The 57,671-nt window shown below is 37.1% G+C and carries 55 protein-coding genes (1 of these 55 running past the window's edge); 34 read left to right on the forward strand and 21 right to left on the reverse strand.

Translation table 11 applies throughout. The features are described 5' to 3' along the window. Positions 1-297: 297 nt before the first annotated feature. Entirely contained in the window at positions 298-867 is a 570-nt protein-coding gene (locus tag AC27G3_RS13080; protein WP_487122224.1) for a gamma carbonic anhydrase family protein, read from the forward strand. Here AC27G3_RS13080 and AC27G3_RS13085 read toward each other — a convergent pair whose 3' ends face one another. From AC27G3_RS13085 to tsaC, 4 genes are read right to left on the reverse strand one after another with little or no spacing between them, the layout of a single operon-like run. Next, positions 868-1,101: a hypothetical protein gene (locus AC27G3_RS13085; RefSeq protein WP_487122226.1), complete on the reverse strand. Its 234-nt coding sequence runs from the start codon at positions 1,099-1,101 to the stop codon at positions 868-870. A 2-nt stretch (positions 1,102-1,103) separates the two neighbouring features. Then, entirely contained in the window at positions 1,104-1,934 is an 831-nt protein-coding gene (gene aroE / locus AC27G3_RS13090; RefSeq protein ID WP_487122228.1) for a shikimate dehydrogenase, read from the reverse strand. A 28-nt stretch (positions 1,935-1,962) separates the two neighbouring features. Further along, positions 1,963-2,877, reverse strand: coding sequence for an oxygen-dependent coproporphyrinogen oxidase (hemF, locus tag AC27G3_RS13095; protein WP_487122230.1), 915 nt, complete (start codon positions 2,875-2,877; stop codon positions 1,963-1,965). Beyond that, on the reverse strand, positions 2,874-3,431 hold the full coding sequence (tsaC, locus tag AC27G3_RS13100) for an L-threonylcarbamoyladenylate synthase type 1 TsaC (RefSeq protein WP_487122232.1): 558 nt from the start codon (positions 3,429-3,431) through the stop codon (positions 2,874-2,876). Before tsaC ends, hemF begins: the two co-directional genes overlap by 4 nt. Positions 3,432-3,628: 197 nt before the next feature. Here tsaC and purE point away from each other — a divergent pair, with 197 nt between their 5' ends. Further along, positions 3,629-4,111 (forward strand): 5-(carboxyamino)imidazole ribonucleotide mutase, encoded by a 483-nt coding sequence (purE, locus tag AC27G3_RS13105; protein ID WP_487122233.1) that lies wholly within the window; start codon positions 3,629-3,631, stop codon positions 4,109-4,111. 7 nt (positions 4,112-4,118) lie between these two features. Then, positions 4,119-5,267 (forward strand): 5-(carboxyamino)imidazole ribonucleotide synthase, encoded by a 1,149-nt coding sequence (locus tag AC27G3_RS13110; RefSeq protein WP_487122235.1) that lies wholly within the window; start codon positions 4,119-4,121, stop codon positions 5,265-5,267. A gap of 56 nt (positions 5,268-5,323) precedes the next feature. Here the strand turns inward: AC27G3_RS13110 and AC27G3_RS13115 are convergent, their stop codons facing one another. The 4 genes from AC27G3_RS13115 to AC27G3_RS13130 form a co-directional block, all read right to left on the reverse strand. After that, positions 5,324-5,896, reverse strand: coding sequence for a DNA topoisomerase family protein (locus tag AC27G3_RS13115; RefSeq protein WP_487122237.1), 573 nt, complete (start codon positions 5,894-5,896; stop codon positions 5,324-5,326). 61 nt (positions 5,897-5,957) lie between these two features. After that, positions 5,958-6,431 (reverse strand): DUF494 family protein, encoded by a 474-nt coding sequence (locus tag AC27G3_RS13120; RefSeq protein WP_487122239.1) that lies wholly within the window; start codon positions 6,429-6,431, stop codon positions 5,958-5,960. Positions 6,432-6,433: 2 nt separating this feature from the next. Next, positions 6,434-7,525 carry a DNA-processing protein DprA gene (dprA, locus tag AC27G3_RS13125; RefSeq protein WP_487122241.1) on the reverse strand — a complete coding sequence of 364 codons (1,092 nt, stop codon included), beginning with the start codon at positions 7,523-7,525 and terminating at the stop codon, positions 6,434-6,436. Between the two features lie 120 nt (positions 7,526-7,645). Then, positions 7,646-8,827: a LysM peptidoglycan-binding domain-containing protein gene (locus AC27G3_RS13130; protein WP_487122243.1), complete on the reverse strand. Its 1,182-nt coding sequence runs from the start codon at positions 8,825-8,827 to the stop codon at positions 7,646-7,648. A gap of 114 nt (positions 8,828-8,941) precedes the next feature. Between AC27G3_RS13130 and def the strand changes: the two genes are divergently transcribed. Genes def through trkA form a run of 4 tightly spaced genes read left to right on the forward strand, consistent with a single transcriptional unit; the run spans position 8,942 to position 13,188 of the window. Continuing rightward, positions 8,942-9,451 (forward strand): peptide deformylase, encoded by a 510-nt coding sequence (gene def / locus AC27G3_RS13135; RefSeq protein WP_487122245.1) that lies wholly within the window; start codon positions 8,942-8,944, stop codon positions 9,449-9,451. Between the two features lie 8 nt (positions 9,452-9,459). Further along, positions 9,460-10,482 (forward strand): methionyl-tRNA formyltransferase, encoded by a 1,023-nt coding sequence (gene fmt, locus AC27G3_RS13140; protein ID WP_487122247.1) that lies wholly within the window; start codon positions 9,460-9,462, stop codon positions 10,480-10,482. Continuing rightward, positions 10,479-11,798, forward strand: coding sequence for a 16S rRNA (cytosine(967)-C(5))-methyltransferase RsmB (gene rsmB, locus AC27G3_RS13145; RefSeq protein WP_487122249.1), 1,320 nt, complete (start codon positions 10,479-10,481; stop codon positions 11,796-11,798). The genes fmt and rsmB overlap by 4 nt, the downstream gene beginning before the upstream one ends. 13 nt (positions 11,799-11,811) lie before the next feature. Then, on the forward strand, positions 11,812-13,188 hold the full coding sequence (trkA, locus tag AC27G3_RS13150) for a Trk system potassium transporter TrkA (protein WP_487122251.1): 1,377 nt from the start codon (positions 11,812-11,814) through the stop codon (positions 13,186-13,188). A gap of 29 nt (positions 13,189-13,217) precedes the next feature. On the opposite strand, the gene AC27G3_RS13155 is transcribed toward trkA, so the two are convergent. From AC27G3_RS13155 to AC27G3_RS13170, 4 genes are all read right to left on the reverse strand, one after another. Further along, on the reverse strand, positions 13,218-14,684 hold the full coding sequence (locus tag AC27G3_RS13155) for a TrkH family potassium uptake protein (protein ID WP_487122253.1): 1,467 nt from the start codon (positions 14,682-14,684) through the stop codon (positions 13,218-13,220). 39 nt (positions 14,685-14,723) lie between these two features. Further along, a complete protein-coding gene (locus AC27G3_RS13160) occupies positions 14,724-15,344 on the reverse strand; it encodes a YigZ family protein (protein WP_487122254.1) in 621 nt (206 codons plus the stop codon). 5 nt (positions 15,345-15,349) lie between these two features. Beyond that, positions 15,350-16,669 (reverse strand): Xaa-Pro dipeptidase, encoded by a 1,320-nt coding sequence (gene pepQ, locus AC27G3_RS13165; RefSeq protein ID WP_487122255.1) that lies wholly within the window; start codon positions 16,667-16,669, stop codon positions 15,350-15,352. A 110-nt stretch (positions 16,670-16,779) separates the two neighbouring features. After that, the gene (locus AC27G3_RS13170; protein WP_487122257.1) at positions 16,780-18,705 is read right to left on the reverse strand and encodes a transglycosylase SLT domain-containing protein; all 1,926 of its coding nucleotides are present in this window, start codon (positions 18,703-18,705) and stop codon (positions 16,780-16,782) included. Between the two features lie 168 nt (positions 18,706-18,873). Between AC27G3_RS13170 and tusA the strand changes: the two genes are divergently transcribed. After that, positions 18,874-19,119 (forward strand): sulfurtransferase TusA, encoded by a 246-nt coding sequence (gene tusA / locus AC27G3_RS13175; protein ID WP_487122258.1) that lies wholly within the window; start codon positions 18,874-18,876, stop codon positions 19,117-19,119. 153 nt (positions 19,120-19,272) lie between these two features. Here tusA and glyS read toward each other — a convergent pair whose 3' ends face one another. The 6 genes from glyS to dnaA all read right to left on the reverse strand — a co-directional run bounded on the left by glyS (position 19,273) and on the right by dnaA (position 28,508). Next, positions 19,273-21,339 carry a glycine--tRNA ligase subunit beta gene (gene glyS / locus AC27G3_RS13180; RefSeq protein WP_487122260.1) on the reverse strand — a complete coding sequence of 689 codons (2,067 nt, stop codon included), beginning with the start codon at positions 21,337-21,339 and terminating at the stop codon, positions 19,273-19,275. Beyond that, on the reverse strand, positions 21,339-22,265 hold the full coding sequence (gene glyQ, locus AC27G3_RS13185) for a glycine--tRNA ligase subunit alpha (protein ID WP_487122262.1): 927 nt from the start codon (positions 22,263-22,265) through the stop codon (positions 21,339-21,341). The genes glyS and glyQ overlap by 1 nt, the downstream gene beginning before the upstream one ends. Before the next feature lie 81 nt (positions 22,266-22,346). Then, complete coding sequence (gene gyrB, locus AC27G3_RS13190) at positions 22,347-24,788, reverse strand: DNA topoisomerase (ATP-hydrolyzing) subunit B (protein ID WP_487122263.1); 2,442 nt, start codon at positions 24,786-24,788, stop codon at positions 22,347-22,349. Between the two features lie 45 nt (positions 24,789-24,833). Continuing rightward, positions 24,834-25,928, reverse strand: coding sequence for a DNA replication/repair protein RecF (gene recF, locus AC27G3_RS13195; protein ID WP_487122265.1), 1,095 nt, complete (start codon positions 25,926-25,928; stop codon positions 24,834-24,836). 59 nt (positions 25,929-25,987) lie between these two features. Further along, positions 25,988-27,091: a DNA polymerase III subunit beta gene (gene dnaN / locus AC27G3_RS13200; RefSeq protein ID WP_487122267.1), complete on the reverse strand. Its 1,104-nt coding sequence runs from the start codon at positions 27,089-27,091 to the stop codon at positions 25,988-25,990. A gap of 55 nt (positions 27,092-27,146) precedes the next feature. Further along, a complete protein-coding gene (gene dnaA, locus AC27G3_RS13205; RefSeq protein ID WP_487122268.1) occupies positions 27,147-28,508 on the reverse strand; it encodes a chromosomal replication initiator protein DnaA in 1,362 nt (453 codons plus the stop codon). 538 nt (positions 28,509-29,046) lie between these two features. On the opposite strand from dnaA, the gene rpmH reads away from it, so the two are divergent. The 23 genes from rpmH to glmS all read left to right on the forward strand — a co-directional run bounded on the left by rpmH (position 29,047) and on the right by glmS (position 50,493). Continuing rightward, on the forward strand, positions 29,047-29,181 hold the full coding sequence (gene rpmH, locus AC27G3_RS13210) for a 50S ribosomal protein L34 (RefSeq protein ID WP_011045771.1): 135 nt from the start codon (positions 29,047-29,049) through the stop codon (positions 29,179-29,181). A gap of 94 nt (positions 29,182-29,275) precedes the next feature. Further along, positions 29,276-29,632 carry a ribonuclease P protein component gene (gene rnpA / locus AC27G3_RS13215; RefSeq protein WP_487122270.1) on the forward strand — a complete coding sequence of 119 codons (357 nt, stop codon included), beginning with the start codon at positions 29,276-29,278 and terminating at the stop codon, positions 29,630-29,632. Then, positions 29,599-29,847, forward strand: a complete 249-nt coding sequence (gene yidD, locus AC27G3_RS13220) for a membrane protein insertion efficiency factor YidD (RefSeq protein WP_487122272.1) — start codon at positions 29,599-29,601, stop codon at positions 29,845-29,847. The genes rnpA and yidD overlap by 34 nt, the downstream gene beginning before the upstream one ends. 5 nt (positions 29,848-29,852) lie before the next feature. Then, on the forward strand, positions 29,853-31,487 hold the full coding sequence (yidC, locus tag AC27G3_RS13225; RefSeq protein ID WP_487122274.1) for a membrane protein insertase YidC: 1,635 nt from the start codon (positions 29,853-29,855) through the stop codon (positions 31,485-31,487). A 103-nt stretch (positions 31,488-31,590) separates the two neighbouring features. Next, complete coding sequence (mnmE, locus tag AC27G3_RS13230; protein ID WP_487122276.1) at positions 31,591-33,009, forward strand: tRNA uridine-5-carboxymethylaminomethyl(34) synthesis GTPase MnmE; 1,419 nt, start codon at positions 31,591-31,593, stop codon at positions 33,007-33,009. A 76-nt stretch (positions 33,010-33,085) separates the two neighbouring features. Further along, entirely contained in the window at positions 33,086-33,529 is a 444-nt protein-coding gene (locus tag AC27G3_RS13235) for a flavodoxin domain-containing protein (RefSeq protein ID WP_487122278.1), read from the forward strand. Positions 33,530-33,936: 407 nt separating this feature from the next. After that, positions 33,937-35,826 (forward strand): tRNA uridine-5-carboxymethylaminomethyl(34) synthesis enzyme MnmG, encoded by a 1,890-nt coding sequence (mnmG, locus tag AC27G3_RS13240; RefSeq protein WP_487122280.1) that lies wholly within the window; start codon positions 33,937-33,939, stop codon positions 35,824-35,826. A 29-nt stretch (positions 35,827-35,855) separates the two neighbouring features. After that, a complete protein-coding gene (rsmG, locus tag AC27G3_RS13245) occupies positions 35,856-36,488 on the forward strand; it encodes a 16S rRNA (guanine(527)-N(7))-methyltransferase RsmG (protein WP_487122281.1) in 633 nt (210 codons plus the stop codon). 48 nt (positions 36,489-36,536) lie between these two features. Further along, positions 36,537-37,304, forward strand: coding sequence for a ParA family protein (locus tag AC27G3_RS13250; RefSeq protein WP_487122283.1), 768 nt, complete (start codon positions 36,537-36,539; stop codon positions 37,302-37,304). A gap of 41 nt (positions 37,305-37,345) precedes the next feature. After that, entirely contained in the window at positions 37,346-38,224 is an 879-nt protein-coding gene (locus AC27G3_RS13255; protein ID WP_487122285.1) for a ParB/RepB/Spo0J family partition protein, read from the forward strand. 214 nt (positions 38,225-38,438) lie between these two features. Beyond that, positions 38,439-38,843 carry an ATP synthase subunit I gene (locus AC27G3_RS13260; protein WP_487122287.1) on the forward strand — a complete coding sequence of 135 codons (405 nt, stop codon included), beginning with the start codon at positions 38,439-38,441 and terminating at the stop codon, positions 38,841-38,843. 16 nt (positions 38,844-38,859) lie between these two features. After that, positions 38,860-39,639, forward strand: a complete 780-nt coding sequence (gene atpB, locus AC27G3_RS13265) for a F0F1 ATP synthase subunit A (RefSeq protein ID WP_487122289.1) — start codon at positions 38,860-38,862, stop codon at positions 39,637-39,639. 41 nt (positions 39,640-39,680) lie between these two features. Then, on the forward strand, positions 39,681-39,902 hold the full coding sequence (atpE, locus tag AC27G3_RS13270; protein WP_487122291.1) for a F0F1 ATP synthase subunit C: 222 nt from the start codon (positions 39,681-39,683) through the stop codon (positions 39,900-39,902). A 45-nt stretch (positions 39,903-39,947) separates the two neighbouring features. Next, a complete protein-coding gene (gene atpF / locus AC27G3_RS13275; RefSeq protein ID WP_487122293.1) occupies positions 39,948-40,418 on the forward strand; it encodes a F0F1 ATP synthase subunit B in 471 nt (156 codons plus the stop codon). Positions 40,419-40,432: 14 nt separating this feature from the next. Beyond that, the gene (gene atpH / locus AC27G3_RS13280; RefSeq protein ID WP_487122295.1) at positions 40,433-40,981 is read left to right on the forward strand and encodes a F0F1 ATP synthase subunit delta; all 549 of its coding nucleotides are present in this window, start codon (positions 40,433-40,435) and stop codon (positions 40,979-40,981) included. A 25-nt stretch (positions 40,982-41,006) separates the two neighbouring features. Then, entirely contained in the window at positions 41,007-42,548 is a 1,542-nt protein-coding gene (atpA, locus tag AC27G3_RS13285; protein ID WP_487122297.1) for a F0F1 ATP synthase subunit alpha, read from the forward strand. A 38-nt stretch (positions 42,549-42,586) separates the two neighbouring features. Then, complete coding sequence (atpG, locus tag AC27G3_RS13290) at positions 42,587-43,447, forward strand: F0F1 ATP synthase subunit gamma (protein WP_487122299.1); 861 nt, start codon at positions 42,587-42,589, stop codon at positions 43,445-43,447. Between the two features lie 45 nt (positions 43,448-43,492). Further along, complete coding sequence (atpD, locus tag AC27G3_RS13295) at positions 43,493-44,878, forward strand: F0F1 ATP synthase subunit beta (RefSeq protein WP_487122300.1); 1,386 nt, start codon at positions 43,493-43,495, stop codon at positions 44,876-44,878. Between the two features lie 71 nt (positions 44,879-44,949). Next, entirely contained in the window at positions 44,950-45,372 is a 423-nt protein-coding gene (locus tag AC27G3_RS13300; RefSeq protein WP_487122302.1) for a F0F1 ATP synthase subunit epsilon, read from the forward strand. A 180-nt stretch (positions 45,373-45,552) separates the two neighbouring features. Next, positions 45,553-46,911, forward strand: coding sequence for a bifunctional UDP-N-acetylglucosamine diphosphorylase/glucosamine-1-phosphate N-acetyltransferase GlmU (gene glmU, locus AC27G3_RS13305; RefSeq protein WP_487122304.1), 1,359 nt, complete (start codon positions 45,553-45,555; stop codon positions 46,909-46,911). A 149-nt stretch (positions 46,912-47,060) separates the two neighbouring features. Then, a complete protein-coding gene (locus AC27G3_RS13310) occupies positions 47,061-47,750 on the forward strand; it encodes a substrate-binding periplasmic protein (RefSeq protein ID WP_487122306.1) in 690 nt (229 codons plus the stop codon). 107 nt (positions 47,751-47,857) lie between these two features. Then, complete coding sequence (locus AC27G3_RS13315) at positions 47,858-48,619, forward strand: DeoR/GlpR family DNA-binding transcription regulator (RefSeq protein WP_487122307.1); 762 nt, start codon at positions 47,858-47,860, stop codon at positions 48,617-48,619. 41 nt (positions 48,620-48,660) lie between these two features. After that, positions 48,661-50,493: a glutamine--fructose-6-phosphate transaminase (isomerizing) gene (glmS, locus tag AC27G3_RS13320; RefSeq protein WP_487122309.1), complete on the forward strand. Its 1,833-nt coding sequence runs from the start codon at positions 48,661-48,663 to the stop codon at positions 50,491-50,493. A 291-nt stretch (positions 50,494-50,784) separates the two neighbouring features. Here the strand turns inward: glmS and AC27G3_RS13325 are convergent, their stop codons facing one another. From AC27G3_RS13325 to AC27G3_RS13335, 3 genes are all read right to left on the reverse strand, one after another. After that, complete coding sequence (locus AC27G3_RS13325) at positions 50,785-53,487, reverse strand: M14 family metallopeptidase (RefSeq protein WP_487122311.1); 2,703 nt, start codon at positions 53,485-53,487, stop codon at positions 50,785-50,787. A gap of 103 nt (positions 53,488-53,590) precedes the next feature. After that, a complete protein-coding gene (locus AC27G3_RS13330; protein ID WP_487122313.1) occupies positions 53,591-55,129 on the reverse strand; it encodes a phospholipase D family protein in 1,539 nt (512 codons plus the stop codon). Positions 55,130-55,305: 176 nt separating this feature from the next. After that, positions 55,306-55,614 carry a hypothetical protein gene (locus AC27G3_RS13335; RefSeq protein WP_487122315.1) on the reverse strand — a complete coding sequence of 103 codons (309 nt, stop codon included), beginning with the start codon at positions 55,612-55,614 and terminating at the stop codon, positions 55,306-55,308. 183 nt (positions 55,615-55,797) lie between these two features. On the opposite strand from AC27G3_RS13335, the gene AC27G3_RS13340 reads away from it, so the two are divergent. The 3 genes from AC27G3_RS13340 to AC27G3_RS13350 all read left to right on the forward strand — a co-directional run. Beyond that, complete coding sequence (locus tag AC27G3_RS13340) at positions 55,798-56,559, forward strand: SapC family protein (RefSeq protein ID WP_487122316.1); 762 nt, start codon at positions 55,798-55,800, stop codon at positions 56,557-56,559. A gap of 116 nt (positions 56,560-56,675) precedes the next feature. Beyond that, positions 56,676-57,314: a helix-turn-helix transcriptional regulator gene (locus tag AC27G3_RS13345; protein WP_487122450.1), complete on the forward strand. Its 639-nt coding sequence runs from the start codon at positions 56,676-56,678 to the stop codon at positions 57,312-57,314. Between the two features lie 74 nt (positions 57,315-57,388). Further along, positions 57,389-57,671, forward strand: the 5' end (the start) of a protein-coding gene (locus tag AC27G3_RS13350) for a hypothetical protein (protein ID WP_487122318.1). It continues 1,325 nt past the right edge of the window; the window shows 283 of its 1,608 coding nt (coding positions 1-283); its start codon is at positions 57,389-57,391; the stop codon falls past the right edge of the window.

Below are 57,671 nucleotides of genomic sequence, written 5' to 3' on the forward strand. Positions count from 1 at the left end.
TTCGTTTGGGTTGCCCCTTGGAACTGGATGCGCATTCTAGACAGTTTTGATTTTTCGTCAACCTTTTTTTGCAAATAATTAAAAATAAATACAAAAGCGAACAATATTCATACGAACCGCGTTTTCATTGGCGTTTAAACAAACACATCAATCAAAAAACGACCTATAGTTTCTGTTTCATATTCTACTTCATGATATGTTTCTTTATTTAACTATTAACAGTGAAAGTGTTTTTTTATCATAAATTATCTATTTTTTGCTAAAATAAGTTTATATTTTAGTTATCTAGTTATTTTTTTGGAGGCAGTTATCAATAGTAACCAATTAACAAATATTAATGGTCGTGGTTATCGCGGTATTTTCCCTACAGTCGCTAACTCTGTTTATATTGACCCATCAGCTATATTAGTTGGTGATATTACTTTGGCTGAGGACGTAAGTATTTGGCCACTCGTTGCAGCTAGGGGTGATGTAAATACTATTACTATAGGTGCAAGAACGAATATCCAAGATGGTACCGTACTTCATGTTACCCGCAAAAGCGCTGGAAACCCTGATGGCAATCTTTTAGCTATTGGCGAAGATGTTACTGTTGGACATAAATGTATGCTGCATGGGTGTGTATTGGGTAACAGGATTTTAGTAGGCATGGGCGCAATCATTATGGATGGTGTGATTGTCGAAGATGATGTGTTTATTGGTGCGGGTTCTTTAGTACCTCCTAATAAAGTACTAAAGAGTGGCTATCTATATGTTGGAAACCCCGTAAAACAAGTGCGTTTACTAAAAGAAAATGAAGAAAGCTTTCTTAAACAGTCAGCAGTAAATTATGTCGAGCTAAAAAATGATTACCTTAAACAGCAATAACTATCTCATATCGATATGAATACTATTGCCTTCTAGTTCATTTTTTTCAAGCCACAACTCTACAACTTCTTCCAAGTCATATTTAGTGCAGCTATCAATTACCCCTAATTTTTTTAACTGCATTGAGTGGAAGAAGATGGTAGTTATCTGTCCAGATATTTGGGCTGTAAAACACCAAGCATCTTCTTTATCATTAAAAGCTAGATCGTCATTAAATAACACAGCTTGATTCATTGTTATTCTGCCATTATCGATTTTCTTAGATCATTAATAATAGTTTCTACTTCAGGTTTAACACCATTCCATACTGAAAAACTTTCAGCTGCTTGCCCGACAAGCATACCTAAGCCATCAATAAGTCGCTCAGCCCCATGCTCTTTCGCCCAAATTAAAAAAGGGGTTAACTCTTTCCCATAAACCATATCGTAACATACTAGTTTAGGGTTAATGAGTGATGTTGGTATAGGGGGAATATTACCTGTTAAGCTTGCAGAAGTTGCATTAATGATAACATCAAATGCACCATTAACTGTTTCTTCAAAGCTTGATGCCGACAAAATTGAACTATTGCTATCAAAAGAAAATTGCTGACAAAGATCTTCGGCTTTACTCACGGTACGATTTGCAATAACAATCGCAGAGGGTTGTTGTTCAAGTAAAGGAAGAATAACGCCTTTAGCTGCACCACCCGCCCCAAGTAATAATATTCTACTGCTTTTCAATACCACTTGGTTACGCAGAAGATCTTGAACTAAACCAACTCCATCAGTATTGTCACCGAAAATTTGCCCTTCTTTAAAGGTAAGGGTATTAACTGCGCCTGCTAGCCTAGCTCTTTCTGTGAGATTGTCACACAGTCTTAATGCATCTTCTTTAAAAGGAGCTGTAACATTGGCGCCTTTACCGTTAAAAGTAATAAACTGTTTAACCTTCTCGGTAAATTCACCAATTTCAGCTAATTCACTTTGATACTTTATCGTTATACCTTCATTTTTTGCAAAAGATTGGTGGATATAAGGCGATCGAGACTGCTTAATTGGGTTTCCGTAAACTCGGTAATGATCCATATGTAATTCCTTTAATAATATTATTTTGCTAATTATTGACTAACCAATCACGCGGAACTAAATACTCGTCAAGTTTTGCTTCATCACTACCGGCTTCAGGTTGATAATTATACTCCCAGCGAGCAAGCGGCGGCATAGACATTAGAATAGACTCAGTTCGACCTCCTGATTGCAAACCAAAAAGCGTACCGCGGTCAAAAACTAAATTAAACTCTACATAACGGCCTCGTCGGTATAGTTGAAATTGTCTTTGTTGCTCAGTAAATGGAGTTGCTTTTCGTTTATTAACAATAGGGACGTATGCATCAATAAACCCTTGCCCAACTTCAGCAATGTAAGCCAAGCAAGTGTTAAACTCCCACTTGTTGAGATCATCAAAGAATAAACCGCCAACACCACGAGTTTCATCACGATGTTTTAAATAAAAATACTCGTCACACCATTTTTTATAGTCGTTATAAACATTATCACCAAAAGGTTCACATAGATCACTGGCCACTTGGTGCCAATGCTTAATATCTTCATCTATCGGATAAAAAGGGGTTAAATCGAACCCACCACCAAACCACCAAACAGGTTCTTCACCCTCTTTTTCTGCAATAAAGAAACGAACGTTCGCATGAGATGTTGGTATATGAGGGTTTTTCGGGTGGATAACTAAAGATACACCGCAAGCTTTCCAAGTACGTCCAGCAAGCTCTGGGCGATGTGCAGTTGCAGAAGGGGGAAGTTTATCACCAGAGACTTCTGAGAAATTCACTCCTCCTTGTTCAATCACAGAACCATTAGTTAACACACGAGTACGTCCGCCGCCCCCTTCTTTTCGTAGCCAGCTATCTTCAATAAATTTACCTGAACCATCGGCCTTTTCTAATGCATCACAGATGTTATTTTGTAGAGATTGTAAAAAATCAATTACTGTATTTATATTCACGTCACTCATGGGCGAAAAGTTTCTCCTGTTAATGCATCTATAATAGTTGATGGCTGTGTAAAGCCTAAGGTATTACCTTTGATGATAAAATCTACTGTTGATGCTAATGCTTGATTGTTCTCAATTGCTTGCCACGTATCTGCAGGTGTTTCACCTGTTAAGTTAGCACTGGTTGACACTATCGGTTTATTAGTTTGTTTACATAAAGCAACCACATCTGGCTGATCAGTTACTCGAACGGCAATGGTATCAAACTGACCTGATAACCATAATGGTGTTAGTTTATTTTTAGGTACGACTTGTGTTATGCCGTTTGGCCAACGAGATAGTACTTCAAACCGCTTATCTTGAGGTATTAAACTGTCGTCTATATAAGGTAAAAGTTGTGAATAATTGGCTGCTAATAAAATGAGCCCTTTACTGATTGGGCGTTTTTTTAACATTAAGAGCTTTTGTACCGCAGCTTCATTATCAGGATCGCAGCCTAAACCAAATACGGCTTCGGTAGGATATGCAATAATCCCCCCATCAAAAAATACATCTACAGCACTAAAGTTTTTCACAAATTTCTCTTATTGCTAACTCCAAAAAACAGTATCTTACCAAAAGCTACAAATTAACGCCTAACATTACTGTATATTTCATTAAGAAAAACTTCATCATTCCGTATTGAACTAAACAAGGTTATAATTACAGGCTTTCTTACTTAACCTTGTTTAAATAAACATAACTGAACTTTACTTTCTAAGGGCATAATTTCATGACAGTCGGTATTATCATGGGGTCAAAATCAGATTGGCCAACAATGCAGCATGCGGCAGAAATGCTAGATTTATTGGGCGTAGCGTATGAAACAAAGGTTGTTTCAGCACACCGAACACCTCATTTGCTTGCTGGATATGCCGAAAGTGCGAAAGACAGAGGCATTAAAGTTATTATTGGTGGCGCAGGTGGCGCGGCGCATTTACCTGGCATGACAGCCGCCTACACCAGTTTACCTGTATTAGGTGTTCCCGTTCAATCAAAAGCACTAAGCGGCCAAGACTCTCTTTTATCTATTGTTCAAATGCCAAAAGGCATTGCGGTAGGTACTTTAGCAATTGGTACTGCTGGCGCTGCCAATGCAGGCCTTCTTGCGGCACAAATCATTGGTACGTTTGATGCTCAAATTCAACAAAATATTGAAACGTTTAGAAAAAATCAAACTCAAACTATTTTAGATAACCCTAACCCAGCAGAATAAATAACCCATGAAAAAAGTTCTTGTACTTGGTGCCGGTCAGTTAGCTCGAATGATGGAGCTGGCTGGAACACCTTTAAATCTTGATATTAAGGCATTTGATGTTAGAAATCATAAAGTCGTACAACCTATTAGCCCAGAACATGAATATGGGGATTTAGCACAAGGAATTGCTAATGCAGATGTTATTACTGCTGAATTTGAACACGTCGACCATGACACCCTAAACGAATGTGAAGCATCAAAAAAGCTCTACCCTAGCAGTAACGCTATCAAAATTGGTGGCGATAGACGCCTTGAAAAATCACTACTTGAGTCATGTCAGGCTGCTAACGCCAAACATCATTTTGTTAATAGCAAAGAAGATTTTGATGCCGCCATAGTAAAACTTTCATTACCTATAATCTTTAAAAGTGCATTGGAAGGTTATGATGGTAAAGGACAGTGGCGTTTAAAAACGGCAAAAGATGCTGACACCATTTGGCTTGATATGGCTAAATTTTTAAGCGAGGCAAAAAGCACTCAAGCTATAGTTGCTGAACAGATGATACCTTTTGATCGTGAAGTTTCTTTAGTTGGCGTACGTCGTCATAATGGCGATGTCGCTGTCTATCCATTAACGGAGAATCACCACACTAATGGTATATTAAGTGTTTCTGTTGCAGCTACGGTTGATCATCTACTCCAAAAACAAGCAGGCGAAGTATTTAAAGCATTGTCTGATAAATTGAATTACGTTGGTGTAATGGCGATTGAGTTTTTTCAGGTAGGTAATGAGTTGTTAGTTAATGAAATTGCACCTAGGGTTCATAATTCAGGTCATTGGACGCAACAAGGTGCCGACACTTGTCAATTTGAGAACCATTTACGAGCAATTTGTGATTTACCTCTTGGCAGTACCGCACTTGTTCGCCCTTCTGCAATGATTAATATTATCGGAGAAGATACTGTTCCAGATGAAGCTTTGGCTATCCCGAGTGTTAGTATTCATTGGTATAACAAAGATAAACGTGCTGGTCGTAAGATGGGACATATAAATGTCAGTGGCGATAGTGAATTAGTTTTAGCTCAACGTTTAGTTAAGTTATCTTCTTTATTATCTCAATCAGCATTTCCAGATTTAGCCGATTTCGCCAAACAATACCTTGCGAAGCGATAAAATAGTAGAACAGGTTACAGCCTAATCATAAAAAAAGACGCTTTTCGCGTCTTTTTTTATGATTTTTGCATAGCGGAGCATTTTTTATTACCACATTGGTATTTAAGACCCGCAGCCATATTCCTCTTTAGCAATAAAGGAAAACTACATTGTTGGCAAACCCCTGATACGGGTTGATGATTGACGATAAATTTACATTTAGGGTAATTATTACAAGAGTAGAATGTTTTACCATAGCGGTTAGTTTTCTCGAGTAACTCTCCGTCATTCCCTTTTTGTGCGCACTGCGGACAGGCAACATTAACATCGTCTTGATGATGTGTTTCTTCAATATGATGACAATCAGGATAATTAGTACAGCCAATAAACATGCCATATCGACCTTGTTTAACCGCTAAATTATTACCGCAAAGCGGACATTCGCTACCAGCAAGCACATTATCTTCAATACGTTCGTGTTCGACAATCGGTCGAGTATACTCGCATGCAGGATAGTTTGAACAACCTAGAAATGGACCCGACTTACCATGTTTAATAGTGACTTGCGAGCCGCAATCAGGGCACACTTCATGTGCTTTCTCGAGCGCATGTTCGTGACGGGTAAATAAAGGTTTATCTGAATCTGACATAATATCCTCGCGATTTAACAAAGCGTATTATGTCATGCTTCATAGTCTTGTTTACAGCAATTTAATGTAACGGCCCTTCTTGCTCATCAAAAATGAGATCTTCCATTTGTGAATAAGCGTTTTCTTTACCAGGAACATTGAATAGCACCATTAATACAACCCATTTTAAATCGTCCATAGAAAAATACTGCGTATCAAGCTCCATCACTCGATCAATCACCATTTCTCTAGTGGTAAAATCAAGCACATTTACTTGCTCAAGAAACATCAAAAATCCTCGACACTCAGTGTCTAACAATTCCATCTCTTCTTGCGTATAAATACGGACAGATTTACCAACAGTACGGGTTAAATATGGATATGCATCATTATCTTGTAATGCGGCTAGTTTTTCTAACCAGGCAAGTGCTTTATAAATTTCATCTTGATGAAATCCTGCACGGGTTAACTCATCGGTAAGTTGGTCATGATCAACCATTACCTCAGCTTCACTATGAATATAGTTTTCAAAAAGGTACATCAATATATCAAACATAACTAGCCCCTATTTAATCGAATATAGCCTCCGGGTACAGCCACAACGTGCCCCTTTAACTCAAGTATTGTTAATCGGTTTAGTACTTCCTCAATAGGTAACTTACTCCGAGAAACCACAATATCAATTGGAGTGACTTCATATTCAACACTAGCTAAAAACGGATCGTTAAACAAGTCTTGTTGGGAACTTTTTTCTTGAACAATTATCGGCTTGGACTCAATTGTTGATATTGCAAACTCTTCTACTATATCGGCAGCGTCTTCGACAAGTTTAGCTCCTTGCTTAATTAACCAATGACAACCTTTTGCAAAAGGGTTATTCACCGAGCCAGGCACCGCATATACATCTCGTCCCTGCTCTAGTGCACAACGAGCGGTAATTAACGAACCGCTTCTTATTTCCGCCTCAACAACTAACACTCCCTGACATAAGCCACTAATAATTCTATTTCTTTTAGGGAAATGTCCAGCTCTAGGTAAAGTACCGGGAATAAACTCACTCACCATTAGTCCGCCCGCATCTAAAATATCTTCTCTTAGCTGTTTATGCCTTGACGGGTACACTTGATCTAATCCTGTTGCAACAACAGCAATAGTATTTCCTGCACGCTTTAATATCCCTCTATGAGCTGCTGCGTCAATACCAAGAGCCAAACCGCTGGTAACAGCAATCGAGTGCTCTGATAGTTGATAAGCTATTTTAGTCGCAATATCTCTACCACTTAAAGTAGCTGATCGACTACCAACTATGGCTAATTGACTAACATTTAATAGCTTGTTGTTACCTTGAGTGAATAACACTAACGGGGGATCGTAGATTTCTTTAAGTAACTTAGGGTAGTCGTTATCATCAAAACTGACAATATTCATTTGATGTGATGAACTATTGGCAATAATGTCAGCCACTTTCAGCCAATCGGGGTGCTCAAACGCACGGTATTGTTTTTCCGTTAAGTTATTTTGCTTTAACAGCGTTGGAGATTCAAATAGTTGAGCTAAGCCGTGTTGCTTAACCAGTAATATCTTTTTGTGAACGGCCAACCGAGGTACAAACTTTAAGGCGAGCCAATATTCTAGATTGGTTTTTGACACTGTCTTCTCCTTAAGAACAGCTTTTTAATATTTTTATCCTTAAAAATATATACAGGGATACTTGTCTTACTGAAAGGGCAACCAACTAAGCTATTGTTAATAGCTTAGTTGGTTAATTACTTATGGTGTGGTAATAATATCTTTTAATCTAGCAGGTTTGTTCGTTGTTAAAATTAACGCCATACTAGTTTTTTCGTGTAGCTTAAAGACCATGATTCGACCAATTTTTTCTTCTGGCATATCGTAGTCTTCTTCACCTAACTTATTCCAACGAGAAACATCACTCTCATATCGAGGACCGTTACTGGTTTCTACAACACTTTTACTTTTACGTTGTATCGCCATAACATCGCCTAAACGAATATTATGTTCTTTTCCTCGGTTAATCATCACAACTTCTAACTTACCAAACTCTCTATTATCGCTGTTTGACTGGATAATAGCGCCTCGTAATGATTCATCTGCGGCTCTCATGGTAAATGATGCAGGAAGTAGTTGCCCTTCATTGATTGGCACCACATAACTGCCAGCACGAATCTCACGGTTTGCAGAATTTACATAAAGCGTCGCCGGCTTTTTATTCGCCATGTCGCCAGCTTTAATCGATTGAGATGTACCTACAAGCGTTGCTTCATAGCCTAAAGACTCTTCCGTTTCAGGATCGATAATCTCATCGCCTTTTTGGTAAATGCCGTACGTTTTTCCAAGCTCTAAATCATCATTAACATAAACATTAAAGCCTTCAGTACTCGACTTATAACCTTCATCACTACCAATAACATACGGTAGCGTTTCTAGCTGCTCTTCAGTAAACAAATTAGCATAGTGAATATAAGGCGCGATAACTTCTAAAGGTAACACTTCAATCGGTTCAGACTTAATTGTCTCTCTAACCTTAGGTGTCCATTTATAAGTTGGCTTCTCTTTAACAACAATCGTTTGTTTTACTGGAGGTAAAGGTTCTACAGCTGAATTATCCACTTCAGGCTCAACAACAGGTTCAGGCTCTGGCTCAGGAATAGTTTCCTCAACGATAAGCATTGGTTCACCTTGCTCATCATAGACCAGCGTTAGAACATCACCTGGATAAATTAGGTGAGGATTCGATATCTCAGGGTTTAAACGCCATAATTTAGGCCACAACCAAGGTTGATCAAGAAATACTGTTGAGATGTCCCAGAGGGTATCACCTTTTTCAACAGTATACGTTTTAGGTGCATCTTCATTTAAAAGAAGTTCATCGGCCACCGAAATTAGGGGCAAAGTACAAAAAGTTAGCGAAATTAATATTTTTTTTAGCATATTGCTGATCCATTTTAATGCTTTTAGCTTAAACCACTATTATTAATTATATTTAATGGCTAAAATTGAAACATAACACTCTATAAGCATTATCGCTAATTAATTTGCAATATTATGACAATTTTAACTGTATTAAGCTTCCCCGATGAAAGATTACGCACTAAAGCAACAGAAGTTGCTGAAGTAAATGATGAAATTAGAACCATAGTTGATAACATGTTTGAAACTATGTATGAAGAAAACGGCGTTGGTTTAGCTGCAACCCAAGTTAACATCCATCAGCGCATTGTTGTGATGGATGTCTCTGAAGATAAAGAAAACCCATTAGTATTAATAAACCCCGAAATTATTGAGAAAAGTGAAGACACCTTTATCAATGAAGAAGGTTGTTTATCTGTACCTGGCTGTTATGCAAAAGTTGACAGACACGAAAAAGTGACGGTAAAGGCGCTCGACCGTGATGGTAAAGAATTTACTTTAGATGGAGATGAACTATTAAGTATTTGTATCCAGCATGAACTTGATCATTTAAATGGTATTTTATTTGTAGATTATTTATCACCATTAAAACGTCAACGTATAAAAAAGAAGTTAGAAAAAGAAGCACGTTTACAAAACAAATAGGAATTCACTTGTCACAACCTTTAAGAATAATTTTTGCAGGCACGCCTGACTTTGCCGCTAAGCATTTAGCGGCATTAATCAATTCTCATCATCAAATTGTTGGTGTGTATTGTCCTCCTGATAAACCCGCAGGGCGTGGCAAAAAATTAACAGCCTGTGCAACCAAAGCACTTGCGTTGGCTAACAATTTAACGGTTGAACAGCCGGTTAACTTTAAAACAGAAGAAGCGCAGCAACAGCTTGCCAGTTATAACGCAGATGTCATGGTTGTTGTTGCCTATGGATTATTATTGCCTGAATTAGTGCTAGCAACACCTCGTTTAGGATGTATTAATGTTCACGGCTCTATACTGCCCAAATGGCGAGGAGCCGCCCCAATTCAGCGTTCATTAGAAGCTGGCGATAAAGAAACTGGGGTAACTTTAATGCAAATGGATAAAGGTCTTGATACCGGTAACATGATATTAACGGCACGTTGTCCTATCACTGCAACAGATACTAGCGCTAGTCTTTACGAGAAACTCGCCGAGTTAGGTCCACAAGCATTATTAGACACATTAGCATTAATGAGTGTAGGAAACTATCCGCAAACCCCACAAGACAATAACGCTTCGACTTATGCCGATAAACTCGATAAAACAGAAGCAGAGCTCGATTGGCAGTTAAGTGCTGACATATTAGATCGAAAAATACGCGCTTATATTCCTTGGCCTGTCGCCCAGTTTTCATTTGGGGATGAAAAATCAGCCGTACATCGAATTAGAGTTTGGCAAGCGAGTCCGGTAATGAATAATGGTAGTAATCAACCTGAAGGTACTATTATTTCTGTCGATAAGTCAGGTATTCTTGTCGCAACAAAAAATAGTGCTTTACGCCTTGAGGTTATTCAACTTCCAGGGAAAAAAGCACTGCCAGTGAGCGATATTTTAAATGGTCGCGCAGATTGGTTTAAAGCAGGCCAGTTAATTAATGGCCAATTCAAAGAAGCTAATACCGATAAAAACATTGCCAGTAACGAAGGTTTAAAATGAGTTCAAATATTAGAGCTTTAGCGGCTAAGTGCGCGTATGCTGTTATTGATCAAGGCCGGAGTTTATCTGACGAGCTACCTAAGCAACAAGATAAGCTTGAAGGTAAAGATAAAGGATTGCTGCAAGAAATTTGTTATGGCGTATTGCGGTATCTGCCTGAATTAGAAAATGATGTTCGTGGTTTAATGAAAAAGCCATTAACAGGTAAGCAACGGGTTTTCCATTTTCTAATTTTGGTAGGGGTCTACCAAATAAAATATACTCGAATTCCTGATCACGCCGCAGTGAGTGAAACTGTTGCCGCAACAACCCAATTAAAAAATAAACATTTAAAAGGCCTAATAAACGCCGTTTTAAGAAGTTATCAACGTAATGTAAATAACGAACAACAAGATGCTAAAAAGCCTCTTGCTGATGCGATAACATACAACCACCCTGGATGGTTTATTAAAAAAGTACAAGCAGCCTACCCTGACCAATGGCAAAACGTATTATTGGCCAACCAAGAAAAACCACCGATGTGGTTAAGAGTCAATCAACAGCATCATCAAATAGACGAATATAAAGTCCTACTTGAGCAAGTAGACATTGAATATCAATACACAGATGAATTATCTGGTGCAATTGCCCTTACCAATCCTGTTGATGTTAACAAACTTCCTGGTTTTTATGACGGTTGGGTATCTATTCAAGATGGCGCAGCACAACAAGCCGCACGCTTACTTGATGCGCAACCTGACGACACAGTTCTTGATTGTTGTGCAGCACCAGGAGGGAAAACATGCCATATTCTAGAGCGTACCCCTAATGTTAAGTCAGTCACCGCTGTTGATATTGAAGAAACTCGTTTAACTCGAGTACAAGAAAACCTCGACAGGCTTAACTTAACTGCCCATGTTATTGCCGCTGATGCTGCAAAACCAGAGACTTGGTGGAATAAAGAGCCCTTCGATCGCATTTTACTTGATGTGCCTTGTTCGGGCACGGGAGTTATCAGAAGACATCCTGATATTAAATGGCTCAGGAAAGCCAAAGATATTGATACATTAATCTTATTGCAGCAGGATATTCTTAAAAACATATGGTCTTTACTTAAGCCCGGTGGTACTTTGCTTTATGCAACTTGTAGTATTTTACCCGAAGAAAATAAAGAGCAAGTGAGCAAGTTTATTGCCAACCAAGCTGATGCTGAACTTATTGACTTTTCAAAAAGTGAAAACAGCACTGGCTGGCAAATTCTACCTCACCCAACAAAGCAAAATAATCCCTCAATGGATGGGTTTTATTATGCCAAACTAAGAAAATCACTTAACTAACTGAAGCTTAATAATGAAAATAATAATAATTGGTGCAGGTCAGGTAGGCGGAACATTAGCTGAAAACTTAGTAGGTGAAAACAGTGAAATAACCATTATTGATCTCGACAGCAAACGCTTGCGCGAATTACAAGATAAAATGGATTTACAAGTCATTGCCGGTCATGGTTCACATCCAGATATTCTGAAAAATGCAGGTGCAGAAGATGCTGACATGGTAATTGCCGTCACTAACGACGATTCTACTAATATGATGGCCTGCCAAGTCGCCTATTCGTTATTTTCAACCCCAACAAAAATTGCCCGTATACGCGCTAGCCAAATATTAAAATACAAAGAACAGTTATTTCATAATCACAACATTCCTGTAGACCATATTATTGCCCCTGAGCAATTGGTTACTAGAGATATCGCGCACTTAATTGACTACCCCGGCGCATTACAAGTTTTAGAGTTTGCCAATGGGAAAATAAGCTTAGTAGCCGTTAAAGCTTATTATGGGGGGTTGTTAGTTGGTCATGCTTTATCAACTTTAAAGGAACATATTCCCAATGTAGACACACGAGTCGCTGCTATTTACCGAAATGGGAAGCCGATTAGGCCTCTTGGCACAACAGTAATCGAAGCAGATGATGAAGTGTTTTTCATCGCCGCCAGTATTCATATACGAGCGGTAATGAATGAATTACAAAAACTTGAATCTGCTTATCAACGTATAATGATTGCTGGTGGCGGTAATATAGGCGCAGGTTTAGCAAGTATATTAGAAGATAATCACCAAGTTAAATTAATAGAGCGCTCTACAAGTAGAGCAAAAAAGCTCGCGTCTGAATTAAAAAACACCTTAGTCTTTACCGGTGATTCATCTGATCAAGAACTATTGCTTGAAGAACATATTGATCAGTTTGATGTGTTTATCGCGGTCACAAACGATGACGAAGCCAATATCATGTCTTCATTATTAGCAAAGAAACTTGGCGTCCGTAAAACGATGGTATTAATACAGCGCGATGCTTATATTGATTTGGTTCACGGTAGTGGGATTGATATTGCGATTTCTCCTCAACAAGCAACTATATCTGCCCTGTTAACTCATGTTCGCAGAGGGGCAATTAATAATGTCTATAGTTTACGTGGTGGTGCAGCTGAAGCTATTGAAATTGTTGCCAAAGGAGATGAAAAGTCTTCAAAAGTTGTGGGCAAAGAAATTAGATCGATCAAGTTACCACCAGGAGCTTCAATTGGTGCAATAGTGCGGGGAAATGAAGTGCTCATTGCCCACTCTGACACAGTTATTATGGAAGAAGATCACGTTATTCTGTTTTTGATAAACAAACGTTACATTTATGATGTTGAAAAACTATTTCAAGTGGGTGCAATTTACTTTTAGAACAATGATAAGTTTATACCCAACACTGGCTAGCTTTTCCAAAACGCAGGCGTAAACAACACCAATAAAGTAAAAATTTCTAAGCGCCCAAATAGCATCGCTATCACTAAGACCCACTTACTAAAGTCGCTAATTGATGAATAATTAGCGGCTACTTCACCCAGCCCTGGACCTAAGTTATTCATACAAGCAGCTACAGCGGTAAAAGCAGTGATATCGTCCATACCGCCAGCAAGTAATAAAAGCATACAAATTACAAATACTGCGGCATAAGCTGAAAAGAACCCCCAAACAGCCTCAACCACCCTATCAGGCAGCGCCTTATTGCCTAGTTTTATCGAAAATATAGCTTTGGGATGGACAAGCTTATTTAGCTCTCTTAATCCTTGCAAGTAAAGCAGTGTTATACGAACAACCTTCATACCGCCACCTGTACTACCTGCACAACCACCAATAAAGCTGGCAAATATTAGTAAAATTGGTAACAAAGTTGGCCATGCCGCAAAAGGAACCGTATCAAAAGGTGTTGCAGCAAAGCCAGCGGTAGTACTAATGGAAACTGCATGAAATAAAGCTTGTTCGAATGCTTGGTCGCTGTTTTCATAAATGTTATGCCACATTAAAACAGCAAAGCAAATGAGAGTAAGTACCACCTGAATTGCAATAAACACCCTAAATTCAGGATCGTATATGTAGTTTTTTAATGATCTGCTTTGAATAACCGCGTAATGCAATGCGAAGTTAATACCAGCAATAATAAGAAAAAACACACAAACAAAGTTAATCGCTGAGCTATTAAAATATCCCATACTTGCATCGTGCGTAGAAAAACCGCCAATAGCAATGGTAGAAAATGCATGACAAATAGCATCAAAACCAGACATTCCAGCAAGCCAATAGGCTATGGTACATAAAATAGTTAATGACAAATAGATATACCACAAATGCTTTGCGGTATCGGCTATTCGGGGGGTCATCTTAGAGTCTTTAACCGGACCAGGTGTTTCTGCTCGATAAAGCTGCATACCACCAATGCCTAACATAGGTAGTACAGCAACAGCTAGTACGATAATCCCCATACCACCTAGCCATTGTAATTGCTGACGATAAAATAAAACTGAATGAGGCAAACCATCTATATTATTTAGTATAGTTGCACCAGTAGTGGTTAAGCCGGAAAATGATTCAAAGATGGCATCGGCAAGGGAGAAGTTGGGTTCGTCTAAAAGAATTAAGGGGATTGCAGAAAAACTCGCTAAAACGAGCCAAAAAAGTACAACAATGAGAAAACCTTCTCTTGCTCTTAACTCCCCTTTTTCATTGCGATTGGCGTACCAAAAAATCCCACCGGTAATCAAACAAAACAAAAAGGCCATTAAAAACGGGACACCACCGCCGTCTCGATATAATAAGGAAACGAGTGCTGGTGGTAGCATGGTGACACTAAGCAATGCCACTAATAAACCTAAAATACGTATGATGTTTTTATATTGCACGTTATTATTATCTATTATTGAGACATATTCATTTAGGGTTTATTTTTTATCGACAGACTTTAATACCAAAGTACCTGACGATAATGTTTGTAACTGTTTGGTAATCACATCAAGCTTGGCACATGGAATGGCTAAGGTAAACAAAACACTTTCAAGATAATTTTGTTCAATCACCAAACCACCTACTTGCTCAAGCAAATATAATACATCGTTTACCTGAGTATATTGACACGCTAAGCTTTTGTGCACCATAGGTATTTTGGTTGTTGATTGCAAAAACTTCAGCGCTTGTCTAACACTTCCACCATAAGCTCGTTGTAATCCACCTGTACCTAGCTTAGTACCACCAAAGTAACGAACGACAACCGCACATACCTGCCCTATACCTCCGCCTTGTAAAACGGCTAGCATAGGTCTGCCTGCTGTGCCAGAGGGCTCGCCATCATCAGAAAAGCCATAACCTTGACTATTGTCAGGAGCACCCGTTAAGAACGCGTAACAATGATGATTCGCTTGAGGGTGAATACTTTGGCACTGTTTAATTAAAGCTTTTGCTTCTTCTGATGATTGGCAAGGCGCTAAATAGCAAATAAAACGACTGCGGTTAACAAGAGTTTCATCTTCGACTTCGTTAATGGCAACTTGAAACTCTTTCAACATTACATTTAGCCTAACTCAAGATCTCGTGTCATATTTTCATTATGCGATTGATGAACAATAATATTATCTTCAATACGAATACCACCAAATGGACGGAACTTTTCAATATTATCCCAGTTAACCATAGCCCCATTTTTAGACTGCTTAAGATCGGCTAATAAAGAGTTAATAAAATATAACCCTGGCTCAATGGTAAATACCTGATTAGCTTCAACAACTCGTGATGTTCGTAAAAACGGGTGTTGTTCTGGAGTATTGACATGTGTGCCCCGCTCATCTGCCATAAATCCCCCAACATCATGGGTTTGAAGCCCTAAGTGATGACCAAGTCCATGCGGGAAAAAAGTACCAATAATGCCGCTTGCTACCGCGGTATCTGCATCAACATTAATTAAATCAAACTCTGCAAGTACTTTTCCAATTTCACGGAAAGTAGCAATGTGTAAATCAACATAGCTCATCCCTGGTTTTAAGCCATCAACAGCAGTTAGCATTAATTGATTCATACGTGTAATTAAGTCAGCAAAGTGATCACGTTTAAAAGAATACGTACGTGTTATATCAGAGGCATAACCATGAAAATTTACACCAGCATCAATCAAGAAAGAGCGATGAGCTTGTGGAACCCCTCGGTCTAATGCTGTGTAGTGTAAAATAGAAGTGTTTTCATTTAACGCGACGATATTTCCATAGGGTGTTTCGTTCGCGGTAAGGTGCACAGCTTTAAGATAAGCCTGCTGAATATCAAACTCAGATAATCCCTGTAAAAAAGCTTCTTTCGCTGCCTTATGGCCTTTAACGGCTAATATGTTTGAACGTCTTAAACATTCTTGTTCGTAAGGCGTTTTATAAGCACGATAATAATGTAAATAGTTCAATGTCCCTTCAGGGTTGATAATGTCAAAGCCTAGTGCTTTTGCCACTTCAATATGACTACCTATATAGCCATACCCTTTTTTGTCGTAAGGTAACAGTTTTTCAACATCAGCTGGATTAGTCAGCACTTTGATATCAAAAAATTCATTCCAAAAATCGTTTTCAAGCTCAGCAACTTTATGCCAAAAATCAACAGGCTGATAGTAAATTAAACTAGGCTTATCGCTACCATTAATAATTAACCAACAGTTTGGGACATCCACTAGCGGCAACCAGTGCTTAAAATGAGGATTGACTTTAAATGGATATCCATAATCATCAAGAAACACTTTAATTTCTTGTCCAGAATGAATAACAAGACCCTCAATATTTTCTCGAGCTAAAACGTTAGTTGCTCGCTGCTGTAATTCGGCAATATGAGCGGGATAGAGTTTACTTAATGATGTCATGTTATTATTTCTCGGTCGGAGCTTATAGGTCGCATAATCATAGCATAGCAAAGATATATATTAACTTTTTGCACTTTAAAAAAATCGTCAAATACCAGTTAACTGTAAAGTTATTTTTCAGGTATACGCATGTTAATAACCTGATCAAATACTGAGGACGCTTGCCCGTCTCGTACTTGATATATTTGTTGATAAGCTAAGACACTTTTTACATATTCACGGGTTTCCTTGTAAGGGATCGTTTCTATCCAAATGTCTGCTGGTAAAGAGGTTCCACTTTTTAACCACGATTTAACTCGATAAGGTCCTGCATTATATGAAGCCGTTGCTATTATTTGATTGCCATCACTCATTTTAAGCAATTTTTTCAGATACTTAGTTCCTAGCTGGATATTGTTCCCCGAATCTAACAAACTTACTTTTTTCCTTTGTTTTTTAGCGAGTTGTTTAGCAGTATTTGGCATTAGTTGCATTAATCCTCTGGCTCCAACCGCTGAATGAGCATCAGGCATAAAAGAACTTTCTCGGCGCGTAATAGCAAATGCCCATGCGGGATTTATTTGTTGTTTGTTTGAATACAAATTTATCTTATCGCCAAATGCCTGTGGAAATCGTAAATCAACATCGTTTAAATAACCGACTCTTGATAGCGTGAATATTGCTCTGTCAAACCACTGCGCTTCATTAGCTAATTTTGACGCGACAAGCTTTTCCCTGTCATTGAGCGATCTAAGCCAAAAATTCCATTCCCGTCTCGCTTGATTGGCTCTATTTAAATAAAATAATTCAAACGCTCTTTTTGCTGCTGGATATCTCAGTACCGCTATTTTTTCTGTTTCGGTAATAGCGATTGGCTCATCTTGTAAGTTCGGAGGAAGGTTTAATATTTTAGCGGCTAAAAAACCATAATAATGTCGATTGGTCGCTAATGTTGATAGCAAACTATTTCCTTGCACACTATCGCCTGTCTCTCTCAATGCTCTAGCGTACCAATATTGCCACTGCAAGGCGTTTTTATAACGTTCGGGTAATGCCTTTAACTCATTAATTAGCCGTTGCCAATCTTGCCGCTTAATAATTTGTGATAAGCGAAACTCAACCATTTGTTTGGTTAATGAGCTCTTTTCAACTTTATCTAACCAATAAGTTGCTTGATCATGGTGTTTACTCGCTAGCGCCACGGCAAATTTATTGGTGATTTTTTTCTTTTGCTCATCAGTAAAGTTAAATGCTTTAATGGCTTTTTTATAGGTAGATAAAGCAAGTTTATTATTACGCCAAATAAGCCTATTTAAGCCATACACCATAATTTCAGCTTCTTTGGCTGACTTATTAGGAAAGCGACTTAAGCGATGAATATAAGATGGGTCTCTTCTTACCTTACGCCATAAATTACCCAAGTATCGTTCGTTTTCAGGTAGCAATTTAGTTAAATAAGGAATTAATGTATGTTTACCGCCATCTGCAGCTAAAGTCATTCTTTGCCACACTTTACTTGCTGTACGGTAACCTGCTTCTTGCCAGAGTTTAAATAACGGATCACACTTTTTGTCTTGCGACTTACCTACCACCCAAAGTTTCGTTACTTTAGGTAAAATAATACTTGCTGGCACGCCTGTATCTATTTGATACCGATAATTCATACAAGTTAATGGCACATTTGACGTTGGGCGGAAGTATTCTAAAAATAATTTTTTCTTGTTATTTTTAGCCAAATAATTTAACCACTTTTTTCTCAACGGCCAATCAAGGGGTGAAGCTCTATATTTTTTTAGGAATGCGTCGACTTCGCCCACTTTCGACAAAGACATTTGATCGATTAATATTTTCTGATCTAAATAAGGTTGGAGAGGATAATAATGTAGCTGGTTGTATAGCTCTTTAAATTTAGAACTCTCACTTTGCCATAACTGTTTTTCAGCTTGTTTGAATATTTTTCTTGTTTGAATAGGATCCGCGGCACTACTTTTTCCTGAGGTAAAGAAAATACTGAGAACACTAATTAAAACGACGGTCGCTGTCGTTGTTATCCGCATATTTTTCCCTATTTTTTGATTAAAGAAATAATAAATTTTCATACATTTGATCGCATTAACCAACATTCTATCTTCTTTGAATCAATATGAATATTTCTTTGCTGAGATTTTCTTCGGTTTTAGTTATTATTATCACTCTTTAATCATTGTTACTTTAGTTTATCACCCATGACCGACACTTTATTTGAACAAGCAAATCATCATTTAGATACTTTAGGCTTACGTTGCCCTGAACCCGTCATGATGCTTCGTTTGAAAATACGAAAAATTGCTTCAGGTGAAACGCTAACCGTTACAGCCGACGATCCGTCAACTACTCGAGATATTCCTAGTTTTTGCCGATTTATGGAGCATGAATTATTGGCAAAACAAGCTACAAACAAGCCCTATCAATATTTGATCAAAAAATCTTAACTGATTTTTAATCAACCTATTGTTTATAATGCATTTATTTTATTCTTTAGTTAGTGTTTAGTTAAAATTCGGGCAAAAAAAACGAGCTCAAGATCATATTTATCTTTCGAGCTCGTTATATCTTTTAGCCGCAATATTTAATTGTTGCTTAGCTTATTGCAGTACAGAAATATCAGCAATTGCTAAAAAGCTATTTCTAATTTGATTTAATAACGTTAAGCGATTTGTTTTAACAGCATTATCATCACTCATCACCATTACGTTGTCAAAAAAGTTATCAATCGACACTCTTAATGTTGCCAACTCATTCAGTGCGGCTTGATAGTTTTTATCTGCCAATAATGGCGTTACTTTAGTCTCAACTTCACTATAAAAATTTGCCAGCGCTTTCTCTTCATCTTCTTGTACAAGGTCATGATTAAAACTTTGATACAGCTCGCCATCAAATTTAGCTAAAATATTACCTACACGTTTATTGGCTGCAGCTAAAGTTTCAGACTCAGTTAACCCTCTAAAATAGCTGACCGCTTTTATACGCTTATCAAAATCTAGTGGTGCCGTTGGTTGTTTGGCAAGCACTGCTTGAATAACGTCAACACTAATGCCTTGCTCTTGATAAAATGCACGGAAACGCCCCATGACAAAGTCTATAACATTCGTTGCTGTATTTTCATTGCTAAGTTTGTCACCAAATAAGCCAATACTTTGCGTCACTAAATCTGCAATATCTAATGCTAAGTTTTTATCAATAATAATACGGATAATACCGATAGCAGCACGTCTAAGCGCAAATGGGTCTTTATCACCTTTAGGAGCTTGGTTAATACCAAATATACCAACTAAGGTATCTATTTTATCGGCTATAGCTACTGCGCAACCTATTTGTCCTTCAGGTAAGCTGTCTCCTGCATAACGAGGACGATATTGATCTTCCAGTGCTTGAGCAATCGCTTTAGATTCACCATCATTAATTGCATAGTATTTTCCCATTGTCCCTTGCACCTGAGGAAACTCTAATACCATATCAGTTAATAAATCAGTTTTACTGAGTAATCCCGCACGATAAGCATCTTGAGGATTTTCATTTAATTTAACTGCGATAGCTTCACTTAATTTTGCAATGCGTTCTGATTTCTCTTTTACTGAGCCTAACTGCTTTTGAAATAATACTGTTTCTAAGTTTTTAAGACGACTTTCTAAAGTCACTTTCTTATCTGTATTAAAGAAAAACTCTGCATCAGCTAATCGTGGGCGAATAACTTTTTCATTACCAAAAATTACTTGCTGTGGATCTTTACTCTCAATGTTTGCAACAAAAATAAACTTGTTAATCAGCTGGCCATTCTTATCAACAACTGGAAAGTATTTTTGATGATCTTTCATTGAATAAATAAGCGGTTCTGCTGGCACATTCAAAAAAGACTCATCAAAGCTACCAACTAATGTAACCGGCCATTCAACTAAGCCCGTGACTTCGTTAAGTAACTCATCATCAATTAAAGCTTCACCCTCAAGTTCTGTTGCTGTTTGTTTTATTTGCGCTAGAATTTGTTGCTGGCGCTGTTCAAAATCAACAACGACATAAGCTTTTTCCATTTCTGCTTGGTAATCGTTAGCATGCTTTATAGTAACTAAACCGTGGTGATGGAATCTGTGTCCAGTCACTCTGTTACTAGCGCTAACACCTAGCGTTTCACCATTAAGAATGGTTTCGCCGTACAGTAAAGTTAATGTATGAACAGGGCGAATAAATTGAGTACGTTCGCTTCCCCAACGCATTGGTTTAGGGATAGGTAATTTATTCAGTGCATTATTTACCATAGTAGGAATAAGTTCTGCTACTGTTTTACCTGTTTGCGTAGCACGATGTAATAACCACTCACCTTTATCTGTGGTTAATCGCTCAGCTTGTTCTATTTCAATACCATTTGATTTAGCCCAACCTAACGCAGCTTTACTTGCATTCCCTGCTTCATCAAATGCAACATTGGTTGCAGGCCCACGCTTTTCAATTGTTTTATCTGATTGTTTTTCAACAAGCTCTGTCACAACCACAGCCATTCTACGAGGCGTTGCAAACCAATTTATTGCACTATAAGATAATTCTGCATTATCTAACTGTGCTTGAATTTGCTCAAAAAAAGTTTCAGCTAACTTCTTTAGGGATTTTGGTGGTAATTCTTCTGTACCTAATTCTATAAGTAGAGTTTCAGTTGTCATTATTTTTCTCCACTCTTGGCTTTTTCTTCATTTTTACATAGCGGAAAGCCAAGCTCTTCTCTAACAGAGTAATATGCTTGTGCACAAGCTTTTGATAGTGTTCGAACTCGTAATATATAACGCTGTCTTTCCGTTACAGAAATAGCATGACGAGCATCGAGTAAGTTAAAAGCATGTGAAGCTTTCATTACCTGTTCGTAAGCAGGTAACGGTAAGTTATTTTCAATTAATTTTTGGCTATCTTTTTCACATTGATCAAACATTTTAAATAAGGCATCTACGTCTGCATGTTCAAAATTATAAGTTGATTGCTCAACCTCATTTTGATGGAACACATCACCGTATAATACTTTACCCATAGGTCCGTCTGTCCATACCAAATCATAAATGCTATCAACATCCTGAATGTACATGGCTAAACGCTCTAAGCCGTAAGTAATTTCACCTGTTACTGGTGCACACTCTAACCCGCCTACTTGTTGAAAGTATGTAAACTGGGTAATTTCCATCCCGTTTAACCAAATTTCCCAACCTAGTCCCCAAGCACCTAAAGTGGGTGACTCCCAGTTATCTTCAACAAAACGAATGTCATGAACAAGTGGATCTATTCCCAACTCTTTTAATGAATCAAGGTAGAGTTGTTGAATATTAATAGGTGAAGGTTTTAACATCACTTGAAATTGATAATAATGTTGTAACCTATTTGGATTTTCGCCATAACGACCATCTGTAGGACGACGACATGGCTGAACATAAGCACTGCTCATCGGTTCTGGACCGATTGATCGCAAAAAGGTCATTGGGTGAAAGGTTCCTGCCCCAACTTCTAAATCTAATGGCTGTACAATAACACAGCCTTGACGCGACCAATAATCTTGCAATTGCAAGATAAGCCCTTGAAATGTATTGATATTAAACGTACTCATGATTTTCAATATTCTCAATTATTGTTAACAAAAATGCCCGATATGATGACCGGGCATTAAATTATATTTTATAACTATTACTTACACATCTAAGTTTGCAACTCTTAGTGCATTCTCTTCAATAAAGTTTCTACGAGGCTCAACATGATCGCCCATCAAAGTAGTAAATAGTAAATCTGCTGCAATAGCATCTTCAATGGTTACTTGCAGCATACGACGAGTTTCAGGATCCATTGTCGTTTCCCAAAGTTGCTCAGGATTCATTTCACCCAAACCTTTATAGCGTTGTATGTATTGTCCACGTTTTGATTCAGCCATTAACCAGTTAAGTGCTTCTTCAAATTCTTCAACAGGTTTAACTTTCTCACCACGTTTAACATAAGCCCCTTCTTCCATTAAACCATTAATAGCTTCGTTTAATTTATTGATAGAAGTAAACTCTTTCGATTGCACTATGTCATAACCACAATCATAAACTTTATCGATACCGTGCTTTCTTACATTAAAGCTTGGGTAATAAATACCACGTTCACTGTCGTGTTTTACTTCAACACTATAAATTGAACCATTACCATCTTGATTTTGTAATTGTTTAATTAGGTTATCAGCCCACAAATCTACCTTAGCTTTATCAGTAAAATCATCAGCAAATATTGTAGAGCTATAAATCATCTTTTCTAGTATATCTGCAGGTATTTGACGCGACATTTTTTGAATCGTTTCATGGGTTTTTCTGAATTGAACAACAAGTTGTTCTAATACTAAACCTGATATCGCAGGCGCTTCTTCATTCACATGAAGTTCAGCATTTTCTAGTGCTAACGTAGTTAAGTATTCCGTCAAACCATCATCGTCTTTAATATAACGCTCTTGCTTACCCTTTTTAACTTTATACAGAGGTGGTTGAGCAATAAATATATGCCCTCGCTCCATTATTTCAGGCATTTGACGATAGAAGAACGTTAGTAATAATGTACGAATGTGCGAACCATCGACATCGGCATCGGTCATGATAATAATATTATGATAACGCAGTTTTTCTGGATTATATTCATCACGTCCAATACCACAACCTAGTGCAGTAATGAGTGTCCCAACTTCTTGTGAAGATATCATTTTATCAAAACGTGCTTTTTCTACGTTAAGAATTTTACCTTTCAATGGCAGTATTGCTTGGTTTTTACGGTTACGCCCCTGCTTAGCTGATCCGCCAGCAGAGTCCCCTTCCACAATATATAGTTCAGAAAGAGCAGGATCTTTTTCTTGGCAATCGGCTAGCTTACCAGGCAAACCAGCAATGTCTAACACACCTTTACGACGAGTCATCTCACGAGCTTTACGTGCAGCTTCACGCGCTCTTGCTGCATCAACAATTTTCATAATTATTGTGCGAGCAATAGCAGGGTTTTCTAATAGGTATTCACCTAACTTTTCACCCATTGCTTGTTCTACTGCTGTTTTAACTTCAGAAGAAACTAACTTATCTTTTGTTTGAGATGAAAATTTAGGGTCTGGTACTTTCACTGAAATTACCGCAGTTAACCCTTCTCTTGCATCATCACCCGTAGCACTTGTTTCAGCACCACCTTTACCTTTCTTATTTAAGCCTTCTTTAACCATATAAGAATTCAACGTTCTTGTTAACGCTGTTCTGAATCCGCTTAAATGTGTACCACCATCTTTTTGTGGGATATTGTTAGTAAAACAATAGATATTCTCTTGAAACCCATCGTTCCATTGCATTGCAACTTCAACAATAATTCCATCATCTTTACTTAAATCAAAGTAAAAAATTTCATCATTCACAGCTGTTTTATTGGTATTTAAATAATCAACGAATGCTTGAATACCACCTTCATAACAGTAGTGTTCATTTCTTCCTTCACCACGTTCATCAATTAAACGAATAGAAACGCCTGAATTTAGAAACGATAATTCACGAATACGCTTAACAAGTAAGTCGTAATGAAAAATAACATCTGAAAACGTTTCGCTACTTGGCCAAAAACGAACTTCAGTACCTGTTTGTTCACTTTCACCCACTTCAGCAAGAGGAGCTAATGAATCACCATTTTCATAAAACTGTTCGTATAATTTACCTTGGCGACGAATGGTTAACTGTAGCTTTTCACTTAAGGCATTAACTACCGAAATACCAACACCATGAAGACCACCCGATACTTTATAGCCCGAGTCTTCACCACCAAATTTACCACCAGCATGAAGTACCGTCAAAATAACTTCAGCGGCAGAAATCCCTTCCTCAGGATGGATATCTGTAGGAATACCTCGACCATCATCTTTAACAGAAACTGAACCATCAAGATGGATTTTAACAACAATCTCAGAACAGTGGCCTGCTAATGCTTCATCAATAGAGTTATCGAGTACTTCAAATACCATATGATGTAATCCACTTCCATCATCAGTATCACCAATATACATGCCAGGTCTTTTACGAACAGCATCTAATCCTTTTAGTACTTTAATACTATCCGAACCATATTCATTTTCTACAGTCATAGCTTCAGCCTATTCATTCATTGTTATTCGTTGCCAATATTAACACTAGTCAACATCAGAAATCTCTAATACTTCACCATGTTTCACGTGAAACATCTTATAATTCTTGTTTGATGAAACCAAAGGCTTCAAGGCAAACTGGTCAATTGCAGTAATTATTACCTGACAATTTAATTCATTAATCGCTTTTGACAATAATGTTCGAGAGTTAATATCTAACTCAGCGCCTATATCGTCTATTAATAAAATTGGTTTTACTCGATTAACTTTCTCAATTAATTTAGCTTGAGCAAAAGTTAACGCCAATAAAAACAACTTTTGTTGCCCTCTTGAAAGCAACATATCAATGGATGTTCTATTTACGAGAAACCTAACATCAAACTTTTGGGCTCCATATAAACTGAACCCATGTTGACGCTCTCGTTCATGGTTTTCTATTAAAACTTCACTTAGCGGTTTCTTTTGATGCCATCCCTGTAAATATTGAACAGTTATTTTGTCAGTTAAGCTTGGCAATAATAATTGCGTCCATTTTTCTAATTCTATTTTAAGTTGATCTATATATTCACTGCGACTTCGAGCAACCGATTCACTTTGCTGACAAAATATATCAGTCCAATAGTCTAACATTGAATGACTACTAGCTGATCGTAAACATGCATTTCTTTGCTTTAATACCCTAGAAAATTCACGCCATTGATTAGAAAACTCATGTTTCACGTGAAACAAACCTAAATCAATAAAGCGACGTCTTTCTTTTGGACCACCGAAAAACAACTTAAAACTTTCAGGTGTTACAATTTGAACTGCTATATTTTTAGCTAAATCAGACAACCGAGATTGACGTTCACTATCAACTTTAATATCAGTAACACCAGAAACTAAGTCCCTACTAATACCTAATTGTCTTTGTTCAAAATCTTTAATACTAACAACAAACTTAGTATTTTGATGATTTACAATAGTATTTACTTTACTGGTTCGATAAGACTTACCATGACCTAAAAAAAATATAGCTTCTAGTAAACTACTTTTACCACTACCGTTTTCACCGACGATAAAATTGTTGTCACAATGAAAGTTTATCGCCTGCCCATTAAGGTTTCTAAAATTTTGCGTAACTAATTTTAATACACTCATATATATAATTTATCTATTAATAAATAAGTGTGTAATAAAATAAAAAATATTATCAACAACTAGAGCCTCATCGGCATAACAACATAAAGCGCTTCACCAGAATCAGAACCTTCTATCACTACACTACTGTTAGCATCTGCAAGGGTAAATTTAACGTTAGCGTCTTTAATAGCACTTAATACATCTAAAACGTAACTAACGTTGAAACCAATTTCTAACTCGTCATAAGGAAAATCTATTTCAATTTCCTCCTCTGCTTGCTCTTGTTCAGGATTGTTAGCAGTAATTTTTAATAACGAATTGGCAAAATTTAAGCGTACACCTTTAAATTTTTCATTAGATAAAATAGAGGCACGAGAAAGTACTTGTCGTAATTGGTCTTTATCAGACTCCATAACTTTATCGCCATTACGAGGTAATACTCGACGATAATCTGGGAAACGGCCATCAACTAATTTACTGGTAAACGAAAATTCAGAATCAATGATGCGGATATGATTAGATCCTAAAAATACTTGAACCTCTTCATCAATAGGATCTAATAAACGTATGATCTCTAAAATGCCCTTTCGCGGAACAATAACTTGTCTAGCCGGTAGCGATAATGAATCATTTGAAATTTTACAAATAGCAAGACGATGACCATCTGTGGCAACTGAACGAATTTCATTGTTTTCAGTTTCTATAGACATACCATTTAAATAATACCTAACATCCTGATTTGCCATAGAAAAATGAGTGCTTTCTATTAATCTAAGTAATTCAGACTTTAATAATTTAAATTCAACATCCCCTTTCCACTCTTCAATATTAGGAAAGTCTGCCGCTGACAAAGTTGATAAGGAATACTTACTTCGTCCAGTGCTGAGTTTAATTACATCAGCGTCAGATTCAAAAGTTAGCATAGAATTTTCAGGTAAACTTTTACAAATATCGAGAAGTTTCTTAGCAGGCACGGTAACTTTACCGTCTTGAGCTTGGTTCTCTATTTCTGCGTAAGCAACCATTTCTAACTCAAGATCGGTAGCAGTTAATGTTAATGATTGGTTGTTAACATCTAAAAGTATATTTCCTAAAATAGGTAATGTACTTTTACGCTCAACTGCGCCAGAAACCAATAATAATGGTTTAAGTAATAATTCCCTGTTTAATGAAAACTTCATTGAATTGCCCTATCTATTAATCTGATTAATTTTATCGTTATTTTTATTAAGCTATTTAAGAAGAAAGTGTTCTGATTAGATTAGAATAATCTTCTTTAATATCATGCGTTTCTTCACGTAAAGTTTTAATTTTACGACAGGCATGTAAAACAGTTGTATGATCTCTTCCGCCAAATGCATCACCTATTTCGGGTAAACTGTGATTAGTCAGCTCTTTAGATAATGCCATTGCAATTTGTCTAGGTCTAGCAACAGATCTGTTTCTTCTTTTAGAAAGCAAATCAGCCACTTTAATTTTATAATATTCAGCAACTGTTTTTTGAATATTGTCGATAGTCACTAACTTATCTTGAAGCGCTAGTAAATCTCTTAATGCTTCTCTAACAAAATCTATAGTGATAGAACGACCAGTAAAATTAGCATTAGCAATAACCCGATTTAATGCCCCTTCCAACTCTCTTACATTAGATCGTAAACGTTTGGCGATGAAAAAGGCAACTTCATCTGCTAAGTTAATATGACTCTCTTGTGCTTTTCTTTTAAGAATTGCTACACGAGTTTCTAGCTCAGGCGGTTCAATTGCAATGGTTAGTCCCCAACCAAAACGAGATTTTAGACGATCATCCACGCCATCTATTTCTTTAGGGTAACGATCACTGGTTAAGATTATTTGTTGATTACCTTCTAACAAGGCATTAAAAGTATGAAAAAACTCTTCTTGAGTTCGTTCTTTACCAGCAAAAAACTGAATATCATCAATTAATAAGGCGTCAACATTACGATAGTAATGTTTAAATTTTTCCATCGCATTATTTTGTAGTGCTCGTACCATATCCTGAACAAAACGTTCAGAGTGCATATAAGCTATTTTAGCGTTAGGTTTATTTAATAAAATACCATTACCAACAGCATGCAATAAATGCGTTTTACCTAAACCTGTACCACCGTAAATAAATAATGGATTATAAGCAGTACCGGGATTATCAGAAACTTGGGAAGCTGCAGCTCGCGCTAATTGGTTAGATTTACCCTCAACAAAGTTATCAAAAGTATACTTCTCTCTAACATTGGTTTTTTTGGGTAAATTAGTTTCTAATTCTTGAACTGTATTGTTGGTTGATATTACAGGTGTGGCCGCAGAAGAAGTTTCTGGTATAGCAGAATCTCCTAACGGTTTACTACCAACATCAAATCTTAATAATGGCGGGTTATCTTCATCATGCAATGAAACTAATTCATTAATTCTATTAACATATTTATCTCTAACCCAATCTAAAACAAATCGATTCGGGGCATAAAGAGTCATGATGTTATTATCAACAACACACTGTAGTGGTCGGATCCACATACTAAATTGTTGAGCGGGCAACTCTTCTTGTAAAACAGATAAACAACGTTGCCAAAGTAAAAGATCCACCCAAACTCCTGAAAATAGACACTACCCGAAAATATAAACATACCCGAGTAAGCTAAATGTAATTTTTATAATAAGGCTATTATCTCTATAGTTATCCACAAGTGCAATATTGATAATTGACTAATATTGAATTATTTATAAATAAACCGCTAAGCTGTTATAAAATAGATACTTTAATAATTTAAAATTAATAAAAAAGTGCTATTTCTTTAACCTGATTTATTCAGAAACTTCAAAAAAAATAGTCTATTTTATAAACATCTCGAGGTGTAAATGTTATAAAACTGTGGATACATCAACATAAAGTAAATATAAATCATTATATTTCAAGAGGTTAATTATATTTTTTTGATTTTTAACTATTTATTAGTATTTTAAACTGATCACAAGGATCCTTTTAACGATCAATTAATAAATCACTTAAATATATTCGTTGACAAAAGATACAACAAACTATAAAATTCGCCCTCTTTTTTAGACCAAGTGTGCTCATTAACGGCTGTTTTGCCAGGGCAACAACAACCGACGGATTAGCGTAATGAAAAGAACATTTCAACCTAGCGTATTAAAACGTAAGCGTAACCACGGATTCCGTGCTCGCATGGCAACTAAGAATGGCCGTGCAGTAATTGCACGTCGTCGTGCTAAAGGCCGCGCTCGTTTAAGTGCTTAATTTAAGTGCTTACTAAGCTTATAAAAAAAGTCTTTATTATAAAGGCTTTTTTTTTGTCTAATTTTTATCAGTAATTAAACAGTAGGTCTTTATTGTGGTTAGTTATAAGTTTGAACGGGGATCTCGATTATTAACCCCTGCTCATTTTCAAGCAGTATTCGCTAAACCCATTCGCTTTGGTTCAAGCCATATCACCATTTTAATTGCTGAAAATAAAAATCAAGAAAACAGATTAGGCTTAGCTATTGCAAAGAAGCGTGTAAAGTTAGCTGTTCAGCGTAATAGAATTAAAAGACAAATTAGAGAAAGTTTTCGTTTAAATCAGCACAATTTGCCCCATATAGATATGGTAGTCATGGTGAAATCTGGCACTGATAAACTAGAAAATAATGAAATTAATCGACAATTAGAAAATATATGGCGAAAAGTCATTCGACGTTTCAACGGCTAGCAATAGCATTAATAAATGTTTATAAACGCTGGTTAAGCCCTTTACTGGGTGATAACTGTCGGTTTCAACCAACCTGCTCTACTTATGCTATTGAAGCAATTAATCGCTTTGGTGTAATAAAAGGGTGTTGGCTAGCGGGCAAACGTATACTAAAATGCCATCCACTTAATGCAGGGGGAGAAGATCCCGTGCCTAAATCAAAAAAAGAGAAATAAATCTTATGGAATCCCAACGCAGTTTTCTGTTTATTGCGCTAATGGTGGTTACTTATTTGCTATATAGTCAATGGCAACTTGATAATGCACCGGTAATTGAACAACCAACCTATAACCAAGTAAGCAATTCAGGTGGTGATTCATCTGGTGACTTTATTCCAGAATCGTCAGATTCAACTAGTGCAATTAACAAATCCACAACTGCTACTGCCCACTTAATTAGTATTGAAACAGACGTACTGTCTTTAAAAATCAATACACAAGGTGGCGATATTGTTGAAGTTAAATTACTTGATTATGAAACAGAGCAAGGCGGAAATATTCCATTTACCGTTATGCAAAATGGTCAAAGCAAATATATTGCCCAAAGTGGTTTAACCGGCGCTAACGGTTTAGACCGAATTATTAAAGGTCGCCCGATTTACAGCACAACGGCAAAAAGCTTCGCTGCAACTGAAAATGAACCTTTAGTGGTTGATTTATCTTATACAGCAGAGGATGGATTATCGGTAACCAAACGTTTCACCTTTAATCACTCAAGCTATAGCGTAAATGTTGACTACCTTATTAAAAATAATACGGCCAACAATGTTTCAATGCAATTATATGCACAATTAAAACAGTCCACCAATGTAGACACTTCAAGTGGTTTAATTCCTACCTACCGTGGTGCTGCTTACTCTACTTCTGAAGATCGTTACGAGAAGTATGATTTTGAAGATATTCAAGATGAAACTTTAAACATAGCAACCCAAGGTGGTTGGGTGGCAATGCTTGAGCATTATTTTGTATCAGCTTGGGTACCTAAAGCTGAGGATACTAACCAACTTTACACACAATACACTTCTAATCGCGATGCTGTTATTGGTTTTAAAGCACCTGCTATTATTGTTGAAGCAAATAGTGAAGGCGCAACATCTGCAATTTTTTATGTGGGACCAAAAGATCAAGATATTTTAGAGAAAATTGCTGATAACTTAGACTTAACAATAGATTACGGCTTTTTGTTTATGATCAGCCAACCTTTATTTTGGTTATTAATAAAAATTCAATCTGTTGTAAGTAACTGGGGCTTAGCGATTATCGTGATCACCCTTATCGTTAAAGGGGCAATGTACCCATTAACGAAAGCGCAATATACCTCTATGGCTAAAATGCGCGAACTGCAACCTAAAATGACAGCACTAAAAGAGCGTTTTGGTGACGACCGTCAAAAAATGTCTCAAGGTATGATGGAGCTTTACAAGAAAGAAAAAGTAAACCCTGCTGGTGGTTGTTTACCGTTATTAATTCAAATGCCTATTTTCTTAGCACTTTATTGGGTATTTTTAGAAAGTGTAGAGTTAAGACACGCACCGTTTATATTCTGGATACAAGATCTTTCAGCAATGGACCCATACTTTGTTCTACCAATATTAATGGGTATTAGTATGTTCGTTATGCAAAAAATGCAACCGATGACTATTCAAGATCCAATGCAGCAAAAAATAATGCAATACATGCCAGTAGTGTTTTCAATATTCATGGCGTGGTTCCCGTCAGGTTTAGTGCTTTATTGGCTAGTAAGTAACTTGATTTCTATTGCGCAAATGAAAGTGATATTTAACGGCATTGAAAAAGCGAAACAAAAAACAAAGTAATGTTTATATCGTAGCGTTAAAAATTAAACATCAGGCGGCCACATGGTCGCCTTTTTTATGTCCGATAGTTTATAATGCTTAAGTCAAATTCTAGGAAGCCATTATGAATAAGCAAGTATTACCCTCACATCACCAAGAAACGATTGCCGCACAAGCCACAGCACCAGGAAGAGGTGGTGTAGGTATAATCAGAATTTCAGGACCCGAAGCAATTCAAGCGGCGAACGTTATTTTAGGTAAAGTGCCAGAAGTAAGAAAGGCTGAATATTTACCTTTTAAAGACAGAAATAATCAAACGGTAGATCAAGGGATAGCTTTATTTTTTAAAGCACCTAATTCATTTACCGGTGAAGATGTGCTCGAACTACAAGGACATGGTGGTCCAGTAATACTTGATATGCTATTGAAAGAAATTTTAGCTATTAGCAAAATTAGAATGGCCAAGCCCGGTGAGTTTAGTGAACAAGCATTTTTAAACGATAAACTCGATTTAACACAAGCAGAAGCCATTGCTGATTTAATAAATTCTAGCTCAGAGCAAGCAGCTCGATGCGCACTACACTCACTACAAGGTGATTTTTCAGTATTAGTAAATGAAATGGTCGAAAGTATTATCCATTTACGTATGTATGTTGAAGCTGCAATAGATTTTCCAGAAGAGGAAATTGATTTTCTTGCTGATAAAAAAGTCGTGACGGATCTAAAGACGATAATCGAAAAAGTTGAAAACGTCCGCAAACAAGCACAACAAGGCAGTATCATAAGAGAAGGTATGCGAGTAGTTATCGCAGGTCGCCCTAATGCAGGCAAATCGAGCTTGTTAAATGCATTAAGCGGCAAAGATACGGCAATAGTAACAGATATAGCAGGAACAACCCGTGATGTACTAACAGAGCAGATACATATTGATGGCATGCCTTTACATATAATTGATACTGCTGGCTTAAGAGAAAGCGCAGACAAAGTAGAACAAATAGGTATAGAACGAGCTTGGCAAGAAATTAACCAAGCAGACAGAGTGTTATTAATGGTTGATGCAACAGAAAATGACTCTGTAGATATAGATGAGCTTAACATTAGAAAAGAATGGCCAGCATTTTTTGAAAAATTACCTGAAAATATTGGCTTAACTCTTGTCAGAAATAAAGCTGATATTAGTAACAGCCAAACAGGTTACAAAGAGAAACAAGATCCAAAATCACAAATCACTCATAGCATTGTTACCTTATCGGCAAAAACAGGTGATGGCGTTAACAGCCTAAAAGAGCACCTTAAAACCATAATGGGTTATCAAGGAAGCACAGAGGGCGGTTTTATGGCAAGGCGAAGACACTTAGTTGCCTTAGAAAATACCCATCAGCATCTATTAACAGGTTTAGATCAACTTGAATCGTATGTAGCAGGTGAAATTCTTGCAGAAGAACTACGTATTTGTCAGCAAGAATTGGATCAAATCACCGGAGAATTCACCAGTGATGATCTACTTGGTAAAATATTTTCATCATTTTGTATAGGTAAATAGTCTGATACTGGCTTAATAAACACTTACATCATTTGCATTAATATATTTACTCTTAAAACTTTAAGAAAGGAACGTTATGTCTTCATTTCAAATAATTGTAGGAAGCATGTTAGGTGGTACTGAGTATGTTGCAGAAGCTTGCGAAGAAACACTTCAGTCATTTGGACACGAAACTCAGCTACATTTACAGCCTAAATTTGATGAAATTACGAGCATTAATCAAACATGGTTAGTTTGTACTTCAACTCATGGTGCTGGTGACTACCCTGACAATATTCAATCATTTGTAAAAGATCTAACCAATAACGATCAAAACCTATCCTCAGTTAAATTGATCGTGCTAGGTATTGGAGATTCTAACTATGACACCTACTGTAACGCTGCTAAAAATTTATTTAATCTTTTAAAGTCAAAAGGTTGCAAACAATTAACACAATTAAAAACGTTAGACATGAGCCAAGATATAGATCCTGAAATGCTTGCCCAGCAGTGGATAACTGATCTAAAAGATCTTTTATAACAAGTTTACTCATAAGTTATGCACAATATTAATTAAAAAACCAATCTATTGTGGATAACATAAAGGATAACAGGTTAATTTCTTATTATTATTCAGTGTACAATAAAATCCCATATACCTCCTGTGTATAACTAGTGCTTTTGATCAAAGCTTTCTGACGGTTTGATCAAAGTTTGATCACAAGTTAATGGATCATGTAAATTGTTGCCGTATATAATAAAAAAACAGTTATCCACAGAAAATGCATTTACTAATAGTAAGTAATAATAAGATCTTTAAATAGATCTCTTTATTTAATTAAAGATCAAGACAAGATCTTTTTAATCATTTGATCGTTTCCCTTAGGACAAAAAAAAGCTAAAATACGCCTCTTGTTTTTAAGAAGTACATTTTTGGATTAAAATTTTATGTGGTATCAAGAGTCTTATGACGTAATTGTTGTTGGTGGTGGTCATGCTGGAACTGAAGCATGTCTAGCTGCAGCTAGAATGGGTTGTAAAACATTATTACTCACTCATAATATTGATACACTAGGCCAAATGTCTTGTAACCCTGCAATTGGTGGTATTGGTAAAGGTCATCTTGTTAAAGAAATTGATGCCTTAGGTGGATTAATGGCCACAGCCATTGATCATAGTGCCATACAATTTAGAACCTTAAATGCAAGTAAAGGCCCGGCAGTACGAGCAACACGTGCCCAAGCGGATCGTTCTTTGTATAGATCCTATGTAAGACACTTTTTAGAAAATCAAGAAAATTTAACCATTTTTCAACAACCTTGTGATGACTTGATCCTTGAAAACGATCTTGTTGTTGGTGTTTCTACCCAAATGGGACTGAAATTTAAAGGAAAAACCGTAGTATTAACGGTTGGTACTTTCCTTGCTGGCCAGATCCATATTGGCTTAAATAATTACCAAGGTGGTCGAGCAGGCGATCCTGCAAGTGTAAACTTAGCCAGCAAAATGCGCGATATGCCATTTAGAATGGATCGTTTAAAAACAGGCACACCTCCTCGTTTAGATGCAAGAACATTAGATTACTCAGTAATGGAAGAACAACCAGGTGATTCACCTAGACCGGTATTTTCATTTATGGGATCGATCAACGATCATCCAGAACAAGTTTCTTGCTATATCACTCACACAAATGAACAAACACATCAACATATTCGCGATGGTTTAGATCGTTCGCCTATGTACACCGGAGTTATTGAAGGTGTTGGTCCAAGATACTGCCCTTCAATTGAAGATAAAATTACCCGTTTTGCTGACAAAACATCACACCAAATTTTTGTAGAGCCTGAAGGACTAACCACGAACGAAGTGTATCCCAACGGTATTTCTACAAGCTTACCTTTTGATGTTCAAATGAATTTAGTTCGTTCGATCAAAGGTTTTGAAAATGCACATATTACTCGTCCTGGTTACGCTATTGAGTATGATTACTTTGATCCTCGTGATTTAAAGCAAACCCTTGAAAGTAAATTTGTTAAAAATCTATACTTTGCTGGTCAAATTAACGGTACCACAGGGTATGAAGAAGCTGGTGCTCAAGGTTTAGTTGCTGCAACTAATGCTGCATGTAAAGTTAAAGAATTAGGGGAATTCCTCTTAGGTCGAGATCAAGCTTACATGGGCGTTTTAATTGACGACTTAGCGACTTTAGGAACCAAAGAACCTTATAGAATGTTTACCTCTCGCGCAGAATACCGTTTATTACTACGTGAAGATAACGCTGATATACGATTAACAGAACAAGGTCGAAAAGTTGGCTTAGTTGATGATCTTCGTTGGCAGCGTTTTAATGAAAAAATAGAAAACGTAGAATTAGAGCGTCAACGTTTACGATCAACTTGGATTCAAAAAGATCACGCAAAAATTGATCAATTAAATGCCTTATTAAAAAATCCAGTTAGTCGTGAAAATTCTTTAGAGGATTTATTGCGCCGACCTGAGGTTAGTTACACCGATTTAATGAAAATTGAAGGCTTTGGCCCTGCAATACAAGATGTACAAGCTGCAGAACAAATTGAAATACAAACTAAATATTCAGGTTACATTGACAGACAACTCGACGAAATTGCCAAAAAGAAACGTCATGAAGACACTTTAATCCCTGTTGACTTTGATTTTACTCAAATTTCTGGATTGTCAAATGAAGTTGTCGCTAAGCTTTCAGATACTCGTCCTGAAACTATTGGCAAAGCAACTCGTATTTCTGGTATTACTCCGGCGGCAATTTCGTTATTATTGGTTTATCTAAAAAAACATGGCTTGTTGCGTAAATCTGCATAAACAGGCGTTATTAAAAAGCAAATCAAAAAATGACCTTAGCTGAAAAATTAGTATCCTTGGTTGAACAAACTGAATTAGCATTATCGGAACAACAAATTCATTTGCTAATTCAGTATGTAGAATTACTGATTAAATGGAATAAAGCTTACAATCTAACTTCTGTACGCGATCCAGAAGAAATGTTAGTTAAACATATTTTAGATAGTTTAATGGTTGGCCCTCACCTTACCGGAAACAGTTTTATTGATGTTGGAACCGGGCCTGGTTTACCTGGTATACCTCTTTCTATCTTGTATCCTGAAAAAAACTTTGTATTATTAGACAGTTTAGGCAAAAGGATTACGTTTTTAAGACAAGTGGTTTTCCAGTTAAAACTCAAAAACGTAACACCAGTATTGTCTCGTGTTGAAAAATATCAGCCTGAAACTCCATTTGATGGGGTATTAAGTCGAGCATTCTCTTCATTAAACGATATGGTGACTTGGTGTCATCATTTAATTAATATTGAGCAAGGGCGTTTTTTTGCGCTTAAAGGTCAATTTCCGAAAGACGAAATTGACACATTGCCTGAAAATATTAAAATAACAGACAGTTATGAAATTAAAGTGCCGCAACTGACAGGTGAACGACATTTAATTGCGTTAAAAAAAATAGCAAACTAATAAACAGACCCTGATAAATTAAAATACTAATAAAATGTAGAGGCTTTTGTGGGAAAAATAATTGCAGTTGCAAATCAAAAAGGTGGTGTTGGTAAAACCACAACAGCCGTTAACCTAGCCGCATCACTCGCTGCCACCAAACGTAAAGTATTATTAATCGATTTAGACCCACAAGGTAACGCTACTATGGGTAGCGGCATTGACAAGTACGATATAGAAAATACTTGTTATGAATTGTTGGTTGAAGAAAAACCTTTCGATGAAGTTGTAATTAAAGAAACTACAGGTCACTACCATTTAATTGCTGGTAATGCAGACGTTACTGCGGCAGAAATTAAATTAATGGAAGTTTACTCACGAGAGCATAGGCTCAAAAACGCGCTGGCCCCTGTACTTAAAAACTATGATTTTATTATAATAGACTGCCCTCCTTCATTAAATATGATGACTGTAAATGCAATGACAGCGGCTGATTCAGTATTAGTTCCTATGCAGTGTGAATATTACGCTCTTGAAGGCCTTACTGCGTTAATGGATACAGTTTCAAAGCTTATTTCAGTGGTAAACGGAGAATTGCAGATTGAAGGTATTTTACGAACCATGTACGATCCTCGTAACCGTTTGGCCAATGATGTATCTGAGCAATTAAAACGTCATTTTGGTGATAAAGTGTATCGTACTGTTATTCCCCGAAATGTACGCTTAGCTGAAGCGCCAAGTTTTGGCTCTCCAGTGATGTATTATGATAAATCATCAACAGGGTCAAAAGCCTATTTAGCTTTAGCGGGCGAACTATTAAGAAAACAAGATCAATAAATTATCATCATCAAATTGAACATTAAGGCGCAAAAGAAATTATGAGTCCAACTAAACGTAGAGGGTTAGGCCGAGGTCTAGATGCATTATTAACAACTGCACCACAAGCCCCTGCTGATGAATCTGTGCCGTCATCAGAACAAATTAACAGTGAATTACAAAGCTTACCTGTTGAGCAATTACAGCCGGGTAAATATCAGCCGCGTAAGGATATGTCTCCAGAAGCTTTAGAAGATCTTGCAAATTCAATACGTTCTCAAGGCATTATTCAACCGATTGTCGTAAGAAGTGTTGGTGAAAATAGCTATGAAATCATTGCCGGTGAACGTCGTTGGCGAGCAGCGCAGTTAGCTGGCGTTGATATTATCCCTTGTTTAATTAAAGAAGTGCCTGATGAAACGGCTGTTGCAATTGCGTTAATCGAAAATATACAACGTGAAGATTTAAATGCAATGGAAGAGGCTATTGCATTAGAGCGTTTATTGAATGAATTTGAATTAACACATCAAGAAGTTGCAGATGCGGTAGGTAAATCAAGGGCAGCTGTTAGTAATTTATTGCGTTTAAATAATTTAAATGAAGATGTGAAAATATTACTCGAACATGGCGATATTGAAATGGGTCATGCTCGTGCTTTATTAGCACTTGAGAACGACTTGCAAACAACCACTGCTCGTGTTGTTGCTGCGAAAGAATTAACCGTAAGAGAAACAGAGAAACTGGTTAAAAAAGCGTTAGAACCTAGTGTAGAAAAAGCAGAAAAAATTAAAGATCCAGATACTCAATCGTTAGAGCAAAAACTTTCAGAAAAATTTGGGGCACAGGTTGCTATTAGCCATAATAAAAAAGGTAAAGGCAAACTTGTAATCTCATATACCAACCTTGAAGAACTTGACGGAATTATTGGTCAATTCAACTAATCAACCACTATTCATACGCTTAATATTTAATATATATTCAGATTGAAAATAATCGCACGATAATAGGGCTAACCATGCCCTCTTTTGTTGCAATTAAGCAATAATTAAGTATACTTGCGCTGACTTTTTCCAAATTAAAGCATTTGCTTTACTTCGAAAAAGTTTTTTTAATTTTAAAGTGTAAAACATACGATAATTTTCGTTGGAGTGCTAAGTGAGTTTTTTTAAAAGTAACCCACTAGTAAAAACTGGACGAAAGTTAGCTTATCAACAGATAAGTATATCAATAATTATTGTATTGATTTTTACATTAGTAACGTATTTTTTTTGGGGATTAGCTCATTCAGTATCAGTATTAACTGGTGGGGTAATTGGCATAATTCCTAATATAATATTTGCCTATAAAGCATTTAAACATGCTGGGGCACGATCTTCTAAATTAGTGGTTGAATCCTTTTTTAGTGGCGTAAAAATTAAAATGATAGTAACGGCAGTTTTATTTTCTGTAGCTTTTAAGGTGTTAACTTCCCTTGAGCTTTTTGTGCCACTACCATTTTTTGGAATATTTTGTTTAATAATGGCTATGCCGTTGTTTGCACCAATTTTATTTAAACTTTAATCATGGGAACATTAATATGTCTGAAGCTGCTGCTAACGCAACACTAACCAGCCAAGAGTATATTAAGCATCATTTAACCAATTTAACTTACGGTGAAGGCTTTACTGCTATTCACCTTGATACGTTAGGTTGGTCAGTGTTTTTAGGCTTAGTATTTCTTTTTATATTTCGCTCTGTCGCAAAAAAAGCAACAACCGGCGTACCAGGTAAATTGCAATGTGCAGTTGAAATGGTCGTAGAGTTTGTTGATCATAGCGTAAAAAGTACATTTCACGGTAATAACCCGTTAATTGCACCATTATCATTAACTATATTCGTATGGGTATTATTAATGAACGCAATGGATTGGGTTCCTGTAGATTTAATTCCAAAAATATTTGAATTAATGGGCGTTCATTACATGAAAGCCGTACCAACTACCGATCCTAATATGACGTTTGCCCTAGCATTAGGTGTATTTATACTAGTTATTTACTATTCAATAAAAGTAAAAGGACTAGGCGGTTTTATTAAAGAATTAACAACTCAACCATTTGGTCACTGGTCACTTTACCCAGTTAACTTTGTGCTTGAAATGGTTACCTTATTAGCTCGTCCGTTATCACTTGCGCTACGTTTATTCGGCAACTTATATGCAGGTGAGTTAATATTTTTACTTATTGCGACAATTGGCATAGCTCAATTGCCAGTACATTTTTTATGGGCTGCTTTCCATTTATTGGTTATCCCATTACAGGCGTTTATCTTTATGATGCTAACTATTGTATATCTTAGTTTAGCGCATGAAGATCACTAGATTTCAACTTTAACTTTAACTTTAAATAATCGGAGATAAATATGATTGCTATTGCAGTTGCTCTACTAATCGGTCTTGGTGCTTTAGGTACCGCTATTGGTTTTGGTCTTTTAGGTGGTAAATTCTTAGAATCTGCTGCTCGTCAACCAGAACTTGCACCACAACTTCAAGTGAAAATGTTCATCGTTGCTGGTCTTATCGATGCAATCGCTATGATCGGTGTTGCTATTGGTTTATACCTATTGTTTGTAGTTGGACTATAACTAAAAATTTGGTCTTTTTAACAAACAATCATAGGAGGTACACAAATGAATATTAATCTGACCTTAATTGGTGAATTAATCGCATTTGTCGTATTTGTAATTTTTTGCATGAAGTTTGTATGGCCGCCAATTACGGCTGCCATCGAAGCTCGTCAAGCGACTATCGCTGACGGACTTGCTGCTTCAGACCGTGCTGCTAAAGATCTTGAGCTTGCTCAAGAAAAAGCAGTAGCACAGCTTAAAGAAGCGAAAGCGCAAGCAGCTAGCATTGTTGAAGCTGCTAAAAAGCGTGAGACGCAAATAGTTGAAGAAGCTGCAGGTAAAGCTGAAGCTGAAAAAACTAAAATCTTAGCTGCTGGTCATGCTGAAATTGAAACTGAACGTAATCAAGCGAAAGAAGAACTTCGTCAACAAGTTGCTGTTTTAGCAGTAGCTGGCGCAGAGAAAATTCTTGAACGTTCAATTGATGCCGCTGCACATAGCGACATTTTAGATAAACTTGTAGCTGAACTTTAAGAGGGGAATGAGCTATGTCTGAATTGACAACCGTTGCTCGTCCTTACGCTAAAGCAGCGTTCGACTTCGCCTTGGAAAAAAGCGCTGTTGAAGCTGATGCAGTAGCAAACTGGTTAGAAATGCTAGTTTTTGCTGCCGAAGTTTCAAAAGATGACACCATCGTTGGTTACCTTTCTGGTGGTGCGTCTGTTGTTCAATCACAAGAAATCTTTTTAAAGGTTTGTGGTGAGCAATTAAATAGCGAAGGCCAAAATTTTGTAAAAATTATGGCTGAAAATGGACGCCTATTAGCGCTACCACAAGTTGCTACTCAATTTAGCGAATTAAAAGCTGAATACGAGAAAACAATTGTTGTGGATGTAACATCTGCTGTTGAATTAACAGAAGATAAATTAATTACTTTAAGTGCTGCGCTTGAAAAGCGTTTGGCTCGAAAAGTACAGCTCAATTGCAATGTTGATGCAAGTGTCGTGTCTGGTTTGGTTATCCAAGCAGGTGACATGGTAATCGATGGTTCAGTTAAAAATAAACTGAACCGCTTAGCAACAGCAATGCAATTTTAGCATTTAAGAGATAAGGGAACAGAGCATGCAACTGAATTCCACTGAAATCGCTGAACTGATCAAGAATAGAATTGAACAGTTTAACGTTGTCAGCGAAGCTCGTAATGAAGGTACTATCGTTTCTGTAACAGATGGTATTATTCGCATCCATGGCCTTGCTGATGTAATGCAAGGTGAGATGATCGAACTTCCTGGTAGCCGTTATGCTATCGCGTTAAACCTTGACCGTGATTCGGTCGGTGCGGTAGTTATGGGTCCATATGCTGATTTAGCAGAAGGACAAAAAGTTAAGGGTACTGGCCGTATATTGGAAGTACCTGTAGGACGTGGCTTATTAGGCCGCGTTGTAAACACCTTAGGTGAGCCTGTAGATGGTAAAGGAACAATCGAAAACGATGGTTTCTCTCCTGTTGAAGTTCAAGCTCCAGGTGTAATTGAACGTAAATCTGTTGATCAACCTGTTCAAACTGGTATCAAGTCAATTGACTCAATGATTCCAATTGGACGTGGTCAACGTGAATTGATCATTGGTGACCGTCAAATCGGTAAATCTGCTATCGCGTTAGATGCCATTATCAATCAAAAAGATACAGGTATTAAATGTGTATACGTAGCAATTGGCCAAAAAGCGTCAACTGTTGCAAACGTAGTTCGTAAGTTAGAAGAACACGGCGCATTAGCTAATACTATTGTTGTTGTTGCATCAGCTTCTGAAGCAGCGGCTTTACAATACTTAGCACCTTACTCTGGTTGTTCAATGGGTGAATATTTCCGTGACCGCGGTGAAGATGCGTTGATCGTATATGATGATTTGTCTAAGCAAGCTGTTGCTTACCGTCAAATTTCATTACTACTTCGTCGTCCGCCAGGTCGTGAAGCATACCCAGGTGACGTTTTCTACCTTCACAGTCGTTTATTAGAACGTGCTTCTCGTGTAAACGAAGAGTATGTTGAACGCTTTACAAATGGTGAAGTAAAAGGCAAGACAGGTTCTTTAACTGCATTACCTATTATTGAAACACAAGCGGGTGATGTATCTGCCTTCGTACCTACTAACGTAATTTCGATTACTGATGGTCAAATATTCCTTGAAGCTGATTTATTCAACTCAGGTATTCGTCCAGCTGTTAACGCAGGTTTATCAGTATCTCGTGTTGGTGGTGCTGCACAAACTAAAATCATCAAAAAACTAGGTGGCGGTATTCGTTTAGCGCTTGCTCAGTACCGTGAATTAGCAGCGTTTGCTCAATTCGCATCTGATTTAGATGATGCTACTCGTGCTCAATTAGAACATGGTCAACGTGTTACTGAATTGATGAAGCAAAACCAATACAGCCCGTTATCTGTTGCTGATACTGCGGTATCTTTATTTGCAGCTGAAAAAGGTTTCTTAAATGATGTTGAATTAAACAAAATCAATGATTTTGAAGCAGCATTATTAACCTTTATCAATAATGATAACGCTGAGTTGATGGCTAAAATCAACGAAACTGGTGGTTACGATAAAGAAATCGAAGCAGGTTTAAGTGCTGCGCTTGAGAAATTCAAGTCAACACAAACTTGGTAAGAACTTTTTATTCATAAATAAAGTTTCGGAGATAAGTCATGGCCGGTGGTAAAGAGATAAAATCTAAGATCGCGAGTGTTAAAAACACTCAGAAGATCACTAGTGCTATGGAAATGGTAGCAGCAAGCAAGATGCGCAAAGCGCAAGATGGCATGTCTGCTTCTCGTCCATACGCTGAGAATATACGAAACGTGATCGGTCATATTGCGCTTGGTAACTTGGAATATCGCCATCCATATTTGGAAGAGCGCGAAGTCAAGCGTGTAGGTTATATTGTAGTATCAACAGACCGTGGTTTGTGTGGTGGTTTAAACATTAATTTGTTTAAACAAGTATTAGCAGATGCTGCCAAATGGCAAGCTAAAGAATGTGAAGTTGAATTTTCAGTTGTAGGCTCTAAAGCCACTTCTTTCTTCAACAACATGGGCGCTAATGTTACTGCACAAGTTTCTGGTTTAGGCGACAGCCCTTCTGTTACTGATTTAATCGGTAGTGTGAAGACGATGTTAAATGCCTATGATAATGGTGAAATTGACAGATTATTTATTGTTTACAATAAATTTGTTAACACCATGACGCAAAAACCAACAATCGATCAACTTTTACCGTTACCTAAGTCTGACGATGAAGAAATTAAACATCGTTGGGATTACATCTACGAACCAGATGCTCAAGCAATGCTTGAACAATTACTCGTTCGTTATGTTGAATCTCAAGTATATCAAGGCGTAGTTGAAAACTTAGCCTGTGAACAAGCCGCTCGTATGATTGCAATGAAATCTGCAACCGATAACGCAGGCGACTTAATTGAAGATTTACAATTGGTATACAACAAGGCACGTCAAGCAAGTATTACTCAAGAATTGGGTGAAATTGTTGCTGGTGCATCAGCCGTATAACGGTAAAAGAATAGTTTTCGTTAAATTTAAATTTGAGGAATAAACATGAGTACAGGTAAAGTCGTCCAAATCATTGGCGCAGTTGTGGATATTGAATTTCCACAAGATGCTGTACCTAAAGTATATGACGCATTAAAAGTAACCGAAGGTAAACTTTCAGGTTTAGTACTTGAAGTACAACAGCAGCTTGGTGGCGGTGTTGTACGTGCAATTGCAATGGGTACTTCTGATGGTCTACAACGTGGTCTTAATGTAGAAAATACAGGTGAATCAATTCAAGTTCCTGTTGGTGTTGAGACGTTAGGTCGCATCATGAACGTTCTTGGAGAACCTATTGATGAAGCAGGTCCAATTGGCGAGCAAGCTCGTTGGTCTATTCACCGTGAAGCTCCGGCTTACGCTGAACAAGCTATGTCAAATGAATTGTTAGAAACAGGTATCAAAGTAATCGATTTAGTATGTCCATTCGCTAAGGGTGGTAAAGTTGGTTTATTTGGTGGTGCTGGTGTTGGTAAGACCGTTAACATGATGGAACTTATCCGTAACATCGCTATCGAGCATAGCGGTTACTCAGTATTTGCTGGTGTAGGTGAGCGTACTCGTGAAGGTAACGATTTCTATCACGAAATGAACGACTCTAACGTACTTGATAAAGTATCGTTAGTTTACGGTCAAATGAACGAGCCTCCTGGAAACCGTTTACGTGTTGCTATGACAGGTTTAACCATGGCGGAGAAATTCCGTGATGAAGGTCGTGACGTATTATTCTTTGTTGATAATATTTACCGTTACACCTTAGCGGGTACAGAAGTATCTGCATTGTTAGGTCGTATGCCATCAGCTGTTGGTTACCAACCAACTCTTGCTGAAGAAATGGGTATCTTACAAGAGCGTATTACCTCTACTAAGAAAGGTTCAATTACTTCAATCCAAGCGGTATACGTACCAGCGGATGATTTAACGGATCCAAGCCCTGCTACTACTTTTGCGCATTTAGATGCAACCGTTGTACTTTCTCGTTCAATTGCTGAATTAGGTATTTATCCAGCGATTGACCCGTTAGATTCAACGTCTCGTCAACTTGATCCATTAGTAGTTGGTGAAGATCATTACAATGTAGCACGTGGTGTACAAAACGTATTGCAACGTTATAAAGAACTTAAAGATATCATCGCTATCTTAGGCATGGATGAGCTTTCTGAAGAAGATAAGCAAACTGTATCTCGTGCTCGTAAGATTCAGCGTTTCTTATCGCAACCGTTCTTCGTAGCAGAAGTATTTACAGGTTCTCCAGGTAAATATGTATCATTAAAAGATACCATCGCAGGTTTCACTGGCATTTTAGCTGGTGAATACGATGATTTAGCTGAGCAAGCATTCTACATGGTTGGTTCTATTGAAGAAGCAATTGAGAAAGCTAAAAACATGTAATTTGCTTGGGTGTTTTAGCTTAGTCTTTATTAAATGAATAACTAAGCTGAACACCTCTTTAGGAGGTCAAAATGTCAGCAATGACGGTAAATCTAAATGTAGTAAGTGCAGAAGAGGAATTATTCTCTGGACGTATTGAATCATTACAGATCACAGGTTCAGAAGGTGAATTAGGCATTATGCCTGGTCATGCACCTTTATTGACCTCACTAAAACCTGGTATGGCTCGCATTGTAAAATATGGCGGAGAGGAAGAAGTTATTTATCTTTCTGGCGGCATGTTAGAGGTTCAACCAAATAACGTTACTGTATTAGCAGATGTTGCTGTACGTGCTGACGATTTAGATGAACAAGCAGTTATAGAAGCGAAACAACGTGCAGAAGAAAATATCAGTGCTCATAGCGGTGATGTTGACTATGCTGAAGTTTCAGCTGAATTAGCTCGTGTGACTGCGCAATTACGCGTAATTCAAGCGACTAAGAAGAAAGTTTAATCTAATTAACTGAACTTCTAATACAAGATAACACTAAGTTTTAGTGACTAAAAAGCGATTTCTACATTACGTAGGTATCGCTTTTTTTATGACTTAAATTTCGCAAAACACTTGAAAATAGCTGTTTTGAAAATTCATTACAGTTACAATATTTATAATTAACAAATAAACGGAATCATTATGTCTCTTTCAGTTGTCATCTTAGCCGCAGGTAAAGGCACACGCATGCGCTCTTCCCTTCCTAAAGTACTTCACCCAATTGCAGATAAGCCCATGGTCAGTCATGTCATAGAAAGTGCTAGACAGTTAAACGCTGACAATATTTATGTAGTATATGGTTTTGGCGGTGATGTATTAAAAACAAAGATACAAGGTGATGATTTAACGTTTGTTGAGCAAGTTGAGCAGCTAGGAACAGGGCATGCCGTTGATATGGCCTCTCCTTTTCTAAAAGATGATGAAAATGTATTGGTACTTTATGGAGATGTGCCATTAACTCAAGTATCAACGTTAGAGCAACTCTTAGCGGTTAAACCTGATGATGGCATGTCATTACTTACGGTTTATTTATCTAACCCTACGGGGTACGGCAGAATTGTTCGTGATAACGGGACTGTTGTCGGTATTATTGAGCAAAAAGATGCGAATGCAGAACAATTATTAATTAATGAAGCTAATACTGGTATTTTGTTAGCAAATGGCGGTGATTTAAAGCGCTGGCTAAGTAATTTATCTAACGAAAATGCACAAGGAGAATATTACCTTACTGATATTATTGCGGCCGCTCACCTTGAAGGAAAAGCAATTAAAACTGCACATCCAGAAACTGAAATCGAAGTTGAAGGAGCCAACAATAGAGTGCAGTTAGCTAATTTAGAACGCGCTTATCAAAAAAGACAAGCCGAAAACCTAATGATCGCAGGTGCAACATTAAGAGATCCACTAAGAATAGATGTACGCGGCGAAATAACAGTTGGTCAAGAAGTTGTTATCGACGTTAACTGTATATTTGAAGGTAAGGTATCAATAGCTGACGGTGTAACTATTGGCGCTAATAGTATTTTAAAAGACTGTTCTATAGGTAAAAATACCGTTATTAAGCCTAATTCTATTATTGAAGATGCTACAATTGGTGAGCATTGCTCATTAGGACCATTTGCAAGAATTCGACCAGGCTCAATAATGAAAAATGATTCTCATGTTGGAAACTTTGTGGAGATGAAAAAAACAACGCTAGGAGAAGGCGCTAAAGCCGGTCATCTTGCATATTTAGGAGACAGTGATATTGGCGCAAGAGTCAATATTGGTGCAGGAACGATTACCTGTAACTATGATGGTGTAAATAAATTTAAAACCACTATAGGCGAAGGCGCATTTATTGGCTCAAATAGTTCATTAGTCGCACCAGCCAATATTGGCGCAATGGCAACAATTGGGGCAGGTTCGGTTATTGTTAAAGACGTTGATCAAAACGATTTATCTGTAGCCAGAGGCAAACAAAGAAATATCGCGAATTGGTCGAGACCTGTTAAAAAGTAAACTGGTAAATGTATTTGTTGGCGCATGATAGCGCCAACTAAACTTTTGTATTCGTAATAGTTACTTCTGCGCTATTACATTCATTGCCTTGTTAATATATGAAACTTTTAATTGTTCTATTTATAAACTTTGTCAGCTGCTCGTTAGTAATGGCACAAAACTATGCTGATCTTAGAGTAGTCGCCACTGAGCATAAATTACTGCAATATAGCGTAAACAATAAAGCACAAGGCCCTACAGCAGAAATAGCCAAGGCTTTACTCTTAGCTATTGAACATCAACCTTCGATAGAATTTATGCCATGGGCCAGAGCATTCAAACTTGCCTCAAAAAGACCAAACACCTTAATATTAAGTATGATAAGAACACCTGAAAGAGAACAAAACTTTCATTGGATAGGAATTGTTAGTGAGCTATCTAGGGTTTTTATTTCCTTAAAAAGTAAACCAGAAAATTTAGTTAATTCAGATTCACAGGCTAAAGAAAAAATTATTGCGGTAACAAGAGGTTCTGACAGCTATACAGAATTAATAAAAAGGGGATTTTCTGAAGAGAAAAACCTTTATGTAGTCGCCGATATTGAAAAAGGTTATCAATTACTTTTATCTGGAAAAGTTGATCTTATTTACTATGATCCGAATGCGATTAAAAAGTATATCGATGAAAATAAAAAAGAAAACGAAGTGGTTTTTAACCCAATAATTTCTGCTGATAGACGTGCGAGTTATTTAGCTTTGAGTCTCAATTCAGATAAAAGATTAGTCGAAATATTAAAATCAGCAATGGCTGAATATCAAAAAACAGACGAATATCGCTATTGGCTGATGAAAAAAGGCTAGCGGTTACTGTTTTCACTCCTATAAAAATTTGCGTCTTTAGTTTTGTTTTAATACAATAACTTTCAAATCGAAACTTAAAGTGTTTTACCAAGCAATAGCTATAGATTATGTCTAAAAGAAATACCCAACAAAGACGACACACTATCATTACAGAGCTTAATCAAAGCGGTAAAGTTAGTGTTGATCAGCTTGCAAAACAATTTAACACATCTGAAGTCACTATACGCAAAGACTTAGCGGCTTTAGAAACCAGCGGTTTACTGCTCAGGCGCTATGGCGGTGCAATTTCATTACCGAAAGAAATAATAGAACCTAAAAACGAAAACCTTTCGAAACGAAAGTTAATGATTGCAAAAAAAGCCGCGAGCATGATCCGAGATCATCATCGTATTATTATTGATAGTGGCCGAACAACATCTGCCTTAGTTAAAGAACTCGAAAATAAAAAAGGCTTGATCGTCATGACTAATTCTTTATTTATTGCGAGTGAGCTACGTGAATTAGAAAACGAACCCGTACTATTGATGACTGGAGGCACTTGGGACCCTCATTCTGAAGCTTTTCAAGGGCAAGTCGCTGAACAAGCACTTAGGTGCTATGACTTTGATCAATTGTTTATCGGCGCTGATGGTATTGATATTAATCGCGGCACTACTACTTTTAATGAGCTTACAGGCCTGAGTCGAGTAATGGCTGAGGTTTCAAGAGAAGTCATCGTTATGGTTGAATCGGATAAAATTGGCAGAAAAATACCTAATTTAGAATTGCCGTGGCAACAAATACATACATTGATAACTGATAACGGCTTATCAACAGAAATTAAACAACAATTAATAGAACAAGATATTAAACTCGTTATTGCTAATTAAATAATGAGTTTTACAAAACATATAATAAAAGGACAAACACTATGTGTGGAATTGTAGGTGCAGTGGCACAACGTGATGTAGCAGATATTTTAGTTGAAGGACTTAAACGATTAGAGTACCGAGGTTATGACTCTGCGGGTGTCGCAATAATTGATACTAATAATCAACTAAGTAGCGTTAAGCGAGTAGGTAAAGTACAAGAATTGTCTGAAGCATTAGCATTAAAACCTATTGTTGGTGGTACCGGTATAGCACATACAAGATGGGCTACTCATGGTGTTGCAAGTGAAGTGAACGCTCACCCACACATGTCAGATGATACTATTGCTGTTGTACATAATGGGATTATTGAAAATCATGAAGCTTTAAGGGAACGTCTACAAACTTTAGGTTACGAGTTTATTTCTCAAACAGATACAGAAGTCATTACCCATTTGGTACATCATGAGTTAAAAACAAGTGACTCATTGCGTAGTGCTGTTCAAAAAGCAGTAAAACAACTTGAAGGTGCCTACGGAACTGTGGTGATGGATGCTCGTGATAAAGATCGAATTGTTGTTGCTCGCTCTGGAAGTCCATTAGTTATCGGCTACGGTTTAGGCGAAAACTTTATTGCTTCAGATATGATGGCATTATTACCAGTTACTCGTCGTTTTTCATTTTTAGAGGAAGGCGATGTTGCAGAAGTTACTCGATTTGATGTGACAGTATTCGACTGTGCTGGTAATCAGGTTGAACGAGCTATAAAAGAAACCGAAGCAACAAACGATGCCGGCGATAAAGGTGAATATCGTCATTACATGTTAAAAGAAACCTATGAACAACCTACTGCGATTCGCAATGCGTTAGAAGGTCGCTTAGTTAATGGCGTACTTGACGTGAATACCTTTGGTGAAGGTGCAGATGATATTTTTAAAGAAGTGGAACATGTGCAAATTATTGCTTGTGGCACAAGCTTTCACTCAGGTATGGTGGCGCGTTACTGGCTAGAAGAGCTCGCAGGAGTTTCTTGTAATATCGAAATTGCCAGTGAGTTTAGATATCGAAAATCTTTTGTCCCAAAAAACTCACTCATTGTAACTATTTCTCAATCTGGTGAAACCGCAGACACCTTAGCGGCATTACGCTTAGCAAAAGAAATTGGTTATCAATCAAGTTTAGTTATTTGTAATGTCGCTGGCTCTTCATTAGTAAGAGAGTCAGATTTGGCTTTTATGACCAAAGCTGGCGCAGAAATTGGGGTCGCTTCAACCAAAGCATTTACTACCCAACTGGTAGGCTTAATGATGATGACCTTAGCAATTGGGCAACATCATGGTATGACGAATGAAAAACAAGCTGAGATTGCACAAGCACTCATGACGTTACCGGCAAAGCTAGATGAAGTACTTGCCCTCGCCTCATCAATTGAAGATTTAGCTGAAGATTTTGCCGATAAACAACACGCGTTATTTTTGGGGCGCGGCGATCAATACCCTATCGCAATGGAAGGTGCACTTAAACTGAAAGAAATTTCCTACATACACGCTGAAGCTTATGCCGCAGGTGAATTAAAGCATGGGCCTTTAGCACTTATCGATGCGGAAATGCCTGTTATTGTAGTTGCTCCGCGAAATGACTTAATAGAAAAATTAAAATCTAATGTCGAAGAAGTAAGAGCTCGTGGCGGTTTAATGTATGTATTTGCTGACAGCAACGTTAACTTTACTAGTGATGACACCATGAAGGTCATTAATGTCCCTGTGTGTGATGAACTAATCGCACCTATTGTTTACACACTTCCTTTACAACTATTATCGTATTATGTCGCAATAATTAAAGGGACTGATGTCGATCAACCCCGTAATTTGGCGAAATCTGTTACGGTTGAATAGAAGTTTATAGGGGGATTTAACTGTTGTGGGCTCTAAATAAAGTTGGAACCACCTCCATGTGAATTAAAGCGGCTTACTCTTTGAGTGGTCGCTTTTTTGTTCTTTGACAAACTAAAAATTCTTCAATTCAATATTTGTGTGGCTATAATATAGTTTGATAATTACTGGTCTCCGGTTTGTATTAAATATAACTGGAGACCAAATTATCCTTGATTTAGCAAGCTCGCTAGATCCAATTGATGAAAAATGATTAAACGCAGCAGGTTAAAGTTTAGCTGTCAGTATCATTTATTATCGTAACGGCGAGGCGTGGGCCGCAGATCTAAAAATAGTGTTCAACAACATAACATTTAAACCGTCAAGGTAGGCTCTTGTTGTCGGTTCTTGAGTAAAGCTAATAATCATGCCTTTAGCCGTAGGTTGATGAATCAAATAAGGTTTATAAGCTAATTGTTTTTTGTTTTCTTTCCAAAGATAACCACTTGCTAATACATTATCAGCGCTACTAAACCACGCAACGTTCTTTCCTGATGCTAATTTGATGGGCGTATATATATCATTGCCATAAGCTATTGCGGTTAAATTTTTGTGAACGCCTGCTGTCAGCCAATGCTCTTGATCAACTTCAATATTAGCTAATACACCAGCAACAAAGTCAGGTTTTTCTTTAATATTCTCACTCGCACTGACTAAGTTGTCTTTTGACGTAAATAATTGTCCATCTACCATCGACTCTTTTTCATCTTCCTTCGGTGTTTGTTTATCATCAGACTGTTCTTTAAATGCCCTTTCTCTTTGCACTTCTAATAATCCAATTGATTGGTCTGCAGCAAATTTAGTGGCATTGCCAAACGTAATTAACACTCCTCCACGTTCAACCCATTGTTTAATGTTATCGGCACCGCTTTTTCCTAGCACATCCATATAATTACCTGAAGGTAAAATAAGCACTTGATAATTTGATAAATTCGCCGATTTAAGCATAGGTGTACGTATGGCTGTTACCGGATAGTTTAATTGGCGCTCTATGACAAACCTTGAATTTCCGGCGCTGAGTGAACTTACTGGCTCATCCCATGCCATCGCTATTTTTGGCGCAATCATGTTAACGGTATTGCCACTACCAAAACTAGGACCATCGGTAACCCAACTCGTGTTTACACCAATAACTTGAGCACCAGTTTGAACGGCAATTTTTTCTATTTTATCAGCTAAATCATCGCTATTAGTACGCTTTTCAATAATGAGTGAGCCTGCTGTAAATTTGTATTTATTGTCTAAAATAAAAGCTTTATCGGCACTTTTTATTGAAATTCCTTGTAATAATGCGGCCGTTAAGAATCTACCTGCAGCCATATCACCCCATTCCACAACATAGCCAACCGTTGCGTTAATATTAGAAACATGGCCAATTAAAGTATCACTACTGTTAACTCTTTCTGTGGCAACACTTATTGCTTTACCACAATGTTCAACGTCAACATCAAACATAAGCGGCAGAGACCAACCTGTTGTGTCGTATATTTCATCATCTAACTTGCGACTGCGACGGCGTTCTTGCTCTTTAATAAACTTGCTGTCCATATCCACTTGTTTACTAAAAGTGGTTGTTACGAAGCGGCCTTTAGGTTGTGCTGAATCGATAAAATAAGCGCCAGCTTGGTACTTTTCTCCACAACTTTTAAACGCTTTTTTTGCTCTAAATACCTCAACATCATGTTGTGCCATTAACGTAGCAAGGCGATGAGTGCCCGCTTTATTACGCTTATTTGGCATTATATAGAAACGATCTTTTTTCTTATCTTTACCTTTTGAAATGGCGCTAACTTGATAGTCGTAATAATCACTCAATAACTTTTTATGATTTTCTGCAACCGCTTCAGCAGTAGAAACAGAGGCAACAAAGTGGCGATGCACTGTATTAAAATAAGTTAAGGTTTCCCCCGAATCTTTTTTAAATAATTCGCCTCGGGATGAAGAAACCTCATAAGTTGATGCTGACGCGCCATAAAAAGTTGGCCAGCTGTCTCCATAACCTGGGTAGAAAGCATCAAATATTTCGCGTGTAAAGAAATCAAAACCTAAACGGTCAAAGTGCTTACCATTATTTCTACCGACAATAGACATGTTATCTATCTGTGTTTTTGTCATATGAGGATTAAATGGCTGAGCTGAAGGAGAAAAATAATAACTTTGATCGCCTCCCATTTCATGTAAATCAATAACAACTAACGGACGGTAATGGTTCATTACCTTAATTCGACCCGCAGTTTCAGGTTGTGTTATTGCTAACCAATCCCTATTCATATCAAATAGATAATGATTTGAACGACCACTTGGCCATGGCTCATTGTGCTCTGCACTCAAACGATCATCACTGTGTTGCATACCTACGGTTGCATAATAGCGACTAGTAAACCTAGTACGTCCATCAGGGTTCTGTAATGGATCAATAAATACAATAGTGTTATTTAAAATCTTTTGGTTGGTTGCTTCATTAGGTGCTGCCAATAAATGATAAGCCATCATCATGGCGGCATCTGTACTGCTAATTTCATTACCGTGTACGCCATAACCTAACCATACAGAAGCAGGTAGTTGAGTGATTAAGTTTTTAGCAGCGGCTTTATCTGTTTTTCTCGGATCTGATAGTTGCTGCATTTTCTCGGCAAAATCATCAAGATTTGAAAGGTTTTTAGCATTGCCTATAGCAACATATATAAGCTTTCTCCCTTCCCATGTGCGGCCATACTCAAAAAGTTTTATCTTCGTTGGTTCCGCTTGTTCTAAAGCTTCAAAATAACGCAGCATATCGTTGTAATTAGTAATACGCTCGCCAACATCATATCCGAGCACTTTCTTAAATGTTGGTGTAGATGCATTGTATTGACTACCTGGCCACATATTATTTATTGAAGTTGTGGCAGATAAATTAAAAGAGACGAGTAAAGTAACAAAAAATGAACAAATAATAGAATAATATTTATAGGTCATGCGGTTAACAATCCAGAGGATAAAACAAGTGCCATTAAACTATCGCTAAGTTAGTTTTTTATCAACAAAAAAAGCCAGCCAGATGACTATGTCACCTTGATAACTATAAATACTTTTCGATTGGTAACAACTGTAATAAGCGCGACATACTTCGCTGCCAACGATCGGTTTCTGGCTCATTTTCCCAATATTGCTCACCTGAATACCAACGAACTTCATCATTATGCAACTGAAGTCGCCAACTATTATTGTCGTTCATTGCTTGCTCTATATCGTTGGCAAGGTTTTGAGCAATTGTTTGGTTTTCAATGACTAAAATCGATTCAGTATTGAGATAGGTTGAGCGTAAATTGAAATTAAAAGAGCCAATAACGGCGACTTTTTTATCATAAACAATCGATTTAGCATGGAGGCCGTAAGCAATATTGGGGGCGCATTTGGATAGATCTTTTGTTGATTTAACGCACAAGGCAGTATCTGGTTTTAATTCAAATAATTTCATACCATTGTCAAGCATACCTTTTCGCCGAGCAGCATAGCCTGAATGATTAGTTGCTAGATCATTAGAGGCCATTGAATTTGTTAATGCTTTGATTGAAATGCCTTTGTCGGTTAAAGCTTTTAATCCGGCTAATTGCTTATCGTCAAATATTAAATAGGCAGACTCTAATGATATTTCTTGTTGAGATTGCTTAGCGAGTCGCGCTAATAATCGTGCAGTAGCCATGGGTTCGCTGGTGTTAGCTATATCTACAGGAACGGGTCTATCTGCAATAAAATGTGCTTGTACTCTGGTCATTTTACCTAAAGTAGCTTGTAAAAAATGTTGTGCATTCAAGCGCCCTTCCGGTAAAGCAGGATAATGTTTAAAATTAGGGGCATTGGTTTTATTTTGCAGCCAATTATGTTGCTTGATATTGTCAGCCAGTAAGTTAATGGGGTATGACCATCGACTATTCCAGTAATTGCCAAAGCTTACTTGGATTTCAGTAACGACTTTTCCCATCGTTAACACATCACGATCTCGAAAATTTATTTCATTAGAAAGATCAAAATATTCGTCTCCAATATTACGACCGCCAACAATTGATAAAACATCATCAACGGTAAATGATTTATTGTGCATGCGGTGGTTAAACCGAGAGAAGTCGCTGAGGAAACTCAACCACTTGGCTAGGCCACGGCGACTAGGTGTAGGGTTAAAAATGCGGATCTCTATATTAGGATGAGTATCAAGTGCTGCTAACAAGTTTTCTCGCTCATTAAGGTTAATATCATCAAGCAGTAAACGCACCTTAACACCACGATCTGCGGCTGCAATTATACGGCTTGCGAGATAACGTCCAGAACTATCAGAATGCCAAATATAATATTGCATGTTGATACTGTACTCAGCGGTTTCTATAAGAGCTAACCTTTGAGCTAAGGCATCCCAACCAGTATTTTGTATTAAAACAGCACTAGTTTCTTGGGCTTGTGTAGGCTGTGAAGCATAATAAGTGTTAGTTAAGTCATTTAACGTGCTGTTTAGCTTATGAGGTATAGGCTCTGCTGGGTGTTTTATTTCTTTAGGCAGTGAGGCGCAACCTGTAAAAGCAGAAATGAAAATCACTGACCAAATAACACGCAGCAACATAAGCATGTAAAAATTCCTTGTTAAATAGCTATTTTAATACGCTATTGTCGTGGGAGCGATAGCGTCTTGATTAAATCGTAATATGTGGGAGTATATTCTTGAGAAGAGATTATAGCTAATCTGTGGTTTCATCTTTCTTTACTTGTTTATATTTTTTTTATCCTTACTTTGTTGTTTGTATTTTAATGCTTTGCTTTATATTCTGGGTGTAGCTCTAAGTAATCACACCAAGTACTGAAATTTCTGTAATTAAAACTTCTATCGACAGCTTTATACCATTTGGACGAAGAGTAAGCAGGTAATGAAAATTTTATTTTATATCCATCAATAGCGACGTAACACGCGAGTGCAGCTTTTGTTTCATTAACTATCTTTACTTGAGCAAGGCCTTCGTGATTTTTCCCGTGAACTACAGAAAAATTAACCTTTGCATAAGAAAAACTAAAGAAAATAAATAAGACAACAAACACTAAAAAATTAAGTTTTATCATAAGGTAAACGGCCTTTAATGTTGGTTAAATATTAATATAAAGATATATTTATTGGGTAAATTTCAATTAAATTGAAATTTACCATTGAAAGTGAATATCGCTGTCTCCATAACTTCTTTAAGATTATAACAACATGCTAATTATTACATTTATAAATAAAGCATTTAAAAAGAGATTAAGTTCATGGCTAATATCGTAGCAGTTAAAAAAGACCAACATCAAAAATTAAAATTATCTCAACAAAGAGATTTATCGCACGTTGCTGGACAGCATATTGCACCAGTTACTGCAACAGAGTTTGCAAAAGCGGCAAGTAATTTTCCTGTTGTTATTATTAAAGAGCCAGAAACGAATCGTTACCGTAGTGTTGTAATGCTTGGTTTGCAATCAGGTGAAAATTTATTTTTAAAAGACAAAGAATGGACAGGCTTGTTTATGCCTCAAAGCATTGGCATGGTACCATTTATGTTAGGTCTTGATCCTGATAAAGAAAACACATTAACTGTTTGTATCGATCTTGATAGCCCATTTGTTGGTGAAGATAAAGACGTTGCTTTATTTGATGACAATGGTGAAGAGAGTGAAGTATTAAAAAATGTTCAAGAGTCATTAGGTAAGTTATACGACAATGAAGTGATGACTGATAAATTCATCAAAGAGTTAGTGGATAATGATTTATTACAAGAGCTTGAATTAAACATTAATGCTAGCAACGGCGACAACAAAAAGTTAGTCGGAATTTATACGGTTAATGAAGAAAAATTAATCGCACTAAGTGATGATAAAGTTTTAGACTTCCATAAACGTGGTTTGTTTATTCCTCTACACGCAATGTTAGGTTCACTAGCACAAGTTAATCGTTTAATTAAAGCGCGTAACGAAATATCTGATGTAAAAATTAACGGTATTCAAATTAAACCTGTTACCGCAGAAGAACAAAAATAATCTCAGCATTATTTATGTGTAATTAAAAAGAGACGAGAGTCTCTTTTTTTGTGCAAGTAAAAAAGAATATAAACATAAAACTTTAAAAAATAAGTCAATATCGACATAATACCTTGATGACGCAAATAAAAAACATTGATGAAATTTTAGTTCAGCTTAAAAATCAAGGCGCAATGACTTCTGGCGAACTTGCTCAACAACTTAATATGACAAGTATGGGAGCTCGCCAGCATTTATTACGATTAGAGAAACAAGAACTCGTTAGTTCTTTTTCACAAAAAGCCTCGGTAGGTCGACCCAAATTGTTATGGCAACTTACCACTAAAGCAAATAGTCGTTTTCCTGATAGACATGCTGATTTAACCATTCAAATAATAGATTCGGTTAAACAGCTTTTTGGCGATCAAGGTTTAAATAAACTCATTAGCGATAGAGAGAGTAAAATTTCACTCTTGTATCAAACTGCGTTAACTCAGTGTAATGATATTTTTACTAAAGTGACTAAATTGTCAGAACTTCGTACTGAAGAAGGCTACATGGCAACAGTAGAAAAAATATCAGCGTCTGAGTATCTATTAATTGAAAATCATTGTCCTATTTGTAGTGCGGCAAGCAGTTGTCAAAACTTTTGCCGATCAGAGTTGGCTATTTTTCAAATGTGTTTTGGTGAAAATTATGCGATTGAGCGAGAAGAGTACCTCTTAGAGGGTGGTCGGCGTTGTACATACCGCATAAAAGAGTTATTTTTGGATTAAATTTAACAGAATGTTAATCATGTGATAGGTTATGCTCTGGCAACTTGTTGATGAGATGTAAAAACGAGGATGAAATGGTAAATAAAAATAAGCTTTCAAAGGATTTTGAAGAGCAAATACAAAGTTTAGCTGGTGACATTTACATTCAGGTAGAAGAAAAAATTTCTGCTATGATTACGTCTATTGCTTCAAGCCAAGAGCTGACAAACGAAAAAGTTGAGCAACATGCTCACTTTATTACGTTAAAAGAAACACAAAAATCACTTCAAGAAGAGATTACCCAAGCAAAAACTAATGCTAAAACCCAATTAGAAACCGCTGAAAAAGAAAAACAACAATTAAGCGAAAAACTAACAA

This window comes from Colwellia sp. SU-HH01217 (assembly GCF_057543495.1).

Excerpts from the sequence above, each read along its gene's own strand:
- hemF (WP_487122230.1), bottom strand. The coding sequence starts at position 2,877 with ATGAGTGACGTGAATATAAATACAGTAATTGATTTTTTACAATCTCTA.
- atpF (WP_487122293.1), top strand. The coding sequence starts at position 39,948 with ATGAATATTAATCTGACCTTAATTGGTGAATTAATCGCATTTGTCGTA.
- AC27G3_RS13170 (WP_487122257.1), bottom strand. The coding sequence starts at position 18,705 with ATGCGGATAACAACGACAGCGACCGTCGTTTTAATTAGTGTTCTCAGT.
- AC27G3_RS13315 (WP_487122307.1), top strand. The coding sequence starts at position 47,858 with ATGTCTAAAAGAAATACCCAACAAAGACGACACACTATCATTACAGAG.
- AC27G3_RS13120 (WP_487122239.1), bottom strand. The coding sequence starts at position 6,431 with ATGTTTGATATATTGATGTACCTTTTTGAAAACTATATTCATAGTGAA.
- atpB (WP_487122289.1), top strand. The coding sequence starts at position 38,860 with ATGTCTGAAGCTGCTGCTAACGCAACACTAACCAGCCAAGAGTATATT.
- AC27G3_RS13130 (WP_487122243.1), bottom strand. The coding sequence starts at position 8,827 with ATGCTAAAAAAAATATTAATTTCGCTAACTTTTTGTACTTTGCCCCTA.
- atpG (WP_487122299.1), top strand. The coding sequence starts at position 42,587 with ATGGCCGGTGGTAAAGAGATAAAATCTAAGATCGCGAGTGTTAAAAAC.
- glmU (WP_487122304.1), top strand. The coding sequence starts at position 45,553 with ATGTCTCTTTCAGTTGTCATCTTAGCCGCAGGTAAAGGCACACGCATG.
- AC27G3_RS13335 (WP_487122315.1), bottom strand. The coding sequence starts at position 55,614 with ATGATAAAACTTAATTTTTTAGTGTTTGTTGTCTTATTTATTTTCTTT.
- rpmH (WP_011045771.1), top strand. The coding sequence starts at position 29,047 with ATGAAAAGAACATTTCAACCTAGCGTATTAAAACGTAAGCGTAACCAC.
- AC27G3_RS13345 (WP_487122450.1), top strand. The coding sequence starts at position 56,676 with ATGACGCAAATAAAAAACATTGATGAAATTTTAGTTCAGCTTAAAAAT.
- AC27G3_RS13300 (WP_487122302.1), top strand. The coding sequence starts at position 44,950 with ATGTCAGCAATGACGGTAAATCTAAATGTAGTAAGTGCAGAAGAGGAA.
- atpH (WP_487122295.1), top strand. The coding sequence starts at position 40,433 with ATGTCTGAATTGACAACCGTTGCTCGTCCTTACGCTAAAGCAGCGTTC.
- atpA (WP_487122297.1), top strand. The coding sequence starts at position 41,007 with ATGCAACTGAATTCCACTGAAATCGCTGAACTGATCAAGAATAGAATT.
- atpD (WP_487122300.1), top strand. The coding sequence starts at position 43,493 with ATGAGTACAGGTAAAGTCGTCCAAATCATTGGCGCAGTTGTGGATATT.
- AC27G3_RS13255 (WP_487122285.1), top strand. The coding sequence starts at position 37,346 with ATGAGTCCAACTAAACGTAGAGGGTTAGGCCGAGGTCTAGATGCATTA.
- AC27G3_RS13325 (WP_487122311.1), bottom strand. The coding sequence starts at position 53,487 with ATGACCTATAAATATTATTCTATTATTTGTTCATTTTTTGTTACTTTA.
- dnaN (WP_487122267.1), bottom strand. The coding sequence starts at position 27,091 with ATGAAGTTTTCATTAAACAGGGAATTATTACTTAAACCATTATTATTG.
- glmS (WP_487122309.1), top strand. The coding sequence starts at position 48,661 with ATGTGTGGAATTGTAGGTGCAGTGGCACAACGTGATGTAGCAGATATT.
- gyrB (WP_487122263.1), bottom strand. The coding sequence starts at position 24,788 with ATGACTGTAGAAAATGAATATGGTTCGGATAGTATTAAAGTACTAAAA.
- mnmE (WP_487122276.1), top strand. The coding sequence starts at position 31,591 with ATGAATAAGCAAGTATTACCCTCACATCACCAAGAAACGATTGCCGCA.
- yidD (WP_487122272.1), top strand. The coding sequence starts at position 29,599 with ATGGCGAAAAGTCATTCGACGTTTCAACGGCTAGCAATAGCATTAATA.
- AC27G3_RS13115 (WP_487122237.1), bottom strand. The coding sequence starts at position 5,896 with ATGTCAGATTCAGATAAACCTTTATTTACCCGTCACGAACATGCGCTC.
- atpE (WP_487122291.1), top strand. The coding sequence starts at position 39,681 with ATGATTGCTATTGCAGTTGCTCTACTAATCGGTCTTGGTGCTTTAGGT.
- pepQ (WP_487122255.1), bottom strand. The coding sequence starts at position 16,669 with ATGACATCATTAAGTAAACTCTATCCCGCTCATATTGCCGAATTACAG.
- tusA (WP_487122258.1), top strand. The coding sequence starts at position 18,874 with ATGACCGACACTTTATTTGAACAAGCAAATCATCATTTAGATACTTTA.
- AC27G3_RS13330 (WP_487122313.1), bottom strand. The coding sequence starts at position 55,129 with ATGCTTATGTTGCTGCGTGTTATTTGGTCAGTGATTTTCATTTCTGCT.
- AC27G3_RS13110 (WP_487122235.1), top strand. The coding sequence starts at position 4,119 with ATGAAAAAAGTTCTTGTACTTGGTGCCGGTCAGTTAGCTCGAATGATG.
- AC27G3_RS13235 (WP_487122278.1), top strand. The coding sequence starts at position 33,086 with ATGTCTTCATTTCAAATAATTGTAGGAAGCATGTTAGGTGGTACTGAG.
- recF (WP_487122265.1), bottom strand. The coding sequence starts at position 25,928 with ATGAGTGTATTAAAATTAGTTACGCAAAATTTTAGAAACCTTAATGGG.
- glyS (WP_487122260.1), bottom strand. The coding sequence starts at position 21,339 with ATGACAACTGAAACTCTACTTATAGAATTAGGTACAGAAGAATTACCA.
- AC27G3_RS13160 (WP_487122254.1), bottom strand. The coding sequence starts at position 15,344 with ATGTTGAAAGAGTTTCAAGTTGCCATTAACGAAGTCGAAGATGAAACT.
- trkA (WP_487122251.1), top strand. The coding sequence starts at position 11,812 with ATGAAAATAATAATAATTGGTGCAGGTCAGGTAGGCGGAACATTAGCT.
- glyQ (WP_487122262.1), bottom strand. The coding sequence starts at position 22,265 with ATGAGTACGTTTAATATCAATACATTTCAAGGGCTTATCTTGCAATTG.
- purE (WP_487122233.1), top strand. The coding sequence starts at position 3,629 with ATGACAGTCGGTATTATCATGGGGTCAAAATCAGATTGGCCAACAATG.
- AC27G3_RS13085 (WP_487122226.1), bottom strand. The coding sequence starts at position 1,101 with ATGAATCAAGCTGTGTTATTTAATGACGATCTAGCTTTTAATGATAAA.
- AC27G3_RS13310 (WP_487122306.1), top strand. The coding sequence starts at position 47,061 with ATGGCACAAAACTATGCTGATCTTAGAGTAGTCGCCACTGAGCATAAA.
- mnmG (WP_487122280.1), top strand. The coding sequence starts at position 33,937 with ATGTGGTATCAAGAGTCTTATGACGTAATTGTTGTTGGTGGTGGTCAT.
- def (WP_487122245.1), top strand. The coding sequence starts at position 8,942 with ATGACAATTTTAACTGTATTAAGCTTCCCCGATGAAAGATTACGCACT.
- aroE (WP_487122228.1), bottom strand. The coding sequence starts at position 1,934 with ATGGATCATTACCGAGTTTACGGAAACCCAATTAAGCAGTCTCGATCG.
- rsmB (WP_487122249.1), top strand. The coding sequence starts at position 10,479 with ATGAGTTCAAATATTAGAGCTTTAGCGGCTAAGTGCGCGTATGCTGTT.
- AC27G3_RS13340 (WP_487122316.1), top strand. The coding sequence starts at position 55,798 with ATGGCTAATATCGTAGCAGTTAAAAAAGACCAACATCAAAAATTAAAA.
- yidC (WP_487122274.1), top strand. The coding sequence starts at position 29,853 with ATGGAATCCCAACGCAGTTTTCTGTTTATTGCGCTAATGGTGGTTACT.
- rsmG (WP_487122281.1), top strand. The coding sequence starts at position 35,856 with ATGACCTTAGCTGAAAAATTAGTATCCTTGGTTGAACAAACTGAATTA.